The sequence below is a fragment of the Clostridium aestuarii genome (assembly GCF_026735135.1).
GTDB classification, from domain to species: domain Bacteria; phylum Bacillota; class Clostridia; order Clostridiales; family Clostridiaceae; genus Clostridium_H; species Clostridium_H aestuarii.
In genome coordinates this window covers 173,015-230,685 of sequence record NZ_JAPQER010000003.1, presented here as the reverse complement: position 1 = coordinate 230,685, position 57,671 = coordinate 173,015, and the positions used below count along the sequence as shown (strand labels likewise).

The 57,671-nt window shown below is 27.7% G+C and carries 41 protein-coding genes (2 of these 41 running past the window's edge); 3 read left to right on the top strand and 38 right to left on the bottom strand.

Annotated elements, in window-relative coordinates; translation table 11 throughout:
* The 14 genes from OW763_RS09330 to OW763_RS09265 form a co-directional block, all read right to left on the bottom strand.
* Positions 1-413, bottom strand: the start of a protein-coding gene (locus tag OW763_RS09330) for an HD-GYP domain-containing protein (RefSeq protein ID WP_268040842.1). 646 nt of this gene lie to the left of the window's left edge; the window shows 413 of its 1,059 coding nt (coding positions 1-413); it begins with the start codon at positions 411-413; the stop codon falls past the left edge of the window.
* An 85-nt stretch (positions 414-498) separates the two neighbouring features.
* Positions 499-2,295 carry an oligoendopeptidase F gene (gene pepF, locus OW763_RS09325; protein WP_268040841.1) on the bottom strand — a complete coding sequence of 599 codons (1,797 nt, stop codon included), beginning with the start codon at positions 2,293-2,295 and terminating at the stop codon, positions 499-501.
* Between the two features lie 216 nt (positions 2,296-2,511).
* Positions 2,512-2,907, bottom strand: coding sequence for a DUF6762 family protein (locus OW763_RS09320; protein WP_268040840.1), 396 nt, complete (start codon positions 2,905-2,907; stop codon positions 2,512-2,514).
* Positions 2,908-2,922: 15 nt separating this feature from the next.
* Positions 2,923-3,345, bottom strand: coding sequence for a Fur family transcriptional regulator (locus tag OW763_RS09315; protein ID WP_268040839.1), 423 nt, complete (start codon positions 3,343-3,345; stop codon positions 2,923-2,925).
* A 123-nt stretch (positions 3,346-3,468) separates the two neighbouring features.
* On the bottom strand, positions 3,469-3,813 hold the full coding sequence (locus tag OW763_RS09310; protein WP_268040838.1) for a single-stranded DNA-binding protein: 345 nt from the start codon (positions 3,811-3,813) through the stop codon (positions 3,469-3,471).
* Positions 3,814-3,880: 67 nt separating this feature from the next.
* A complete protein-coding gene (locus OW763_RS09305; protein ID WP_268040837.1) occupies positions 3,881-4,609 on the bottom strand; it encodes a hypothetical protein in 729 nt (242 codons plus the stop codon).
* Between the two features lie 228 nt (positions 4,610-4,837).
* Positions 4,838-6,121, bottom strand: coding sequence for a dicarboxylate/amino acid:cation symporter (locus tag OW763_RS09300; RefSeq protein ID WP_268040836.1), 1,284 nt, complete (start codon positions 6,119-6,121; stop codon positions 4,838-4,840).
* A 396-nt stretch (positions 6,122-6,517) separates the two neighbouring features.
* Positions 6,518-8,179, bottom strand: a complete 1,662-nt coding sequence (locus OW763_RS09295) for a S41 family peptidase (protein WP_268040835.1) — start codon at positions 8,177-8,179, stop codon at positions 6,518-6,520.
* Positions 8,180-8,372: 193 nt separating this feature from the next.
* On the bottom strand, positions 8,373-8,867 hold the full coding sequence (locus tag OW763_RS09290) for a hypothetical protein (protein WP_268040834.1): 495 nt from the start codon (positions 8,865-8,867) through the stop codon (positions 8,373-8,375).
* A gap of 13 nt (positions 8,868-8,880) precedes the next feature.
* Positions 8,881-9,525 (bottom strand): hypothetical protein, encoded by a 645-nt coding sequence (locus OW763_RS09285; RefSeq protein WP_268040833.1) that lies wholly within the window; start codon positions 9,523-9,525, stop codon positions 8,881-8,883.
* Positions 9,512-10,375, bottom strand: a complete 864-nt coding sequence (locus OW763_RS09280; protein ID WP_268040832.1) for an SLAP domain-containing protein — start codon at positions 10,373-10,375, stop codon at positions 9,512-9,514. The genes OW763_RS09285 and OW763_RS09280 overlap by 14 nt, the downstream gene beginning before the upstream one ends.
* A 179-nt stretch (positions 10,376-10,554) precedes the next feature.
* Complete coding sequence (locus tag OW763_RS09275) at positions 10,555-14,565, bottom strand: DUF5050 domain-containing protein (protein WP_268040831.1); 4,011 nt, start codon at positions 14,563-14,565, stop codon at positions 10,555-10,557.
* Between the two features lie 213 nt (positions 14,566-14,778).
* Positions 14,779-17,850 (bottom strand): efflux RND transporter permease subunit, encoded by a 3,072-nt coding sequence (locus tag OW763_RS09270; protein WP_268040830.1) that lies wholly within the window; start codon positions 17,848-17,850, stop codon positions 14,779-14,781.
* Positions 17,851-17,864: 14 nt separating this feature from the next.
* Positions 17,865-19,121, bottom strand: coding sequence for an efflux RND transporter periplasmic adaptor subunit (locus OW763_RS09265; RefSeq protein ID WP_268040829.1), 1,257 nt, complete (start codon positions 19,119-19,121; stop codon positions 17,865-17,867).
* A 219-nt stretch (positions 19,122-19,340) separates the two neighbouring features.
* Here OW763_RS09265 and OW763_RS09260 point away from each other — a divergent pair, with 219 nt between their 5' ends.
* Entirely contained in the window at positions 19,341-19,991 is a 651-nt protein-coding gene (locus OW763_RS09260) for a TetR/AcrR family transcriptional regulator (RefSeq protein ID WP_268040828.1), read from the top strand.
* Positions 19,992-20,190: 199 nt separating this feature from the next.
* Here OW763_RS09260 and OW763_RS09255 read toward each other — a convergent pair whose 3' ends face one another.
* The 3 genes from OW763_RS09255 to OW763_RS09245 all read right to left on the bottom strand — a co-directional run bounded on the left by OW763_RS09255 (position 20,191) and on the right by OW763_RS09245 (position 26,192).
* Complete coding sequence (locus tag OW763_RS09255; RefSeq protein ID WP_268040827.1) at positions 20,191-20,913, bottom strand: hypothetical protein; 723 nt, start codon at positions 20,911-20,913, stop codon at positions 20,191-20,193.
* An 18-nt stretch (positions 20,914-20,931) separates the two neighbouring features.
* Complete coding sequence (locus OW763_RS09250; RefSeq protein WP_268040826.1) at positions 20,932-24,294, bottom strand: hypothetical protein; 3,363 nt, start codon at positions 24,292-24,294, stop codon at positions 20,932-20,934.
* A gap of 200 nt (positions 24,295-24,494) precedes the next feature.
* Positions 24,495-26,192, bottom strand: a complete 1,698-nt coding sequence (locus OW763_RS09245; protein WP_268040825.1) for a glutamine--tRNA ligase/YqeY domain fusion protein — start codon at positions 26,190-26,192, stop codon at positions 24,495-24,497.
* Positions 26,193-26,513: 321 nt separating this feature from the next.
* On the opposite strand from OW763_RS09245, the gene fliB reads away from it, so the two are divergent.
* Positions 26,514-27,764: a flagellin lysine-N-methylase gene (gene fliB / locus OW763_RS09240; RefSeq protein WP_268040824.1), complete on the top strand. Its 1,251-nt coding sequence runs from the start codon at positions 26,514-26,516 to the stop codon at positions 27,762-27,764.
* A gap of 82 nt (positions 27,765-27,846) precedes the next feature.
* Here the strand turns inward: fliB and OW763_RS09235 are convergent, their stop codons facing one another.
* The 4 genes from OW763_RS09235 to OW763_RS09220 form a co-directional block, all read right to left on the bottom strand.
* Entirely contained in the window at positions 27,847-29,322 is a 1,476-nt protein-coding gene (locus OW763_RS09235) for an undecaprenyl-phosphate glucose phosphotransferase (RefSeq protein WP_268040823.1), read from the bottom strand.
* Positions 29,323-29,377: 55 nt separating this feature from the next.
* Complete coding sequence (locus tag OW763_RS09230; protein ID WP_268040822.1) at positions 29,378-30,247, bottom strand: glycosyltransferase family 2 protein; 870 nt, start codon at positions 30,245-30,247, stop codon at positions 29,378-29,380.
* 51 nt (positions 30,248-30,298) lie between these two features.
* Complete coding sequence (locus tag OW763_RS09225) at positions 30,299-31,252, bottom strand: glycosyltransferase family 2 protein (RefSeq protein ID WP_268040821.1); 954 nt, start codon at positions 31,250-31,252, stop codon at positions 30,299-30,301.
* A 227-nt stretch (positions 31,253-31,479) separates the two neighbouring features.
* Positions 31,480-31,662, bottom strand: coding sequence for a hypothetical protein (locus OW763_RS09220; RefSeq protein WP_268040820.1), 183 nt, complete (start codon positions 31,660-31,662; stop codon positions 31,480-31,482).
* 255 nt (positions 31,663-31,917) lie between these two features.
* On the opposite strand from OW763_RS09220, the gene galU reads away from it, so the two are divergent.
* Positions 31,918-32,847, top strand: a complete 930-nt coding sequence (gene galU, locus OW763_RS09215) for a UTP--glucose-1-phosphate uridylyltransferase GalU (RefSeq protein ID WP_268040819.1) — start codon at positions 31,918-31,920, stop codon at positions 32,845-32,847.
* Between the two features lie 55 nt (positions 32,848-32,902).
* Here the strand turns inward: galU and galE are convergent, their stop codons facing one another.
* The 17 genes from galE to OW763_RS09130 form a co-directional block, all read right to left on the bottom strand.
* Complete coding sequence (galE, locus tag OW763_RS09210) at positions 32,903-33,889, bottom strand: UDP-glucose 4-epimerase GalE (protein ID WP_268040818.1); 987 nt, start codon at positions 33,887-33,889, stop codon at positions 32,903-32,905.
* 196 nt (positions 33,890-34,085) lie between these two features.
* A complete protein-coding gene (locus OW763_RS09205) occupies positions 34,086-34,982 on the bottom strand; it encodes a lysylphosphatidylglycerol synthase domain-containing protein (RefSeq protein WP_268040817.1) in 897 nt (298 codons plus the stop codon).
* A gap of 38 nt (positions 34,983-35,020) precedes the next feature.
* The gene (locus OW763_RS09200) at positions 35,021-36,193 is read right to left on the bottom strand and encodes a Coenzyme F420 hydrogenase/dehydrogenase, beta subunit C-terminal domain (protein ID WP_268040816.1); all 1,173 of its coding nucleotides are present in this window, start codon (positions 36,191-36,193) and stop codon (positions 35,021-35,023) included.
* Between the two features lie 12 nt (positions 36,194-36,205).
* Positions 36,206-37,294: a polysaccharide pyruvyl transferase family protein gene (locus OW763_RS09195; RefSeq protein WP_268040815.1), complete on the bottom strand. Its 1,089-nt coding sequence runs from the start codon at positions 37,292-37,294 to the stop codon at positions 36,206-36,208.
* Positions 37,295-37,313: 19 nt separating this feature from the next.
* On the bottom strand, positions 37,314-38,291 hold the full coding sequence (locus OW763_RS09190) for a glycosyltransferase family 2 protein (RefSeq protein WP_268040814.1): 978 nt from the start codon (positions 38,289-38,291) through the stop codon (positions 37,314-37,316).
* A gap of 102 nt (positions 38,292-38,393) precedes the next feature.
* Entirely contained in the window at positions 38,394-39,947 is a 1,554-nt protein-coding gene (locus tag OW763_RS09185) for a glucosyltransferase domain-containing protein (protein WP_268040813.1), read from the bottom strand.
* Positions 39,948-40,010: 63 nt separating this feature from the next.
* Positions 40,011-43,124, bottom strand: a complete 3,114-nt coding sequence (locus tag OW763_RS09180; protein WP_268040812.1) for an HAD-IA family hydrolase — start codon at positions 43,122-43,124, stop codon at positions 40,011-40,013.
* Between the two features lie 18 nt (positions 43,125-43,142).
* The gene (locus OW763_RS09175) at positions 43,143-44,828 is read right to left on the bottom strand and encodes a class I SAM-dependent methyltransferase (protein WP_268040811.1); all 1,686 of its coding nucleotides are present in this window, start codon (positions 44,826-44,828) and stop codon (positions 43,143-43,145) included.
* A gap of 26 nt (positions 44,829-44,854) precedes the next feature.
* Positions 44,855-46,114: an ABC transporter ATP-binding protein gene (locus OW763_RS09170; RefSeq protein WP_268040810.1), complete on the bottom strand. Its 1,260-nt coding sequence runs from the start codon at positions 46,112-46,114 to the stop codon at positions 44,855-44,857.
* A 12-nt stretch (positions 46,115-46,126) separates the two neighbouring features.
* Positions 46,127-46,930, bottom strand: coding sequence for an ABC transporter permease (locus OW763_RS09165; RefSeq protein ID WP_268040809.1), 804 nt, complete (start codon positions 46,928-46,930; stop codon positions 46,127-46,129).
* A gap of 195 nt (positions 46,931-47,125) precedes the next feature.
* The gene (locus tag OW763_RS09160) at positions 47,126-49,174 is read right to left on the bottom strand and encodes a hypothetical protein (RefSeq protein ID WP_268040808.1); all 2,049 of its coding nucleotides are present in this window, start codon (positions 49,172-49,174) and stop codon (positions 47,126-47,128) included.
* Positions 49,175-49,325: 151 nt separating this feature from the next.
* Complete coding sequence (gene rfbC / locus OW763_RS09155) at positions 49,326-49,889, bottom strand: dTDP-4-dehydrorhamnose 3,5-epimerase (RefSeq protein ID WP_268040807.1); 564 nt, start codon at positions 49,887-49,889, stop codon at positions 49,326-49,328.
* A gap of 15 nt (positions 49,890-49,904) precedes the next feature.
* A complete protein-coding gene (gene rfbB, locus OW763_RS09150) occupies positions 49,905-50,960 on the bottom strand; it encodes a dTDP-glucose 4,6-dehydratase (RefSeq protein WP_268040806.1) in 1,056 nt (351 codons plus the stop codon).
* A gap of 58 nt (positions 50,961-51,018) precedes the next feature.
* A complete protein-coding gene (gene rfbD, locus OW763_RS09145) occupies positions 51,019-51,924 on the bottom strand; it encodes a dTDP-4-dehydrorhamnose reductase (protein WP_268040805.1) in 906 nt (301 codons plus the stop codon).
* A gap of 16 nt (positions 51,925-51,940) precedes the next feature.
* Positions 51,941-52,846: a glucose-1-phosphate thymidylyltransferase RfbA gene (rfbA, locus tag OW763_RS09140; RefSeq protein WP_268040804.1), complete on the bottom strand. Its 906-nt coding sequence runs from the start codon at positions 52,844-52,846 to the stop codon at positions 51,941-51,943.
* Between the two features lie 521 nt (positions 52,847-53,367).
* Complete coding sequence (locus tag OW763_RS09135; protein WP_268040803.1) at positions 53,368-55,161, bottom strand: O-antigen ligase family protein; 1,794 nt, start codon at positions 55,159-55,161, stop codon at positions 53,368-53,370.
* A 527-nt stretch (positions 55,162-55,688) separates the two neighbouring features.
* Positions 55,689-57,671 carry the 3' portion of an Ig-like domain-containing domain gene (locus OW763_RS09130; protein WP_268040802.1) on the bottom strand. The gene runs 990 nt beyond the window's last position, so only the last 1,983 of its 2,973 coding nucleotides appear in the window; the start codon falls outside the window, past its right edge; it ends in the stop codon at positions 55,689-55,691.

The window sequence follows — 57,671 nt, the reverse complement described above, 5'->3', positions numbered from 1 at the left end:
GACATTATGCCTGTATCTAAACAATGCATATACGTGTAATTATCATATGTTTGAATATCATATAAACTTTTATTTATATCTCCACAATCTATTATATAATCTATAAGGTTTTCAACTACTCTTAATGAATCTCTTGTTTCTCTTTTGTTAAAATTATGAATACCATTAACTATTTTAGACATATTCTTCATAGTGACCTGCTTTATTCTATCTAACCGTTCATCTTCAATAGCAACATCATCTAATCTCTCATCTTCTATATATACATATAGGACTCCTAAAATTTTAAGTTTTTTTATATATTGCTCAGTTAATTCTACTCCCGCTCTAAGCAATATACTTCCATCATTAGTTAAAATGCTTCTTCCTAACACATCCTTTTTTTTAACTCTATTTATAAACTCAAGTCTCATATTACACCTCATATAGAATCTGTTTCCTTAGATAGATAATTATTCTAAACTCTATCTGGAACTAAATTTAAATTTATGCATATATTTACTTATCGAGCATATCTAAGAGTTCTTTAAACCTATTTATTGTATCTTCTATTGGTTTTGAAGTAGTCATATCAACTCCAGCCTTTTTTAGAATATTTATAGGATAGTCACAACCTCCACTTTTTAAGAAACCTTTATACTTATTAACTGATTCTTTACCATTTTGAGAAATGGCTTTAACAAAAGAATTTGCAGCTGAATAACCTGTAGCATATTGATATACATAAAAGTCACTATAGAAATGAGGAATTCTTGACCATTCCATATCTATTTCCTTATCCACAATCATATCTTTTCCAAAGTATTTAACATTTAACTCATGATATATTCTGCATAAATCTTCACTTGTAAGAGGTATTCCTTTATCAATGTTTTCATGAGTTATCTTTTCGAATTCAGCAAACATTATCTGTCTAAATACAGTAGTTCTTATTTGTTCAAGTTGTGTATTTATTAAATATAATCTTTTCTTTTCATCTTTTTCATTTTCTATAAGATAATTTATAAGTAAGCATTCATTTACTGTTGAAGCTACTTCTGCACAAAACAATGTATAATCTGCATATATATATGGCTGCTCACGTCTTGAATAATATGAATGAATTGAGTGCCCCATTTCATGGGCTAATGTAGATACATCATTTAATTCATAATTATAATTCAAAAGTACATAAGGCATTGTATCATAACATCCCCATGAATACGCACCACTTCTTTTCCCTCTATTTTCATAAATATCTATCCATCTATTATCTATTCCCTGATTAAAAATGCTTAGATATTCTTCACCTAATGGAGCAAGAGCTTTCTCAACTATACTTACTGCTTCATCAAACTCTATATGTGATTTTGGTGTGTCGATTACTGGTACATATAAATCATACATATGTATCTCATCTAAACCTAACAACTTCTTTTTAATTTTCACATATCTATGAAGACTATCTAAATTATCATTTATAGCTTTAATTGCATTATCATAAACTTCTGTTGAAATATCATTAGGATGTAATGAACATTCTAATGAACTTTTATATTTTCGTGTTTTTGCATTAAACGCAAAATTCTTAATAGACGAAGTAAGCGAGGTAGCTAAAGTGTTTTTATAATTTGAATAAGTGTTAAATAATGCTTCAAATACATCTTTTCTAACTTTAACATCCTTAGATTTTATGTATTTAGAATAATTTCCTTCTGTAAGTTCAACTTCTTTTCCTTCTTCATCTTTAATAACAGGAAATTTTATATCAGCATTTGTTAACATACTGAAAATACTTGAAGGTGCATTTAAGCAATCCGACACCGAAGCCATAAGTTCTTCCATCTCTCTACTTAAAGTATGCGGCTTTCTTCTTAGAATATTTTTAAGCATAAACTTATATGTTCTTAAATCTGGAAGTTCTTCTATCTCTTTTAATATACTTTCTTCTCCTAAAGACAATATTTCTGGCACAAAAAAAGCTCCCATAGTCATAAGCTCTGCAGAATATATTTCGATTTTATTTTTTAATGCTTGAAAAGTAGTATTAGCAGTATCTTCATCTGATTTTAAAAATGCATATATCATAAGCGTATTTGCAAGTCTTGATACTTTTTCATCAAGCTTTAAAAATTCTAACAGTTCTTCAGCATTATGAAGCTTACCTTGAAACTCCTTTAATCCAAGCGCCATATTTTTTAGCTTGTTAAAATCCTTTTCCCATACTTCAGTATTCTCATATACCTTTTCAATATCCCATTTATATTCAGAATTTATTTCATCTCTGTTTTTAAGTTCTTTTACTATTCTTCTCATATTAACACCCCACTTTAAATTCAGTTGACAATTAACAGATGACAGTGGACAATTATAGCTGTTTTGCTATGTAAAACTACAAATATATAACCGCAACACTGCAATTTCGTATTCAAGAATTAAGCTCTTCTTAATTCATCCTTTACTCTCAACTCTCAACTGCCGAAGGCTACACGTAACAATTTATTGTTACGATGTATCAACTCTCAACTGCTTTTACATGTATTCTTCCTTCTTATTTTCTGCTTCTTTAAATACTATTTCCATTTCGTTATTTATAAGTTCACAGGCTTCATATAATTTTTCTTGCATTTTATTGTAATCATCATCATAATCAAATTCAACAATCCAAGTAGGATTAAATTCATCATCTTTTTCTTCAACTTTATAACCTTTTTCTTCAAAAATATCTACATTGAATAAATCATAAACAGCTGTGAATTGCCACTCTTCAACATCTCTATTTGTATCAAAATATAAATTGACTTTATTTTCTTTATAAAAAAACTTTTTTATATATTCTCCACCCTCGCTAACTTGATAACTTCCTACTTCTTTTACAAACTTATTATCTTTATCTACTTCCATTAATACTATTGATGAAAATTCCATTTATTATCCCAACCTTTATAAAAATTTTTTATTTTCTCTACATTGTTTGCAAACACATTTTAATTTGATTTCTTTTTCAATAAAAGTAAACCCTGTTTTATTTCGTATTATTTCTTCTACCTGCATCATAGGGCAATCAATTTCAATCTCTTTATTACATAATTCGCATTTTATAATATGTTTATGACATTTATCCTTTAATATATAATTATATTTCCCATTGCCAACATCAAATTTATTTAATATATTCTTTTGTTGAAATAAATCTAACGTCCTATAAACAGTAGATAAATCAACTTTTTCACCAGTTTCTTTACATTTATCAAAAATATACTCCGCTGTAACTGATTTATTACTATTTTGCAGGATATTTAAAATAATTATTCTACTTTTAGTTTTTCTTATATTATTTTCCTTAAAATATAACACTATTTCCATAATATCACCTAATATAAATTTTACAATAATTATAACATATTATTACCACAAACTAAAAGAAAAGCACCTATAGAGTATACACTTTTTTAGTGTCTATTCTATAGATACCATTTTACTTTTCTTTTATTGAGCGGCTTCTTTTTTATTTTTAGCTCTATCTAAAAATTGTATTTCCTGGGCAATAACCTGACTAATATATCGTTTTATTCCATCCTTACCTTCATATGATATAATTTGTAATCTTCCTATTACACTCATTAAACTACCTTTTTTAGTAAATTTAGATAATTTTTCTGCATTTCTTTCCCATGCGACAATTGGAATAAAATCAGTAATTCTCTCTCCCTTTTCATTTTTAAAGGGTCTCTCTACAGCTAAAGTAAAATTTGTTACATACTTATCATTTTCTTTTATATGCTTTAATTCTATATCCTTTGTAATTCTTCCTATAAACATTACTTTATTCACTTTATGTCCTCCTCTAAAATTTATTTATTTTAGAGTATATCCATTTTGCTTTTTCTTAAACTTTTTATTATCTATTATTATCACACCAAATCTCTAATTTATATTGTCCTGCTTCTTTAAAAGTTAATGCTATATCCATATTGTCATCATTCCCAAAATCTCCCAAATCATACTTTTCATCTTCATCTTTATATTCTACACTCTTATCTTTTTTGCTTAATTTATTTTTTTCAACATCTACATTTTCAGCATCATTTAACTTCAAAAACACATTCATATTGTGAAATCCTAATTTATTTACTACTTCTTTTGTTAACTCTATTTTTACTTCATCATCTTTTTTTACATCAATTGTCATTTCTTCATCATTTATTTCCAATACTTTATTATTGTATATAATTTTACCTATTAATTTAATTGGAGCTACTCCTTCTTTATTTATAGTAACTTTATCTCCCACTTTAATTTTTATATCCTTAGGAATATCTTCAACAATTATATCAACTTCCTTGCCGTCAGAAGATTTTATAGTAACATCTTTATTTATAATTGAAGAATTTAACCTATGTTCACCTCCCACTACTTTAACTATTCCTTTATCACCTGCTAAAGTTATAGCTTTATTTAGTTCACTAGCCTCTTTTACCACAAAATCTAGTTCACTATTTGATTTTACTACATTAATAGTAGTCTTCAATGAATTTGATATAGTTTTTGCATGCACTAAACTATAATTTATTAAAGCACTCCCAATACTTATTGATAAAATCACAGCAACTATTTTATTCTTACTCATCTTTAATCCCTCACTTTATATACTTAAAATAGGTTTTATATATTTTTTATAATAATTCTTCTAAATCATTAAAATACATATTTCAACTCTCATTTTAACTTAACAATATAAAAGTGGACAAAACTATTTTCACTATTGATTTTATTAAAGTACACTTAAATTTATTCTTTAAATTAAAAAAACTCCAATAGATCAATTAAGTTCTATTGGAATTTCTATTAATTTTTATTAACTAACTTTTTCTAATTCTACTTCTTTAAAGTCATTATAAACATCTAAATCAAGTTCATTTTCTAAATTAGACATTATTACCGTTGCAGCAGCATCACCTGTTACATTAACTGCTGTTCTAATCATATCAAGTATTCTGTCTATACCTAACACTAAAGAAATTCCTTCTACTGGAAGTCCAACTTGTTGTAACACCATTGAAAGCGTTATTAATCCAACTCCTGGTACTCCTGCTGTACCAATTGACGCTAGAGTAGCAGTTATAACTACCATCATTAATTGATTAATTGTAAGTGGTAATCCATATACCTGAGCAATAAATACAGTAGCAACCCCTTGCATTATTGCAGTACCATCCATGTTTATAGTTGCACCTAATGGAATTGTAAAACTTGCAATGGAGTTTGGAACCCCTAGTTTTTCTTCACAAGTTTCAAGATTTACAGGTATCGTAGCATTACTACTTGATGTACTAAAAGCAACTACCATTACCGGCCAGAATTTTTTAAAAAACTTAATAGGATTTACTCTTCCTATAAACTTCAAGGCTAATCCATAAACCACTATAGCTTGTAAAGCTAACACTAATATAATTGTTACTCCGTATTTTAAAAGTTTTACTAATACATCTGCACCTTGAATCATTATAACCTTAGATATAAGAGCAAAAACCCCAGCAGGTGCAAACGCCATAACTATTCCTATTATCTTTAAAAGCACTTCATTAATTTGTTTTACTATATTAATTACAGGTTCTACTGGTTTTCCAATCATAGTTGCTGCTATTCCAAATAATATAGAAAAAGTAATTATTTGAAGCATTTCTCCTTCTACTAATGATTTAATAGGGTTAGTTGGAATCATATTAACAAAAACATCCATGATGAAAGGAGCTTCAGCTGCCTTAAATTCTCCAACATTTGATAAAAGTCCTGTTCCACCAGTTCCTGGCTTTATAACACTAGCTAATATTATAGCTAACGTTATAGCTACTGCTGTTGTTAATGTATAATAAACAAGAGTTCTTATTCCCACTCTACCTAATTTTTTTACATCTCCAACACTAGCAGTACCAGCTATTAATGAGCATAAAACAAGAGGAACAACTAACATTTTTATACCTCTTAAGAATATTGCTCCTATTGGACCTAACATCCATTTTATTATAGATTCATTTACAGATTTATCAAATGCTGCGTTAGCTATTATTCCAAAAACTATACCCAAAATTAGTCCTAAAAGTATTTTTATCGTAAGTGACATTTTTTTATTTTCTTTCATTCTTATCCCCCTAGCTAAAGATTTATCCGTTTCAACATTATTCATTTCTATTAATTATTATACCTATTTTTCTATTAAAATGCAAGAAAATGAATTTTAAATTATTCTATTATTCATGGCGTTTTTACAATTGAATAATTTATTTATTTTTATTTCATCTTCATAATTTTATGACATTTGTCGCTATTTATGAAAAAATTCAAACATATACTCTAAAACTTTTAAAAACTTAGCCACTACCTGGTTACTAAAAATTTCTTTTGTAACTGCTAGTATCAACCAGCTGATACAGTATGTCACCTTTTAACTATTATGCCCGTTTACTGGCATAGTATGTCAACTCTCATCAAAACTCAGCAAAGATGCTAAACTAAAAAAAGTGCTTTCGCACTTTTTTTAATTCACACTAACTTTTATAAGGCTTCCTTTTTCTATCTTCTTCCCACTTTCACATTTTATCTTATCGCTTACAACAATATAGTATGAAGAGCCTTCTTGTAAGTTTTTTTCTAAATTTATAACAGCTTTTTTTCCATCAAACAAACTAACCTTTGCAGGTACTCTTTCTCCTGTTTCACTATTGATGATTTCAATATTATCACTATTTATAGTATTTTTATCTACATTCTTGTTAAAATTTACATAAAATTTCTTATCATTATTATCTTTATAAATACTCTTTAATGTGCTGAATTCTGAATAAAGTAACTTTTCCTCTTGTTTTATATCATTCAAAGTACATCTAATCCATTTTGTACCTTTTCCAATAAATATTTTTTCATTATCAGCTTTATTTACAATATAGTTAAAAGCTTCCCAGTTCACATCTTTTCTAGCTTCATTAACATTAATAAAGAACTCTTTGTCCTTTATATTAACTTTAATATATCCATTTTTATCATTAATTCCTTTATCTATATTTGATAAAAGTAAATTTGCCACAGCTAAAGAATTAACTTTATCTGAAACCTCAAAATCAGGACTTATCCCAACCTTTTGAATCACATTTCCATTAGGAGAGTAAAATTTATATGTTGTAATTTTAAGAACACTTCCATCCTCTAATCGAAATGAGTTCTGTGCAACACCTTTTCCATAGGTAGTTTTGCCTACAAAAAACGCTTTGCCATAATCTTTTACAGCTCCTGATAGTATTTCTGAAGAACTAGCAGTATACTCATTCACTAGAAAAATAACTGGTTTATCTATTATATCACCATAATTATACCCTTTATACGTTTTTCTATTCCCATTATTGTCTTCCATAATAAGAACGGGTTTTGATCCTATAAAATTTCCTGCCAAACTCAATGCCGCTTCTACATATCCACCACCATTATACCTCAAATCTACTATATAGCTTTTAACATTATCATTTCTTAAATTATTCAAGTTACTACGAAATTCTTGAGCAGTTTTTTCTCCAAAAGAACTTATTCTAATATATCCTATATCATTATTTAAAATTCTTGATACTACAGTAGGTGAAGTTAGTTCTTTTCTTATAACATTAAATTCTAATACTTTATCATCTCTTTTAACTAAAAGTTTAACCTCACTACCTTTTTTACCTCTAAGATTATTAATTGCTTCTTCTAAAGATATTCCTTTAAAACTTTTGTCATCTGCTTTTACAATTAAGTCTCCAGGCTTAATACCTACTTTTTTCGCCGATGAATCATCTACAACAGATAAAACCCTAACCCCTTGTTCTTCTATGTCCAAGTGTATTCCTACGCCATAGAACTTATTGTTTATTGAATTTTGAAAATTATTATACTCTTCCTTAGTAAAATAGCTTGAATATTTATCATTTAGCTTTTCAACCATCTCATCTACCGATTTAACGTTTTGAATTTCATCATCAGTATCATCAATATAATATTTTTTCACAATATTTTTAGCCTGTTCCAACGTATCTGCTTTATAAACAACTTCTATAGAAGCAGCATCTGCACTCTTTATATATGAAAAATTAAATATGTATACAACTACAGCTAAAAAAAGTAAAGAATTTATAACTTTATTTTTAAATATATTTTTATTGTATTTCTTCATCATCTTTCTCTCCTAAAATTTAATAATTTCTGCAAATTAGCTTTAATAAAATTATTATACTCCATACAACAATTATATTTCACAGATCCTTAAATTAACAAAAACACCAGTACCCAATTTAAAAACAATTATTGGTTACTGGTCATTATTACTCTCAACTATTCATATCCGGTTGTTGATATGACACGTCAACTTATTCTATAGAAATTACTCTTAGTGGCTCTTCTTCTGTATCTTCTCCACTTCCGCCTGTATTCTTATCTTTATAAGATATTTCACCATCATTAATCTTTACACTTTTAATTGTCTGAGGCAAATTAGTCATAGCTCTTGCATCGTCTGATTCAGTAAAAGTCATTAATGAAAAGGTTTTTCCTTCTTCATTAGCATCTAAGAAAGCATCTCTTACTGTCTCAAAACTAACATATTTATTTGTGCTATCATGATAAGCATAAGTTCCACTTTTAGAAACTCTACTTATAAAGTCTTCATAAAAAGAATCTTGATTTGTCTCACTATAATTCAAGAAACCATCAATTAACGTTTTTGAATCATATTCGTATATAACACTATTACTTTTATCCTTTATTAAATAAGCATCTGTTTTAGCATTAGCACTAATTCCTGCAGCAGTACTAATACATCCCACAATAGCAAGACAACTTAAAACCTTAGTTTTTATCTTCATATTCCCCACCTCTTTATTTCTTTTTCAAGAAAATGATAATATCTTTTTTTATCTTACTTTCATCATTAGAATCTACAACTGTATGGAAGTATTTTTTATTTTCCACATATCTGCAAACATTTCCCATAACTGCTACCATATATTTTTCTGGAGTATCTGTTTTTAAAGTTACAATTACGTGCCTGTCCATGTTTGTTACACCATCTTTAATTTGAATACTTTCTATTTCAGGCATTCCATCCTTTTTATTTTGTTCACTTTCAACCTTATTATATACATTGCTTTCTGAAACCTTTTCTTCGCCCTCTACTACTTCTACCTTCACATCTTTTCCTTTGTGTTGTTCCTTAAGTTTTTCTGCATATTCACTAGCTATTTTGTCTGCTTGTATCTTATTTACACCTTCATTAAGATTTATTACCGCTTTAACCTCATTTTCTCCAACTTCAACCTTTGCATTTTCCATATCCTTTTTAGCAGTTTCTGTTATTTCAGTTTCAACTGTTTGTCCTTTTTCTTTATTTAATTTTTCTTCTGTTACCTTTGTAGTGTTGCCGCTACTTGAACTTTTAATAATTGCAGCAAAGGTACTAATAACCATAGTTAGTGTTACAAATATAATTACTAATTTCATGGTTTTTTTTCTATTTTTCTTCATCGTTCTTCTCATCTCCTGTAGAAATATTTTTAACTGCATCAAACTTAACTTCCCATTTTTTCAAATTGATATCTTGATTATATAACTCTTCTTTTGCAAAAGAAAATTTATATATTCTTGCTTTATACGGATTAATAGCTACATTGTCTAAATAAAAAGTTCCTGAAGCAATCATTTTTTTATCAGCATCAAAAATAGTTAAAGGTACTTTTTCTATATTAATTTTTCTTCCTACTCCATTACGTATAACAACAGTTACTGATATTCCACCTTCTTTAGTTTTATTAACATCATAATCGCACATACTAAACTGTCCATCTTCAATTATAGGTAAACCTTCTAAAAATTTAGTGTATTTCTGCTTGTCATTATACGATATTTTGCTAGGCAAATTTTCGAATTCAACTTTCATACTTTTCTTAAATTCTGTTCCTTTTGTATTAAATAAAACCTTTAATTTCTTAACATCATTTTTTCCAAGCGCTATTTCTTCTTTTTCAAAACAAATTTTCCATGGTCTTACTGTATGTGCTGGAATTCCTCCTGCTTCTCTTAAATTAAAAGTTTTCTTTCCCAATATTTGTTTTTTTTCATTAATTACTACAAATTCCATATTATCCAAAACAATAGATTTAGCTAGTCCATTTCTTATAAAGATACTAACTTCATAATTATCTCCCATATCAAAAATATAATCTGTACTTATATTTATTTCCCCTTCCTTTATTGGTGGAAGTGATTTTATTTCATCAATTAAACATTGTTTTTGGAAATCAGAAATTCTATCCTTAACTTCTGGATGAATTGAAATTTCTGTATCAACTATTTTTCTCTTATCTTTATTCGTCATGTCTTACCTCCATATTATGTAAATATTTTTGTATATCATTTCATTAAATACATATCATAAGTATATCATAATAAAAATATATTTAAAATTGATTTTCACCATAAATACTATAGTAAAATATAGAACAATCCCCAGCTATATTTAATCTAGCCAAGGATTGTCTAAATATGCAACTGACATTATTTAACTTCTATATTATTCTCTATTGCATATCCTACTGCTCTATTTTTAGAATCAAAGAAAATAACTAAAATATTATTGTCATCTCCTTCATCACCATTTCCTATACTTATAGTAGTAATTCCTGATCCATTTTTATCTATTGCATTTTTCAAATCAGAAGAAGTTATCTCTGATATATATGCATCCACATGATTTTCTAAGTATTTTCCACCATTGTATTCTACCAGTACTCTACTCCAATCAACAGGCACATCATCGTTTATAATACTTACAATTATATCTTTATGTTCTCCTTCGCCATCTGAATCTGATGCTCCTACAGCTCCATCACAGTCTTTTAAAGAGTGTTTATCATCTGTAGAAACTTGGTCAACTTCAACAGTAAATTTAACTTTAAATCCTCCATCTACTGTTTTAACTGTTATCGTTGTTGTTCCACCACTAACTGCTGTAACTATTCCATCTTCATCCACTACAGCAACATCTGAATCAGATGACTCCCATATAACATTTTCATTAGTAGCATTCTCTGGACTTATAATAGCTTCAACTGTTTTGGCTTCTCCAACTTTCAATTCTACTTTGCCTTCACTAACTGTTAATCCTGTTACAGGAACAGTTTGTTTTGCAACATTAACAATGCATGTATCTACAACAGGATTTCCACTAGAAGTGTTATCAGATAATACAGTAATAACCGCTCTACCACTTCCTACAGCTTGAACCTTTCCATTACCTAAAACTTTTACAACCTTTGTATTACTAGATATCCATGTAACATTAGGATTATCTACATTTTCAGGCATAACTACAGCATTAAGCTGTTCTTCATCTCCTATATTCATACTTACTTCATGCTTATCAAGTTTTACGTCTGTTACTTTAAATACTTGTTGATGCTCAGGAACTACAGTAACATAACATGTATCAGTTTTATTTCCATCTAATGTAATTACTGTTATTGTAGCAGTTTGTGATTCATCAACAGGCATAGTTCTAATATATTTTCCTTCTACAGCTACTATGTCACTTCTATCAGAAACTAAAACATAATCCTTATTAGAAGCATCTGCTGGTTTTATTTCAACCTCTAACTTTGTACGAACATTTGGTGAAAAGCTTACAGAAGATTCTTCAAATCTAACACTATTCACTTCAGTTTCTTCTATTTTTTCACCTTCAAAATCAACAAGATTACTCTTAGCAACACTTCTTAAACCTTTTTTATCCTCAGATACAATATACGCATAATATTCACCTGGTCCTAATGGTTCATCTGCACTATCTTCTTTTACTCTATAAGAACCATTCCATTCATGGGTAGTATTATCATACATAGTTGCTACTGGTTCATGATCTGACATATCTAATTTTTCTTGTTTTCTAAGAATATAAATATATTGTTTTACAATACTCTTATCACTAGATACATTCCATGTAACTCTAAAATCTCTTCCATCTATTCCATCATTAGTAGTATCAATATCTTTAAGTTTAATATTACTTGCTATGGATGGTCCTTCTGGATCATAATATATTTTTATCTTATCACTTTCGGCTCCTCCTGATTTTGTCACGCTAATCAGAATATATCCTTTATCCTTTTCTAAAGAAACAGAATGTATATTAACTTCATCGTTTCCAGATGAAACTAGTGCACTCTTAAGAATCGTTTTTCCATCACTTTTATAGATTTTAACTAAATCTCCTCCAGAAAGATTTTCTATTTCGATAACATCATTATTACCATAATTATTGGTAATAGTAACATCTCCTTTAGTTGGTTCTGGAGATAATACCTTTAATTTAAAGGTAACTTTTTCATCGTATCCAACTATTCTACCATTATATGTTCTAACACCTTTGCTTTCATTGATTTTTTCCATATCCCATGCTACCGGTAATTGTCTCACAGTACCATCACTCATAAGAACAGGAGCTTTAATAGGTAAATATTTATCTTCTATATAAGATATCTTCATATCTCTATCTTCTTTTTCAACAGTTTTTTCTATATCATAAACCTCATCAACTTCCAAATCACTATCAGGCTTTTCAACTTCTTTACCAGTTTTCTTAGTTCTTCCATCTACAAGATTAGTTAAATCGAACTTATAAATTTGCTTATCTTTTGTATAGTAAATAATACCATCATTTACATCTACTAAATTATCTCTAATATCCAAGAATCCACCTTGAATATTTATGTTAACTGCACTATCATCAATTATTTTTTCTGGTTTTGAATTATAACCATTCTTTTTAATTCTATAAATTTTATTATCATCATTAAAATTAGTATAATAAACATAATTTCCCATTACATTTAGAGAAGTAACTAAATCTCCTGTAGGAATAAGTTCACATACATTTCTACCATCAGTTGTCATTCTCTTTAAGTTTCCTTCATCAGTAGCATAATAAATATAGTTTCCTGATACATTTATGAATTTTGCTGAATCATCTGTCAACTTAACTCTTCCTGTACCATCTGTATTTACTGCATATAACTTATGCCCGTCAGAATAGTTACTATAATAAATAGCATTTCCAACTACATTTACATATTCAGCTTCATCAATACAAACTCTATCAGGAGTTCCAAAAGTTAATCCACCTTCTGTTCTATTTATTTTAATTCTATACAATCTTCCACTATCTGAGTGATTACTGTAATAAATATAATCTCCTACAACATTCAAATATGTCGCCATATCATCACAGATTTTTTGTCTTCTAGTACCATCAGATTCGACCTTATAAATCTTAAATCCATCACTGTAATTACAATAAAAAACTGTATCACCTACTACATTTATATATCTTGCATCATCTGCACTTATATATTGATCAAATATTCCATTACTGCTTGACTTATAAAGCCTATTATCATCTCCTGTATTGTTATAGTAAATATAACCTTTATCTTGAGCTACCAATCCATTATTACTTATATTTCCTACAACATTATCTCCTTTTTTATCCATTAAAGAGAAATCTATTTTTGTTCTTAAATTACTAATGTTCCCTCGTATATCTATATCTCCTCTAGCAATAGTGTTTTTACTGCTGTCCAAAAGATATATATTAACCTCATATCTATTACTGTTTCTATCACGAGTTAGCAAGCATTGTATTTCACTTTTTCCATCTATCTCTTTTGTTATCGGACTTCCTTCTATTTGAAAATACTTTACACCTGAAATATTATTTTTGATGTTTGTTTCTAATCTAACATTAACAAGCTTTCTATCTCCTATTTCAGTTGAACTGAACAGAGCATTATATGTACTTGGTCTAACTTCCTGTTCTTTAAAGCTTTCTCCATTAAATACAAATGTTTTTTGAGAATAAAGGTCATAGAAATTTATTTCGCCACCACATTCATCCTTTAATTGCTGTTCAGAAATAGCTTTTTTGTTATATAAATTAACTAATTTATTTCTTCCGCTTTCTACATCACCATAAAAAACCAGACCTGTACCCTTTCTTATTTCTTCATTAATTTTTTCAGAATGTCTTTTTAGATAGTTCATAGAATAAGCACTATTACCTATTACAACAAACTTTGAACCATAAGGCATAGCTGATCCATTAGAAATCTTTTTTATATCTACAGTACTTCTATCTACACTTATGTTTGATTTAGCAAAAGTCTTTAAATATTTATTTAAATCGAATTTTATACCTCTATCATTGTATCTTAAAAAAGCATCTGTTATATCATCATAAGAAATATATTTCCCTCTATCATCTTGAACAGCATACATTTTATAATCCTGACTTATTGATTTTTCTACAAAACTCCTATATAACTGATCATTTTTTCCTTCAGTGCTGTTCATAAAAGATTCAATTAAATCCTGCTTACTAAACTTATACATTTTACTTGTTAATTTGTTTTGCATATAATAAGATTTAACCTGAGCATGTGCAATTGTAGATGTCCCCAAAGTCAAAGAACATGTTAATGCAGCTGCAACTAAAATTCCGATTTTTTTCTTCATATTCATCACCTTTATAATAGTTATTTTAATCTAATTTAGATTATAGTCCATAAAATATAGTATGTCCACCAGTATAAAACAGTTTACGATAATAATGGTTTCAATTCTTCTTCTACATTAATATTCGAAATAATTTACATTTTTTTTAGGGTAGTTTCAATAAAAAAACAAAAGATTTCTCATAAAATTTGAGAAACCTTTTATTTTTTACTGTTAATTATTAATTGTCATCTGATTTATTTTGTTTTTAACCTGCATAGAACGACTTTCTATTAAATGATACAATACAGGTATAATAATCAATGTTAACAATGTTGACACAATCAAACCGCACATCAACGCAACTGCCATTGGAACAAACATAGGATTTTTAGATATAACTATTGGTACAAGTCCCACTACTGTTGTAAATGCACTTAATATAATAGGGCTAAATCTTTTATTCATAGCATCCTTGCAAGCTTCATCCAAAGAGTATCCTTCTTCCCTTGCCTTATTAATGTATTCAATAAGCAATATTGCATTTTTTACAACTATTCCAACTAAACTTACAATTCCCATAAGAGCCATTAAGGATAAAGGCTGTCTGAATAAAAACAAACCTATAACAGCACCTATCAACGACAACGGAATTGTAAGGAAAATAACAAACGGCTGCATAAATGAATCAAATTGTATAAGCAGTATAATATATATAACGAAAAGAGCAACTGCTGCGGATACACCTAAGCTTCCAAAATACTTAACTATATCTTCTTTTTCACCATGGAATTCTATCCTAATTCCAGCCAAATCTAATTTTTTCAACTTTTGTTCTATAATATTTTGAGTTTCAACAGCATTACCACCTGGTTTAATGTCTACATATACATTGATACAATTTTCTTTATTATATCTTTTGATACTATCAATTTCAGGTTGTAATTTTATAACTGAAATTTCTTTTAAAAGTACTTTATGTCCTACAAGTGTAGATTTTATTCCTAGATTCTCTAATTTTTCCTTAGTATCAATATTACTACTCACAATAATACTATACTCTTTTCCACTCTTTCTATATATTGAAGCTTCCGCTCCTCTTAAGGCTATGTTTATCTGCCTTTCTATATCATACTTCATAATACCAAGTTGAGATGCCATATCTGAATCTATATCAACTTTATATTTATACGTTCTGTCTGCTGCATCATCACGAATTTTACATGTACCTTCAACTTCTCTAGCTGCAGCCTGTATTTTTTCTGATGCTGCATATACATCATCTATATTATCACCTAAAATTCTCATAGCAATAGGTGCTTCCTTAGGCATTGCATACTGCAGCGGATAAACCGTTGACTTAGCACCAACAATTTTTTCATTCAATTCTTCTTGAAGATAATTTGCAAATTCTTCATTGCTTTCAAACCTTTCACTTTTTTGTAAATCAAACTGAATCTTAGTTTGTGAAAAATCATCAGAAGGTACCGCAGTTGGCATAGCAACCCAAAACTTTGGAATTCCACTTCCTATTCCAGTAGTATAATTTGTAATTTCCTTTTGAGATTTAAAGACCTTCTCAACATCACCAGAAATTTTTTCTGTAGCCTTTAAATCTCCTTTTTTTTCTATTGTTGTATTTATATACATAGTGTTTTTATCTGCGTAAGGGAAAAACTGAAGTCCTAGTGACTTAGCAATAACTGCAGTCAATCCCAAAAGTATAATTGCGATTATAATTGTAGTTCTTCTTTTTTTAAGACCAAACTCCAAAAACCCTTCAAATACTTTTCTAACTTTATCTATTCCTTTACCCTTCTTTTTAATTTTAGATTTTTTAAAGAATAAAGAAGCTAAAGCAGGAGTTATAAGCATCGCACATAAATAAGAAGCAAGCAAAGAAATAATAACAACCTGTGGAATACACTCTACATATGTTCCAACTATACCTGGTATAGTTAAAAGCGGTGCAAAAGACGCAACAGTTGTTAGTGTAGATGTAAATATAGGAATTGATGATTCTTTTGCTCCCTCATAAGCTGCTTTCATATTATCTACACCATTATCAACCTTAACCTGTACTACATCACTTATTACAATAGCATTATCAACTAAAATACCCAGAGCAATAATAAGAGCCATAGTAGAAATCTGATGTATTTTTATTCCAAAAAGCTTCATTATAATAAAAGTAAGCAGTATAGAAATAGGTAATGCCGTAGATACAACTATAGAATTTCTTATTCCTACTCCAGCAAATATTACAACAATAACCAATATAATACCTTGCACCAAATTGCCCATAAAATCTGAAACTGATTCGTCTACATCTGTTGGCTGATACAAAATTTCATCTATATTAATATCCTTTGGTAGTGAATTTTTAACTTTATCTAACTCTCTTCTAACGTCCTTACCAATAAGGACTATATTTTTATTATCCTCAAAATATCCTGTAAGCAAAATTGCATTTTTCCCATTTTCTTTAAATTTAACTGCACCATCTTCATAAGCCATGTGTACTTTTGCAATATCTCTAAGTCTCACTACTGATCCACTTTCATCAGAAATATATACAATAACATTTTCTACATCCTTAAGCGAAGTATATCCCTTACTTGTAATTACATCTATTTTTGAACTGCTGCTTTCCACAGCTCCTGATGGAATTTCTAAATTTTGTGCCTGCAGTATTTTTGCTATATCTTCTAAAGAAATAGGATATTGGTTAAGTTTTTCTACATCTATATCTACTCTAATTTCTTTATTTAACTTACCATCTAATTCAAATCTTGTAACTCCATCAATTTTACTTAATTCTGACTTTATCTCCTCTGCATAAGAATCTAGTTGATCATAAGAATAATTATCACCTGATAAACTTATTATCATCCCTGCTGTAGAAACTAAATCTGTATCAATTTCCGTTGGAAAACATTCTTTTGGAAGTTCTCCTTTTATATCATCTATCTTATCTCTTAACTCTCTCCATGATTTATCCTGTTCAGCATCATCCTTCAAGTATACAATAAGAACAGCTACACTATTTCTAGAATACGATTCTACATAATCAAATCCATCCACCTCTGATGCTGCATCCTCCAGTTTCTTTGTAACTAGATTTTTTACATCCTCTGGTGTTCCACCTGGATATATTGTCATAACCTTAGCTATACCAATAGAAGCATCTGGATTTTCCTGTTTCGGTATTATCCTATAAATCTGAAACCCAAATATTAATATTAAAACAGTAAAAAAAATTGTTATCTTTCTATTTTTAATTGACTTTCTAAGTAAAGCTAGCATGTTTTCATCCCCTTTTATTGAACAACATTTACTTTATAGCCTGGTTTTACATTCTTTAGACCTTCAATTACAACCTTATCTCCAAGGGATAATCCCTTTATCAAAACCTTATCCTCATAGATACTTTCTATAGTTATATTTTTTCTTGATATTCTTTGTTCTTTATCAACTACATAAACATAATCTTCACCATCATTTAAAATTGTTATCACTGGAAGCCATATTCCTTTTTTATCTTCTAAATTAATACTAACCTTTGCAACAGAACCTATATAAAATTTCTCTGGTGGAATTTTTTCATTCATTTTTATCTTTGCTTTATAATTTCTACTCTTAGGATCTGGTATTTGTTCTATCTCACTAACCACACCATCAACTTTTATTTCATTTAGTTTAACTAAAGCTTTTGTACCTCTTTTTATCTTATTTACATCCTTTTGAGCTAACTGTATATCAATAACCTCGTCATCAGTACGAACTACCACAACTGGATATCCAGCAGCTGTAATCTCTCCATTCTTATTTAACACCTTTACCACATATCCAGACACTCCAGAGTTAAGACTTGTACCTTCAAGCATATTTCCCTTTGCTTTATGCTGAGCTTGTGCTGCCTCATACTGAGCCTGAGCTGCTTCATATTGTGCTTTGGCACTTTCTGTATCTTCATCTCTTGCTCCATTTTCAGCCTTTGACAACACTTCCTTTGCATTGTTTAAAGCTATCTCTGCACCATCAACCTTGATGTTTATATCATCAAGCTGCTGCTTTGATACAATTCCCTGTTCATATAAATTAGCTACTCGAGCGCAGCTTTCTTTAGCATAATTATAATTATTTTCTGCATTTTCCACAGCCAATTTAGCACTATTTATATCTTCCTTCTGAGCACCATTAAGTGCTTTATCATACTGCGCCTTTGCCATAGCTACTTTTCCTTTTGCAGCCTCCATTTGACCTCTTGCCCCTTCAACTGCAAGCTTATAATCCTCATTATCTAACATAGCAAGCACTTGTCCTTGCTTAACATAATCTCCTTCTTTAACGTTTACTGATGCAATCTTTCCAGGCACTTTAAAACTGTATTTTATAACATCTTCTGAATTTGTAGCGCCTAAATATTCCAATAATATAGGATAATTTTCTTCTGCTGCCTCCATTACCTTTACAGGTATAACCGTTTCCTTTTCCCCTGCCTGAGCTTTACTGCTGCATCCTGATAAATTTAAAATAAAAATTCCTACAGCTAAAAACGAGAACATTTTCTTCATGTAAATCCCCCCATAAATTCTTATATTCAACTTAATACTTTAGCGACCACTCCGTCGCTTCATAGAATAATATTAGCACATAATGAAAATAGTGTAAATATATCTAGTATTAACTTTATATTAATTTTTGATAAACACACCACATTGACATTTTTTTGTATAAACTTTATACTTTCAATTAAGAATCCAATTGTCAACTGTATAAAGGGGTGACTTTATTTGCCAAAACAAACTTTTTTTAATTTATCTGAAGAAAGACAAAAAGAAATAACCGATATATCATTAAAAGAGTTTTCATCTAATACATTTGAAATCGCTTCTATGAATAGCATTATAAACGAAGTTGGAGTAGCTAAAGGAAGCTTTTATAGATATTTTGAAACTAAAAAAGATTTGTATTTATTTTTGCTAGAATATGCATTAAATAAAAAATTAGAATATTTAAAACAATACACCGATACCTCTAGTGAAGATTTTTTTGAAATCTATAAAAATATCATATTTGGATATATGAAATTTGATTTATTATTCCCTGTTATAAGCTGCTTTTTAAAAAAAGCTGTTCAAAATGGCTCTATTGAAGAAATTCAATTTGGAAAATCCAAAAGCGGAAAAATATTTGCAAATAAGCTTATTGAAAAGGCTCAAAAGGAAGGAAAAATCAAAAAAAATCTAGATCCTGATTTTATATTATTTTCTATAATTGGTATATCTGATGCTATGATAAGCTATATCAACTATAAATATGGAGTTAAATACAATGAAATGATAAAAAAATTGGAACACACTCCAAATCCATATGAAAAAGAATTGAAATTGGTTTTTAATCAATTAGTCGATGTACTTAAAACTGGACTCATAGGTTCTTAAATTTAATATTTAAATTTAAGAACAATTAAAAATTAACAATTAAGAATTAAGAATAATTGATGCTTTGCTAACCGCAAAGCTTTAATTTAGATTTTCTGCTCATGCAGAAAATCATCCTTAATTGTTAATTCTTAACTCTTAATTCTTAATTAACTATATAAAAAAGCTAATTGCAACTGCAATTAGCTTTTTTATATAGTTATTCCTCTTCTTCATTCACTCTCACATTAAACTCTATATCTTGTCCATTTTTAGATATGTCAAGATTTCCTTCTGCTAAAACATCATTTTCAAAATTGCAGATATATATTTTAGCTTTTTCATTTGGAATTAAAACCTCTGCTGTTTCTCCTATATCAAAATATTGATTACAGCCTTCAATTTTAAATCTATTTCCACCTTCAACCTCAACATTTTTTATACATATTCTTTTAAATAGTTTTACATCACTATCTTCTACTTTTGCCTTAGACTTTGCTTTTGGTCCTTGAAATACCTCTCTGAACTTAACTTCATCATCCCCTATATATACTTCATTTATATTTTCATCTAAATCCAAATACTGAGCCTTATCTCCTTCTACAAAACCATTCAAATCGAATATTGATCCTTTATCTGCACTATCTAGAAAAGCCTGACTTACACTGCTGTAATCCACGTATTCTCCTTTTTCATTTTCATATCCACAAATAGTACTTTTTTTCATATCTTCCTGAAAATTTTTATATAAAAGATCATTTTCTCCTGTTCCTAAATTCATAAAAGAAATACTTAGTTCTTCAAGATTATACTTATAAACTGCACTTGTATCTCTATTCTTTATTAAATATGCATTAACCTTTGCATAAGCTTTGCCTGATGATATGCATAGTGCTAAGCATACTGAAGCTGTTAATGTTGATAAAATCTTAAACTTTTTCATATTCTCACCTCACTTAAATTACTGTAAAAATACTGTGTTTTGATCTTGATGAGCTTTTTCTTCATTTACGCCCTTTAATGTACTGTATTGAGTTAATTTAATTTTTCCAATCTTGCCCTTTTGTACAGTTCTATTTCCGATTAATTTTTCTTTTAAAGTTACAACAATAGTATCATCGCCCGTTGAATTAGTAATCGTTGTTTTTATGTTTTCTATATCATCTTCAATAATCTTGTAGCTTTCTCCATCATCCGTTACAAAATTCACTTCAAAATCCGTTAAGAAAAGGGATTTACTATAGGTAGTTACACTCTTAACCTTTTGATTTAATTTAATAGTTAATTCTCTTTCTTTATAATCATATTTAGTTTCTTCAAACTTAACCCCTTCTGCCTGTTTTGTGCTTAATATAAATGAAGCCTTGTATTCATCATCATTATACTGAGACATCTGAACATTTTTAGTCTTTAACAAATTCTTAAGCTTCTTATTAAATTTTATATAATATCCATTATCAGACTGTGGTATAAACGCATTTAATCTAATTGTAAGCTTATGATTATTCTCTCCTTCTTCATCATACTCCATATCTGCAGTATGAATTAAGAAAAAGTTTGGTACTATCTCTTTTCCATCTCTGTCTACAAGCTTATAATTAAGCATATTAATAACTGCACTTTCTTCTTTCTGATCATAATTCATAGCTTCTGGATAGTATACCTCTATTGTCTTAGAATCCTTCATAACTACCTGTATATTATTTATTACACCTGGCTCTTGATCTGAACCTCTGAATTTCATATATTGTTGTATACCACTTTGTGAAGATTTCTTGTCCTTTAAAGTTACAAATCCATCCATATCAGAACCATTATAATCATATACTCCATCATCTTCATCTTCATCTATATCAGGATTTACTACTAACCAATTATACCCACTATTTAGTCTTCCATTAGTTATAGCAAAATCGTAAACCTTATGCTTATCATCTACTGGAGCTGGTTTAGATAAATTTAGAGCATCGTCAATATCGTCATAATCACTTCTGTCAAGTAAATCATCCACCACATCCTCTTCAATAGCAATTCTTGCAAAATCAGCATCTTTTCCTATTTCAACAGGTTGATTAAATGTTACTCTTATAGTTTTATTATCAAGAGCTTCAACTCTTGTAATTGATATTTTTTCTATACTGTGACTAGAATATTTAAATTTCACTTCATCATTATGTTTATCTATTCCTTTTGCCTTTAAAGTAAATCGGCCATGTTTATCTGCATCATCTTTATCAAAATCTTCATCACTAATTCTAATCACTAAAACCTTTTTATTATCTGGATTTTGATAAGCATATACATCACTGTGATCATCTAATTCCTCATCATCATCTCCATCTACTACCAATGAATCTTCTACTAATTCATTCTTCTTGCTGTCCCATATAACTCCATCAATTTTATCATCAGTTACATCTCTATCAAATTCTATATACAAAGTTTGTTTGTCCTTAGCTTCAGCAGACAATAACTTTGGAAGATCATCTATTGCATCTCTACCTCTTCCTATGAAAATTGCTGTTAATTCAGATACTCCCATAGACTTACCATCTATATTATCTAAATTTCTCATTGTGATTTTATACGCTTTACCTTCTACCGTTTTAGGTATAGTTAACTTAAGCTTTGTTCTATCATTACTTAATACTTCTGCACTTAAAGGATATCCAACTCCATTATCTATAACATATTTTGAAATATTTTCTACATTTTCATCAAGTCTGCTGTTGAATGTCAAGATAAGTGTAGAATAATCATTTCCAAATTTTATATCTGTTACAGCTTTTATTGGCTCAGCTTCTTTTTCTCCTTTAAATACTTTAGCATTTTTATTTTCATCTACTCCATTTCCATATCTATCTCTTAAATCATACACTTCAATTTTATACAGCTTATCCTGCATATTACTTATTGTAAGTTCTATATTTTTATCATCAATAACATCTATATTTTCAACATAAAGTCTCTGCATGTTTTCATCCATAGTAGTTATGTAGAAGTTTTCTGTCTTTAAAGTACTTTTATCCATATTTCTTTCAAAGGTTATTCTTATCTTCCTATTACCTAATACCTTTACTATGTTATCTGAATCAGACATGTCTATCTTTGTAGTATAAGGAGCAACTCCTACAAAAGTAGTTGTATTTACATTAGTATTCAACTCTACACCAGTACTAGTTTTTAAACCTCTTACTCCTATTTTGTATAATGTAATATCCTTCATATTATTTTTAATAGTTAATACTATAGATTTTTCATCCTTAACCTCAGCATCTTTAATATTTATTTCTGCATTCCATCCATTTACCTCTTCTATAAAGTAATTAGATATATCAGAGACATTCTCTCTAGAAATTTTAGTATTAAAAGTTATTTTCACATGATTAGGATCTAACGCTTCAGCACCTACAACTTCAAGCTTAGTGTAAGTATCCTTCATTATTCCTACAAAAGTCATATTACTGCATCTATACATTCTTTGTCTTGTAAATGAATGTGCATCCTCAATAGTTGTATTATACACCACTCCATTTTTTTGCTGTTCTGTTGTAACTACAACCTTAGAAGGATCTCCTTGTAAATACGCTATTTTATTCACACCTAATTTTTCGTTATTATTTCTATCTTTTATTTCCATTTCTATATCATCTATTATTACAGGCATAGAAAAGTTTATTTGCATCTTGTTATAATCTAAAGCTTTTATAGAATTAACTCTAGGGCTTGTACTATCTTTTCCCATACCTGCAAAGTTTACCGAATTTACTTTATAAAGCTTCCCTGTTTCTGTATCTTTATCTAAATATATTACAACTGTCTTGTTAGAACTATCCCATTTAGCTAATTTTGCAGAATTCAGTTCAAAAACCTTTCCGTTTTCATCCTCTGCTAAAAAGTTGAATTTATCTACTGAATCCACTGGTTTTTCAAGCTCTACTTGAAGATACCTACTGCCTAAAGGCTTTACGCTTTTTACCTCCAGCATTTCAAAATTATCTACTATATCTCCATCATCTTCAGCATATACAACATTACTGTCTTCATCTATATATCTAACCTGTGGTATGCTTGTATTCTTTACAGCTTTTCCATTTTCATCAGACCATTTTCCATTAAAATCTTTAATAAACACATCTTTTCTATCTTTCAAAAGATTCTTTATTTTCCCCCTATTATCTGAATCATTTGCATAATAAATAGAGTAAGCATTTTGTCCAATAACTATAGTTCCTTTTGGAATTTCTGCAAAAGCTTTATTAACGCAAATTCCTGCAGCACCAATTGCTAATAACAAAGTTAGTAAAATTTTTTTTCTGTTCATAGGTTACTATCACCTTCCATATTTAATACTTCTTTTTGTTCCTCGTTTATATTCTACCACAATTTAAGCTTATCTCTATAAAATTCTACACAGACTTTCATTTTCCTGCAAATTAATTTAAAAACGCTCCAGAACATACGTGTAAATCATATGCTCTGGAGCGTTTCTATTAATAAGTATGATAAATTAATATCCTACTTTTATTTTTTCTTTTTCTTCCATGAACTTTTTAGTGATACTGTTCTGTTAAATACAAGTTTATTTTCTGTTGTATCCTTTGTATCTACAGCGAAATATCCATTTCTTAAAAATTGGAATTTATCTCCTGGTTTTGCTTCTGCTAAAACTGGTTCTAATTTAGCATTTTGTAAAACCTTAAGAGATTCTGGATTTTGTTTCATTTCACCCTTGTTTTCTTCATCTTCTACGATTAAATAATCATAAAGTCTAACTTCTGCATCAACTGCATGTTCTGCACTTACCCAATGAATTGTACCTTTGACTTTTCTTCCTGTGAAGCCTGATCCACTCTTAGTTTCTGGATCATAAGTACAATGTAATTCAACAACTTCACCATTCTCGTCTTTTATAACTTCATTGCATTTAACAAAGTAAGCATTTTTTAATCTTACTTCATTTTCTGGGAATAATCTAAAGTATTTCTTAGGTGGATTTTCCATGAAGTCTTCTTTTTCAACATAAATAACTCTTGAAAATGGAACTTTTCTTGAACCCATTTCAGGATTTTCTTGGTTATTATCTACATCTAAATATTCAACTTCACCTTCTGGATAGTTAGTAATAACAACTTTTAGTGGATCTATTACACCCATAACACGAGGTGCTTTTAATTTCAAATCATCTCTTAAGCAGTATTCAAGTAATGCTATATCAACTAAAGAATCAGCCTTTGCAACACCTACTCTATCACAGAAATCTCTAAGAGCTTCTGGTGTATATCCTCTTCTTCTTAACCCTGAAATAGTTGGCATTCTAGGATCATCCCATCCATCAACTACTTCTTCATCAACAAATGCTTTAAGCTTACGTTTACTTGTTATCATATTTGTAACATTTAATCTTGCAAACTCAGTTTGTTTTGGTGGGTTTTCTATTTCACACTCTCTTAAAACCCAATCATAAAGAGGTCTATGGTCTGCAAACTCCAATGTACAAAGAGAATGTGTGACTTTTTCAATAGCATCTTCAAGAGGATGAGCAAAATCATACATAGGATAAATACACCATTTATCTCCTGTATTATGATGAACAGCATGATAAATTCTGTATATTGCAGGATCTCTCATATTTAAATTTGGTGAAGCCATATCTATTTTCGCTCTTAGAATATGAGCACCATCTTCAAATTCCCCATTTTTCATTTTTTCAAACAAATCAAGATTTTCTTCTATAGAACGCTCTCTATAAGGGCTATTTTTTCCAGGTTCAGTTAAAGTACCTCTATATTCTCTCATTTGTTCTGGAGTTAAATCATCTACATATGCCTTACCTTTTTTTATAAGCTTAACTGCATATTCATAAAATTTGTCAAAATAATCTGATGCATAATATAATCTATCTTCCCAATCAAATCCAAGCCATTTAACATCTTTTTTTATTGACTCAACATACTCTACTTCTTCTTTAGTAGGGTTAGTATCATCAAATCTCAAATTGCATAAACCATTATATTTTTGAGCTGTACCAAAATCTATGCATATAGCTTTTGCGTGTCCTATATGTAAATATCCATTTGGTTCTGGTGGAAAACGAGTATGAATCTTATTATTTGGATGTGCTTCTAAATATTCTTCTATAATATTATGTATAAAATTAGATGGTGTAGAAGCTTCTGTTGCACCATTTAGTTCTTTATTATTCTTATCCGCTTCTTTCATTTATTATAATGCCTCCTTATTCTAGAAAAATTAATTTATTCTTATATTTTACCTTTTTTAGGTTTTAAATTCAATAACCTTTACTTTATCTTTAGCTTATTTTACGATATTCTTTCCAAATGCACCTAATTTTCTTTTCTAAATTTTATATTATAAATATCATTACCTTTAGTTTACTATATTCCCATCAAATAATTTTCGTTTTTTTTACATATTATTGATGTTATTACTATTTATGTTTTGTATTCTTCATCCCTGAATAGTACATTAAGAATTAAGAAGCAAGATTTAAGAATTAACAATTGAAGAGGAGACTTACAAATGAAAAATGAAGTTACAAAAGTATTGATTCCTGAATATCTTAAATCTTTTAAATGTACAGGTTCTGAATGTACAGATACATGCTGTTATGGGTGGAATATAAACATAGATAAAAAAACTTATAAATCCTATACTGCTATAAAAGATAAAGAATTCAAAAAATTATTTAAGGATAACATAAAAAGAAATCGTGATAAACCTTGGGATGAATCATATGGATATATAAAAATGGCTTCTGATAATACATGCCCTTTTTTATCTGAAAAAAAATTATGTAAAGTTCATTCTGAACTAGGAGAAAAATATTTATCCAAAACGTGCTTTAATTATCCAAGAATATCAACCCTTATAGATAATGACGTAATAATGCTAGGAAGCATATCATGCCCAGAACTAGCACGATTGGCACTGTTAAATAAATCATCTATGAAATTATCTAAAGCCGAATATCCTTCCAAACGACTTTTAATAAGTAGGCGTTTTGATTCTCTAAACCCATCTTACAAAAAGAAGCCTGAAAAACATTTTAAATTAATAAGAGATTTTTCTATATGGATAATACAAAACAGAAACTATAAGATAACTGAAAGGATTATTATTTTAGGTAAAATTATTGAAGAAATCGATACAGTTATTAAAAATAATAATTCAATGGATATACCATCAATTATTCAGAAGTGGTATTCAAATCTTTTAAAAAAGACAGAACTGAATATAGATTTTCCACATAAGTCTAAAGATTTATTAAAATTTGAAATAAAATTAGTAAAGCTTCTTTTAGAAAATAAACTTAATGCTTCTAAATATCCTGAAAAATACAGTAAATTCTTTACACAATGCTTTGAAGAATATCTTTGTGGTATATCCTCTAAAAACAAAGATGAAATTACTCAAGCTATAAACAATTACACTTATGCTTATAACAATTATTTTAAGAAATTTTTAGAAGAATATGAATATATATTTGAAAACTTAATAGTAAATGATATATATATAAATTTATTTCCTTTTGGTAGAAACAAATCTGTCCTTGAAGAATACCTGCTATTAGTTATGCGATGCAGCTTTATAAAAGTAAGTTTAACAGGCCTTGCTGGATATTATAAAGAAGATTTTAATGTAGATTTAGCATTAGATGTTATCGTAGCTCTTGAAAAGCTTGTAGGAAATAATCCAAGCTATAGAGAATACATGTTGGATGTAATTAAGGATACGAACAATGCAGATATTGAAGCGATGGTTATTAGTTAAAATTTAAAAATGAATAGCAAAAATGAAGGATACTTTTCTGCATATGCAGAAAAGTATCCTTAACTCTTCATTCTTAATTGCATTAGTAAGCGTTCTTATTCACAAATCCTTTAAACAAAGTAAGCCATAATATTTTTATATCTAAGCCCATTCTCCAATTTTCAATATAGTATATATCATACTCTATTCTTTTGCTTATAGAAGTGTCTCCTCTTAATCCATTTACCTGTGCCCAGCCTGAAATTCCTGGTCTTACTTGATGCTTTACCATATATTTAGGTATTTCTTCTTTAAATTTTCCAACGAAATAAGGTCTTTCAGGTCTTGGTCCTACAAGACTCATGTCACCTTTTAGTACATTGAATAACTGTGGTAGTTCATCAATGCTTGTCTTTCTTATAAAGTTTCCAAACTTAGTTTTTCTTGGATCATTTTCTGTTGTCCAACATACCTTTTCTTCATCTTCTTTTTGAATATGCATTGATCTGAATTTGTACATAACAAATTTTTTATTGTTCAGCCCTATCCTATCCTGATTAAAAATAATTGGTCCAGGAGAAGTCAATTTTATAATCATTGTGGTAATAAACATTATTGGTGAAAACAAAACTATGCACGCCATTGAAACAGCTATGTCAAACACTCTCTTCATAAATTTATTAAAAAGATTATCGAGAGGAATATATCTTGTGTTTATAACAGGAAGTCCCTCTATTTCTTCAACATAAGGTCTTGCTGGTATATATTTATAATAATCAGGAATTATTTGAGTTCTTATACCATTTTTTTCACAAGTTTCTATTATACTTCCTAATTTTTCATATTCTTTTAAGCTTAAAGTCACAAAAACCTCATCTATATTCTTCTTAGCTAAATGTTTATCCAAAGCATTTATTTTTCCAATTATCTTTTCGCCACTAGCTGTAGATGCTGCCGCTTCTTCAACTGCTTTTTTTAATTCATTATTTTTATCAGTTATCTTTGAATAAACCTTATCTTTATTAACATATAAATTGTCATCTAAAATACCAATCACATTATATCCCCACTGTTTATGAGAATGTATTCTATGTAAAAACTCTTCTGTAAGGTCACTATACCCTACTATAAGTATATGTTTGAGATTTTTACCATTTTTTCTTAGATATCTTAAAATAAATCTAATAACTGCTCTTTCTATTGTTGATATTACAATACTTAATATACTAAATATAAAAAGCAAATATCTTGAATAGTTCATCTCCTTAGTTAAATATAAAATCAAAGTGAATATTAATATTCCTAGGATATTAGCCTTTAATAAATTTAAAAACTCATCAAAAACACTTCGTATTCTGTATGGAGTATACAAATTGAAAAAATTATAAATAATCAAATACACAGGTATTATTAAAATTACAGGTTTTAAATAATTATTAAAAGCTAAATATCCGCCTTCAATATACATAATGTCACTTTTAAATCTTATAATCCATGCTAAAATTAAAGAAGCTAAAATGCACAAAGCATCCGTTACAACAAGCATTGAATTTAATATTTTTTGGTTTTGCTTTATCATATTCCACCTCTTTTTTCTAGATATCGGTATCTATTCTCTTTTCTTCTTTATTAAATTAGACAGTTTTTCTCTTAAAAATATTCACTAACAAAGCTAACATTAATCTTAAAGTTATTCCTATATACACAAACAGTGTTACTAAAAAATTATATTTTTTATAATAATGTTTGTTATAAAAAATATACATAGCTCTGTGAAATTCATATATAGTTTTTAATCTTTTTTTCTTGCTGCTCTGTCCTTTATAATGAATTGTTCTAACTTCTGGATAATACATAACCTTATAACCAGCTTCTTTTATACGATAGCACCAATCTATATCTTCGCCGTACATAAAGAAAGTTTCATCCAACACACCTATTTTTTTTATTACTTCTCTTTTTACAATCATAAACGCTCCAGTAAGAGAATCCACTTCACTAATCTCATCTTCAAAAACATAGGACATCTTATACTGACCAAACTTTTTAACCTCAGGAAAAAGCTTGTCTAATTTTAATAAATAATATAAAGAAGCTTCTGGTGTTGGAAATCCTCTTTTACAAGCATGATCAAGTTCTCCATTAGCTAAAACCAATTTACATCCTAATGCCCCTATATCCTCATATTTATCCATATAATTTATACAACTTTCTAAACAATTTTCAAGTACATAAGTATCAGAATTTAAAAGCATTACATATCTACCAGAAGCTATTTTTATACCTTTATTATTAGCTTTTGGGAAACCTAAATTGTCAGTGTTTTTAATCACTTTCACTTGCGGATAATCTTTATTTACCATATCACAACTTCCATCAACTGAAGCATTATCAACTACTATTATTTCATAACTTATATTTTGAGTATTATCTATTACCGACTGTATCGTCTGCTTTAATAATTCTTTTGTATTGTAATTTACAATTATAATTGATAAATCCATATCTATCCTCTATCCTCTATCCTCTATCCTCTATTATCTATCATCTAACATTTAGTATTTTATCATCTTAAATAGATTTAATATTAAGTTCAATTCTATTTTAACATAATTAATTAAATTTTTTATTTCAAATTTAACTTTACTTATATTTTTTCTATTGATAAGAGCTTCTTTTATACCTTGTTTATATTCATTACCTAATCCTTTTTTTATAAAATACAAATATTTAATAACATGTCCTATAAATAAAAAAGGTAAATTTATTATACGTTGGAATAAAGGCATATTTTTAAATATAACATACAAATTATTTCTTGCCGCTAGTTTTACTTTAAAAGCATTATGTCTGCTGCCACTAGTAGCACTACCAATATGATATACTTTTGCGCCACTGCAGTAGATATTTTTATATCCATATATTTTTGCTCTATAACTTATATCCACATCTTCAAGATATGCAAAAAAGCTTTCATCAAAATACCCTATTTGTTCAAATACACTTTTTCTATAAATAGCAGCACCACCACATGAACTAAAAACTTCTCTATCTTTATTGTATCTGTTTATGCTCGTACCATCTCCACATTTATATGCCCATCCTAAAATACAATATTCATCTCCAGCATCATCAATTTTATCTTTTTCATTATAACGAAGCATTTTACTGCATACTGAAAATATTTTTTTATCTTGTTCTATACATTCAACTAAATTTTTAAGCCAATCTTCAAATACTTCTGTATCATTATTTAAAAGAACTACATATTTCCCACAGGCTGCTTTTATTCCTTGATTTACTGTAATACTAAAACCATAATTTTGTTTATTTTTAATTAAATTTACTTGTGGATGATATTTTTCTATTATTTCAATACTATTATCCTGTGATGCATTATCTACAATTATTAATTCATAATTATCGTAAGTTTGCTTTTTTAATGAAGCTATGCATCCTTTTATATACTTTGCACCATTGTAGTTTGGAATTACTATTGAGACTTTCATTATGTATTTCCTCATTTTCGTTTAATTATATTTTTAACTTAATTCCTTTATACTAATATTATATACCACATTAATCTTTTCTTGAATAAAAACTATACTAAAATCGTATTTCATTAAATATATATTTAACTCAAAAAATCCAGCAGAACTTTAATTCGTTCTACTAGATTTTTATTCATATTTTACTTAACACGCTTACATATATCCTTATGTAGTACTTATACGTATTAATCAAATTTAAAAACCTTTATTATTTTTTCATCTGGTTTTAATTTATATTCTCCATCTATAAGCATATCCTCTTCTTGTGTTTCAAAGCAATCTTGTCCTATAATCTCTACATTACTTTTTTTTCTTTTAGTTAGTCCCTTCTTTTTAGTTTTGCTTACTTTTAAATCAATTTTTTTCATTTTACTTCCTCCTCTTTTTTACTGGATTTTTTCCTTTCATACTTATATATGCTTTTAGATTAAAAATTGATAAAAATTTTATGAAATTAATAGTTTTATTAATTTCACAAATTCTATAATTATAACATTGCGTACTTAATGTCCTATAATTAATATTCAATTATCATTAATAATATAAATTTAAAGGAACTTTGTACTTTTATGTAGAATATAAATATTTAGCATAAAACTTACTAATAGAGGTGGTATAATATCATGAAAGTGAGAAAAGCAATAATTCCAGCAGCAGGGCTTGGAACAAGATTTTTACCTGCAACTAAAGCTCAACCAAAAGAGATGCTTCCTATAGTGGATAAACCTACTATACAATATATAATTGAAGAAGCTGTAGCTTCTGGAATAGAAGAAATATTAATTATAACAGGTAAAAATAAAAGGGCCATAGAGGATCATTTTGACAAATCAATAGAGCTTGAACAACAATTAAGCAAAAAAAATAAAACTGAACTATTAGAAATGGTAGATAATATTTCTAACATGGCAAATATATATTACATAAGACAAAAAGAACCTAAAGGACTAGGGCATGCTATAAGCTGTGCTAAAACCTTTGTAGGTAATGAACCTTTCGCAGTTATGCTAGGTGATGATATAGTAGATAGTGAAGTACCTTGCCTAAAACAATTAATCAACTGTTTTAATGAATACAAAACATCTATTTTAGGAGTACAAACAGTACCTGAAGAAAATATTTCTAAATATGGTATAGTAGATGGTCTACATATAGAAGATAGCGTTTATAAAGTTAAAAATCTAGTGGAAAAACCTAACATAGAAGATGCCCCTTCAAATATTGCAATTTTGGGAAGATATATAATAACTCCAAAAATTTTTGAAATACTTGAAAATACTAAACCTGGAAAAGGTGGAGAAATACAATTAACTGATGCATTAAAAACATTAATCAGTGAAGAGGCTATGTATGCTTACAATTTTGAAGGAAGAAGATATGATGTTGGAGATAAACTAGGTTTTCTTGAAGCAACAATAGAATTTGCACTTAAAAGAGATGACTTAAAAGATTCTTTTATGAAATATCTATTAACATTAAAAAACAATCCTGTTTTTGAAAAATTATCAAACCAAAATATAGCTCAATTAGAGGCAGCAGCAGATATAAAGTAAGCAAAAAACTCAAGCTAAATTAATAAGAGCTTGAGTTTTTTACTTAGTTAAATTCTTACTTCTTATATCCATTCGGATGATTTTTATGCCAATTCCATGCTGTTTGAATTATTGTTTCTAAAGAATCATATTTAGGCTTCCAGCCTAATTCTTCTATTGCCTTTTGTGATGAAGCAACTAAAATTGCTGGATCGCCTAGACGCCTTTCAGCATCTTCTGCTTTTATATTAATACCTGTAACTTTTCTAGCTGTATCAATAACTTGTCTAACAGAAAATCCTTTTCCGTTTCCTAAATTATAAATTCTACTTTGTCCACCTTTTCGAAGTCTATTCAATGATAAAAGATGTGCTGAAGCTAAATCACTAACATGTATGTAATCTCTAATGCATGTACCATCTTCAGTATCATAATCATTTCCAAAAATCATTATTTTTTCTCTTTGACCTAGTGCAACCTGTAAAATTATAGGTACTAAATGAGACTCTGGTCTATGATCTTCTCCTATTTTTCCACTAATATGAGCTCCTGCTGCATTAAAATATCTAAGAACTGTATATTTTATATCATAAGCTTTATCACACCATTTAAGTATTTTCTCTACAGTTAATTTTGATTCTCCATAAGGATTAGTTGGAAAAGTTGTATCTTCTTCAAGTATTGGTATATTTTCTGGCTCACCATAAGTTGCTGCTGTAGATGAAAATACTATTTTCTTAACACCATATTTATTCATCGCTTCTAATAAATTTATAGTACCACCTATATTATTATTAAAATACTTTAATGGATCCTCTACACTCTCCCCTACAAGTGAATCAGCTGCAAAATCTATAACTGCTTCTATATCATTTTCAGTAAACACTTTATCTAAAATAGATTTTTCTCTTAAATCACCTTGATAAAGTTTTTCACCTAATATTGCATCTCTATGTCCCTTTTGAAAATTATCCACTATTACAACTTCTTCACCATTTTCAATTAAATGTGCAACCATGTGACTTCCTATATAGCCAGCACCACCACAAACTAAGATTGACATAGTTTGATTCTTCCTTTCTTACTATTTTATTTTTCATCTTAAACTTAACTTATATTTTGCATATTTAAATAAATTTAATATCATAGATATTTCTATATTAATATAATTAAATAAATTTTTTATATTTTATCAGTTGAAAAAACATGTACTCTTATGATACTTAGCAGACTTTCAATCTTTCATTTTGAAGTTACTACTAAGCTTTTCTGATATAAAAATAACCAATACCATATATAATTATATCTGCAATTATAGTTATAAGTCTATGTATTATAGATGCTATTGTTGCTAAATCACTTCCAATAACATTAGTAAGAAGCACTATTAATACTGCCTCTCTTACTCCCATTCCCCCTGGTGCTCCTGGTGTTATATAACCTACAAAAAAAGATATTATATATATACCTATAATTTGAAAAAAATCAACAAATCCTATAGATACATTCAATATATTCTTTAAAACTATTCCTAACATAATTCCTGAAAATATAAAATAAATGCTATATAAAAAAACAAGTTTTATACTTAATTTTAAAAAACTAGTAGTAACATATTTCTTTATCTCTTTTATACATTGATTTTTATTATTTATCATATATACTATCATAAAAATAATTAATAAACTACATACTAAGATGATTACTACTATAAATTTGTAATCAATATATTTCTGTATAAGATTAAACACATCTTTTAGTTTTGTAATAGAAAATAAAAATGATAACATCATTGTAGTACATCCAAATATAATTATTTCCATCACAGTGCTGGTAGCAATACTTATCTGTTTAAACCCTAATTTACCTGCTAATACATTACGACCTACTAAATTCATAATATTCCCTGGTAAATATTTGGCAATATTAGATTTAATGTAAATAAAAATTAGTATATTATTTTTAATATCCTTAGTTTCAATAAATTTAACCAATATGCTCCAACCATAAGCAACTAAATATAAAGAACCTGCAGATAAAACGGATAACAAAATTATTAGTACCCATTTTTGCTCTCTGTTATTAATTATATTCCAATCGATATTTACAGATAAAATCATTTTTACAATAAATATAAAACATATTAAAGTTATCAATGCTCCTAAAATATTAGCTATTTTCTTCTTTATAAAAATCACTTCCTATTTATAAATTTTATACTTATGTGAATTACTCTTGAAAATATCGTCATATATTTTAATGCTAAAGTTTTAAAAGATTTCTTATCTAGTTGTTCAAAAAATTTTTCTCTTTTATTTGAAGGCTTTGAAGAATTCAATAAAGATGGATTTTTCTTGATAGCTTTATCGAAATCACATTGTATATGATAAAAATTGCATTTTATTTTATCAAATAATTTTTCTCCTTTCTCTGTATTAATAAATACTAATGAAGTTCCCTTGTTATCATTTAACTCTGGATATATAGCATTAACCCCCCAAAAGTCTGCAACTGTTAAATCCGAATAATTTTTAGGTACTGATTTGAATTGACAATTATAACATGAAGGTCTCAAATATATATCTGTTAAAAAACCATTCATAAAAAAGTCTTTATATGCTGGCATAAAACGTTTAATTCTTCCCGTCTTAAATTTTATAATAGTTCCCATTTGCCCTCTTGGTTTCCATCCTTTATCCTTATTTCTAAATTTAAATTCAATAACTTTGTCTTGATACCTTTCTTCTAAATATGCTATATACTTTTTAAATACTGATGGTGATGGTACACCATGACATATAAAATCGCATTTAAACAATGTATCATAGTCTTTATTTAAAAATATGTTTAATCCAGCTGTTTGACATGGTGTTCCAACAAATAAAACCATTCTGCTTTTCTCAAGATTTTCTTTTACCTTTAAATATGTATCTTTAATATTACTTTGAACATATTTTGAACCTCTAAGCTTATCTAAATCTTCAATTTTTTCCACACTTAAATGATTTACTTCTAAATCTTCATTAAAACCTGCTCCAAATACAATTCCTTTATTTTTCAAAACAAATTCTGCTAATAATGTAAATGTACCACCTGATGAACTTTTTTTTCTTACTTCTTCATTCTTATGCCATCCACCAATAGTTTTAGGCTTTAAATCATCATAAGTTGAATTATTATTTTTCTGTTGTATTATTGGACAAACTTTCTCACATTTATTACACCCAATGCATTTATCTTTCATTATTTGTGGATATTTAAACCCTTCTTCATCAACTACCATACTAATACATTGAGTTGGACATATTTGAGTACAAGCATTACAACCACAGCAATCATATTTTTTTTCTTTACTTATATTAATCATTAAATTCCCCTATCAATCATTAAATAAATTTTGCTTTAAAAATGCAATAGATTTTTCTCTTTCTTTATCTATAATTTTTCTTACTTTTTCTTTATCATAAGATTCCTTTTCTACAACATCTTTGTTTATGTCTTCTATAAGTTCTAAGTTGAATAAATCTAATAAGTTTCCAATTCTAGAATTAAATCTTGTACTTGGCACAATAAAAAATTTCTTTTCTAAAATTAATGAAAACGCTAATCCATGAAAAGAATTAGTACATATATAAGAAGCATTATTAAACAATCCCACAAATTCTTTAGGTCCAATATCTATACAAACTTCATCCACAAAATCCTTCTTAAATCCATATCTACTTATATCAATAATTTTTATGTTTAAAAGCTCCTTAATTTTTCTTGCATATTCATATACTCTATCATTTTTTTGCATCATATATACAAGAATATATGGTTCTTTATTTTTAGGTTTTTCTGACATCTGAATCCATTGTTCCTTAGTTAATAAAAATGTTGGATCTATTAAGCATTCAGCATCTATGCCACTAATTTTATTAACTAATCCTACACCCTCTTTTTCACGTACAGAAATTGCCTTGAATTGTTCAAGATATTTTACTATATCAGAATGATATTTTTTATTTATTTCTGAAACTCCAAAACTAGCTGCATAAGATATTTTTTTGTTCTTATCTTGTACAAAATTCAAATAATACGGTGCAGATGCTCCTAATGTTATACTAGGATTCCATATTTGATCACTCCCACATATAAACTTATCACATTGCGGAGGATTCTGATTTAATTTCTTTTCTGAAGTATATATTGATGAAGTTGAAAAATAATCATCACTAAATTTTTGGAATTTTTTAATTCTTCCTCTTCTTTCCTTAAATGTTGTTAAACCAGATAAAATTTCTTTAACATTCGTTGTAATTGGAAATATTCTCACAAAATCTGTAAATCTAATAAACCAATGCCTGTAATCTATTATAATTGTTTTTTCTTTGTTTAAATCTGAAACAATTTCAGACAAAGCATATGTTTGTAATGCTCCTCCAAAATTATTTACAAAGTGAAATGTCACTATACCAACTTTCATTATTAATACCTTCCCTTACCTATATTGATTTAATATATTTCTTTCTTTTCATTTTTTTACTACTATTCATTCTCTCTGTTTCTTTAATTATATAGATTGGTCTTCCCTTTGTTTCTAGGTATGTTTTTGATAAATATTGCCCAATAATCCCCATACAAAATAATTGAATTCCACTTATAAAAAGTATAATACATGCAAGTGATGGCCATCCAGCCACAGGATTATTAAAAATAATTGTTTTCACAATTATATACACAATAAAGCTAAAAGAAACTATACAAAAAATCAAACCTAAAATAGAGGCAATTGCTAGAGGCGTAGTTGAAAATCCAACAATTCCCTCCAGTGAGTATAGAAACAATTTCCAAAATGACCATTTTGTTTCTCCTGCTACTCTTTCAATATTTTTAAAAGGTAACCACTTTGTTTTGAAACCTACCCAGCCATAAATACCTTTTGAAAATCTATTATATTCTTTCATGGATAGTATAGCTTCTGCCATTTGACATGACATTAATCGAAAATCACGTGCCCCATCTACAATATCTAAACTTGATATTTTGTTAATTATTTTATAAAACTGCTTAGCAAAAAAACTCCTTATAGGTGGCTCACCTTCACGTGTAACTCTTCTTGTTGCAACACTATCATATTCGCCTTTTTTAACATAACCATACATTTCTGGAAGCAAGTTGGGGGGGTCTTGCATATCTGCATCCATAATAACCATAAAATCCCCATTTGCTGCTTCAAGTCCTGCATACATTGCAGCTTCTTTTCCAAAATTTCTTGAAAAAGATATGTATCGTATTCTTTTATCTTTCACTGATAAATTTTTAATAATATCTAATGTTTTATCTTCAGAACCATCATTAACAAATATAAATTCAAATTTTTGTTCACTCATAATATCAGTTACTTCACAAATTGCTTTATAAAGAAAAGGTAATGCCTGTTCTTCATTATAGCAAGGAATAATTAACGATAATTCATGCATTTTAATACCTCCTACCCCATTATATATGATAAAATTCAGACTTTTCTATTCCAAATATTTCCTATATTTCAGATAACATAATACAATTTATGCTTGTCTCTATTAATATTTACACCAATATAAAGTATCACCAACAAATACAAGTTGTTCATTTGGATTGAAATAATTCCAATCTTTATCTTTAAAGTATTTATTATATATTTCATTATTCATATGTTTTATTCGAAAATCTCTGCCTGAAACAAATTTAATTAAATTAACATCCGACCATTCTCTGTAAAAACCTCTTACATTTACATCATAAGCCATATAATCAATTCCATTATATTTCCAGCCACCTTTCTTATCCTTTGCTCTAGCAATATATTTAATTTCAATATTGTTACTTTTCTCATAAGCAGATATTTCTTTGCTAATTAAATATGCATATTCTTCGTCAATCTTATTAGTTGCAAAATGATCTATGATTATATTTTGTGTAGTTCTTATATTAGGGATTAATAGTAATATAACCATTGACAGTACTATAAATTGATATTTACTAACTCCTTTTCCAGTATAACTATAAAGAGCAATGATTGGTAATAAACTTAAAAAGTATGGCAATGCTACAATTACTCTAGGTGTTAACCAAACACCAGTACTCAAAAAATAACTTGGATTAAATATTACAATAAAACTAACTCCTAACACAAATATAAGAAATATAATACTAACTTCTTTATCTTTACGTCTCTTTTGTAAAAAAGCAAAAAATATAACAAATAACATTATAACTAAAAAGTATAACATCCAAGGAGCTTTCATTAAATTCATACCATTTAACCATATTGGTTTTTGTCCCTTTATAACCTCAATAACATTGGGGTATATTGATGTAAGTGAGAAACCAGATTTTCTAAAATTTGTATTAGGTCGTATTAATTTGATAATATGGTTTGTAATAAGAGAAACTACCGCTGCAGAAAAACCAACTAAAATACCCAAAATAGTTTCTTTTATAGACTTTTTGTTTGTTTTAAACTCATTATTCATAGCAATTAAAATACATACTACTATCATAAAAATGTTTATATTTATTTGATACATATACATTGAAGATAATGCATAAATACTTGCTACACAAAAGTTCCAACAAGTCTTTTTTCTATCTGCAAATACTTTTGCTGCCCATACAGCTAATAACATTCCCATAGTATAGAACAGAACAACTTCTGGAAATAAAAACCATTCCAATATAATAAAATTCACTGTTGCCAACATACAAGCAAAGAAAATAGTAAAAAAAGAAATACAACTATGATTTTTTAATTTATTATAGAATATAACAAATAGTAAAGTTGCTATAACAGAGAGACAAACAATAGTCAAAGAAGTAGTAATTGACTGTATCTCTATTATATTAACATTGAATTTATTATAAACCAAACTAAAAAAATAAGGTATTACACGCCCGTTCCAAATAAAAGCTCCTTTAGCTTTTGTAAAAAACATATTGTATGAATCAGTAGCATAATGTTTTCTGCATAATGGCCCATATATACAAAAGTTTAAAATTAAATAACATAAAAAAATATGTAAATAATTTATTATATATATCTGTTTTCCCTCTACTAATACATTTTTTTCTTTTATAAATTCTTTAAATTTCATCATTTATCCCACTTCCTATAACTTTATTAATATCATATTTTATACCTTTAAATATCTACTTAATATTTATCTTTTAAATATTTTTTTAATAATTTCATATCCTTTTTTACATACTTTAAATGTTATAGGTTTATCTTTTAATTTAACTTTCACCTTTTCCTTCAATGTTTTTCTATCAAAGATTGCATATACTATACATTTTATAATTTTATTCCGTTCCCATAGTATTTTCTCTATCATACTACTATAATCCATACCACACTCTCTATTATCTCCATCTGAAGTATGTTGTTCAGCTTGCACCACTTGGATTTGATTTTTAAAGAATTCATATATATTTATTTTATCTCTTGCACCATAAACTAAATCCTCAAAATAAGAAGCCTTAAAAATTCTTCTATCGAAATCTTTTGCATTAATAAGCATACCTTCAAATACAAGAGATACCTCTTGACCTTTAAAAGGAACATATTCCATATAATCTCTAAAAGTTTCAATATAATCTTCTGTAAACTCAAGTGCTCCTTGTTGAATTAGTTTAACTATAAACAAGTCTTGGAATTCTTTTTCTTCATCCTCAAACTTTGGAACTACAATTCCATCTTTTCTATTAAATCCTATGCAAGAAGATCCTGGGTCTGAAAGTAAATGTTCTCTAATTAGTCCGGTCATTTTTGGTGTAAAATCATAAAAACTTTTTATGCTGAAATTATATTTTCTCTTAATACTATTGTATTTCTCACTATCACTATGTACAAAATATACATTTATTCCTTCTCCTGCTAATCTAGAAACCGCCCCTTGAATTCGTCCACTATATCCCATATCAAAAGTAATGTCTTTTTTTCTATTTAATATTGAATAATAATCTTTTGCTATATCATACGCTTCCTCATGCTTTTTACAATCATATAAGTTTTCTATATAATATTTTATAAAATGATTATACTCATCTTTTTTTTCAAAAACCTTATTATATAAAATTCCCTTCTCCTTCAATTTTATTTCTATATCTTTGCTACTAATATCCTTTGAACAAAAATTAAGTAAAAATAAAATTGTTTTTGGAGTATGATTTCTAAACTCAATAGGCAAATTATAAAAATCAAGCTTGTCCATAATCATTCCTGGTAATAGCGCTTTTCTAGATGTATAAATATATTTAGCTTCAGGAATATCTTTATATACTTCATAATATTTCTCATATATTTTCATAGGCAAATATCCATCTCTAGACATAAAATGAATATTCTCATATGTTTTTTCTTTTGATTCTTCTATTATCCATTTTACAACACCAGCCATATGCATTCCTACTGCATAATATCCCATAAAATAAGGGTCAATGTTAAAATCACTAAATTCATTAAAACTTCTATATGGATTATCAAAATATTTATTTGCAACAAGTGCTAACATTGAACGAAATCCCAATGAATTCATAAATTCTTTTGAATTTTGTATTCTTCCACAAGCAAGTTTAGCTATATATGCACAATTATTAGTAGTTATATTAGAAATTTTATTTTCAAATACCTCTACCGCCTTAGGTATAAACATTGTTTGCATTCCAACCTTTTGAGCATTTATAATATCATTTTGCCATGTATCGCCCAAGTGAAAAACTTTATTTCCTTCAATATTTAAATCTTGTAATACTGATTTAAATATTGCGCCATTATTTTTTGTTAGTCTCAATTTAGAAGATAAATAAAGCTTTTCATATTCATAATACCCATTTTTATTTAATATCTTCACAACAGTCTCTTCATCAAGATACATATCCGAAATAATTATTATCTTTTTGCCTGCAATTAAAGCAGCATCAAAAAGTTCTTTTACTGATTTACGCTGACAGCAAAACTGTATTTCTAATTTTTTTTCTTCTTCCTTCATCAACTCTGTAATATTTATAGGAATATTATACACTTCACTTATTTGATCATAAATTTCATCAATATTAACATCTTGAAAAGAAGGATGTAATTCACTTTGTTTTTTCCTTGCAATAGCTTCTGCATCAATTCTTATTTTATAAAATCTAATATTAGTCTTATATAATTGTTCAAATTTTTTATCTAACAAAAGAAATAAATCTGTTGGATTATAAAATGGACGAGTTATTAATGTATCAAATATATCAAAGCTAATGTATTCATAATCTCCAGTTATTATTTGTTCTTTTATATATTCCAGTCCACCATTCCATTTTGTATTAATAGATTCAAAATAGTGATCATCTTCTGTAATATGTTTTTTATAGCCTGGTAGAAAATCCTCCATAATTTTACTGGCTTTTCTTTTATCATTTCCAAAAAAAACATTTTCGCCTAATTCTCTCCACATTCTAGAATAATACTTTTTAGTTTCCATAAATTTATCTTTTATCCATTTTTGTGAATTGACTTCTTCAAAAAAATCATTTACAAAATCAAATACTCTTTTTATATCTTTCATATTTTTTTCGAATTTTTCTATTTTTATATTATCTACATTTGTTGAGGCATCTCCATTCTGGCAATAAAAATAACCTTCACTTTGAATTGTAGTAACCCTATCTGCAAAGTAAAATAATAATGTTGAAAAAGCAATATCTTCTGTCATAATTAAATGTTCCGTAATTCTTATATAATATGGCATACATTTATCCCATAATTCTTTTTTATATATTTTATTCCAGATAGTATGCCAAGAATAACATAATCCTTTTTGATTAAAATAACTCTTCCTTATTTCTTGTCCATTTAATTCATCAAATAAAAAGCAACAATCATGCAAATTTTTAATTTCTCGTTCTTTTTCATTTTTCTCAAAAATTGTTTTTCCAATTACAATATCTGAATTATTTTTAACAGCATTATTTACTAAGCAGTGATAAAAATCTATAGTTACATAATCATCACTATCAATAAACGCAATATAATCCCCAGTAGCAACTTCTACCCCTTTTAATCTTGCACAAAATAATCCTTTATTTTTTTCATAAGTAACATATTTTATCCTCTTATCTTGTTCCATATACTCACCTACAATTTCTTCTGCATTTCCTGGTGAGCAATCATTTACGACAATAATTTCAACATTTTTATAGCTTTGCTTTGTAACACTATCTAAACAACGTTTTAAATATTTCTCTGTGTTATAAACAGGTATTATAATAGAGATCAATGCATCATTCACTAAATTCCACACTCCTAATTATTTTATAAATTTTCCAAAAAAGCTTTTTCTAATTTTTTCTTCTATTTCATAAATATACTTTTCTTTTTCCTTAACTTGTTTTTCTAAATTTTCTATATATATCTCTCTTTTTTGAATGCTTTCGTTATACTTATTTAAAACTTTCTCTCTTTCTATAACTTTCTTTTCTAATTCTTCTATATATTCGTCTTTGCCTTGAACATTTTCATTATACCCATTTAAAGCTTTATCTCTTTCCTTAACTTGCTTTTCTAATTCTTCCATATATCTTTCTTTTCTTTCAACATTTTCATTATACTCATTTAATGCTTTATCTCTTTCTACAGCTTCCTTTTCTAATTCTTCTATGTATCTGTCCTTTCCTTGAACATTTTCATTATACTCATTTAATACTTTATCTCTTTCTACAGCTTCCTTTTCTAATTCTTCTATATATTTGTCTTTTCCTTGAGTATTTTCATTATACTCATTTAAAACTTTATCTCTTTCTACAACTTGTTTTTCTAATTTTTCTATATATTTGTCTTTTCCTTGAGTATTTTCATTATACTCATTTAAAGCTTTATCTCTTTCTACAACTTGTTTTTCTAATTTTTCTATATATTTGTCTTTTCCTTGAGTATTTTCATTATACTCATTTAAAACTTTATCTTTTTCTACAACTTGTTTTTCTAATTCTTCTATATATTTGTCTTTTCCTTGAGTATTTTCATTATACTCATTTAAAACTTTATCTTTTTCTACAACTTGTTTTTGTAATTTTTCTATATATTTGTCTTTTCCTTGAGTATTTTCATTATACTCATTTAAAACTTTATCTTTTTCTACAACTTGTTTTTGTAATTTTTCTATATATTTGCTCTTACCAAGAGTATCATCCTTATATTTATTTAAATGATAATCTTTAATTTTTAATTGCTCATATAAACTGTTGATATGTACTATGTTATCTTTTAAAGCAAAATAATTTTTTCTTAATTCCTCTCTATATTCCACAGACAAAGCGTTATTATGTCTTTGATATTTTTCTAAATCAATTTTACTTATAGCACTCATATACTTTTCTTCTGCAAGAAATATTGCTCCCAAACCCCAACTAAAATCGAACCTTATTGTATTTTTAAACTCTTTAGATATCTCATCCCAAAATTTATTTGAACCCATGATATCACCCAAGACAATATCTTCGCTTATATCATGTAAAAGAATTATACCATCACTTTTTAACTTCGGTAACCAGTTATAAAAATCATGTTTAACATCATCATAATGATGAGAACCATCTATATGAAGTACATCAATTGACATATCCTCAAAACTCAAAAGAGCTTTATCAAATGTCATTCTTAACATATTAATGTTTTGATTAGCGTAAAATTTGTCTGCGGTTTCTTTAAAAACAGAGTATACATCATTTTCGTAGTCATTTCTAGTAAAATCATCTCCTGCCCATGTATCAACGGCATAAAAATGAGTTTTTAAATTAAAATCCTTAATTGATTGAGTAAAAGCAAAAGCTGAACATCCATAATGACTTCCCAATTCAACAATAGTTTCTGGCTTGAAAAAGCTAACAAAATCATATGCAAAATTTCTATGTCCAGACCAAGGCGAATATCTTAACAATTCATAATTTACTTTATCACATTCAAACTTGGGATTATGATATATCCACTCTTCCATTTTATATTACCTTCCTTATTATTCATTTACTTTAATGTTTCTACTGTATATTCCTGCATAGAATTATTAAAGACACCAAATATTGTTTTTCCCATTGTACTTGCTACTAAATGTATTGCATTATTTATCCAACACTGTTCTGTTTGATTTAAGACTTCTATGCCTTCTCCAATACCTAAAGTAATAAAATAATTTCCTTCTCTAATCTCTGGCCATATGACTTTAAAGGATATAATATTTTTACCTTCCTTTAAAGGAACTTGTTCTACTTCTGATGTTAATGATGTTTGTCCAAAAATTTCATTACCGTATTTATCTCTTACTTGATAACCTACAATTAAGTTGTCTATATTTTTATTTGAATTTACTATAATTGAAATATTAATTTCATCATCTTTTTTACAATTTTCTGAAAAAGGTTCTCCATTGATGGAATAAAAGTATTTTTCAATAATTACATCCATATTACCACTATATTTATCTTCTTTTGGACTCTTATAGTCTTTTAAATTAAGTATTTCATCTTCTTTACTATAAGTTAATGCTATACCATCATTTATTCTTCCTTGTTTGATTCTAAAATATTCAGTGATTGCTTCATTAGGTTCACCATCAAATTCTATATTTCCTTTATTCATAACAATAATTCGCTTACAAAATTTTGTCAACGCATTCAAATCATGAGATACAATCAATACAGTAGATTTTCCAGCTAGCTCTTTCATTTTTTTATAACACTTTTGTTGAAAAAACACATCTCCAACACTTAAAGCTTCATCTATAATTAGAATATCTGGATGTACATTTATTGCTATTGCAAATGCTAATCTTACAAACATTCCTGATGAATATATTTTTACAGGTTGATTTATAAAATCTCCAATATCAGCAAAATCTAATATATCTTGTAATTTTTCATCAGTTTCTTTTTTTGAAAATCCCATTATCATTGTATTAAAATATATATTTTCAAGTCCTGTATATTCTGGATTAAATCCTGCTCCTAGTTCAAGCAACGCTGAAACTGTTCCAACTGCCTCTATTTTTCCTTCTGTTTGAGTTGATACTCCCGACAAAATTTTTAAAATTGTAGACTTTCCAGAACCATTTAAACCAATAATTCCAACGCACTCACCTTTTTTCACTTTAAAACTTACATCATTTAAAGCATAAAAATCTTTATGATATTTCTTTCCTGATATAGAAAACGCCTCTTTCAACCTATCTTTTTTATTTTTATATAAAGGATATATTTTTTTTACATGTTCTACATTTATTACAATCACTTTTTACACTCCTTACAATCCATCTGCTAAATGCGGTCTTAACTTTTTGAAAATCAATGCTCCTACAATAAATAAAGTAGCTGTTAATATCCAAAAATAAATTGATGTACTTATTCTGTGCCAAAATGGTATTTTATAAATAAAACTATCCCTATAACCCCTGATAATATAATACATAGGATTTATTTTTAATATTTGTGCCACCGACGGTTCCATCTTATCTACATTCCAAAAAATAGGTGTTGCCCAAAAACCAATCTGTAAAAACATCGATATCAATTGCCCCATATCTTTAAAAAATACAGAAAGAGCTGATATTGCCCATGATAATCCCATTGAAAATACAATAAGAGCAAAAGAATAATAAAATGCTTGAAAAAAGAATATATCTACTTTATATCCATAAATTAAAAATATAAAATATATAAATAATATGAAAAATATATGTACAAAAAAAGCCGAAACTATTTTCATGATTGGTAAAATGCTCACTCTAAACTTTACTTTTTTTACCAAATAATTATATTCATATAAACAATTGGCTGAGGATATAAGAATGTCATTAAAAAATATCCAAGGAATATATGCAGGTATAAACCATAAAATAAATGAAAAATTATCAACTGGCGCTGACTTAAATCCCATCTCAAAAACAAACCAAAACACTAAAATTGTAACTAAAGGCTGAATGAACGCCCATAAGATTCCAAATATAGAACCTGCATACTTCGCTTTAAAATCATTTACTGATAATCTTAATAAAAATTCTCTATCTTTAATCAAATCTTTCAAAAATTGAAAAAAACTTAAAAACATAAAATACCTCCAAAAATTTTGATAACATCGAAACCTTTTAAATTGCCTATCCTTCTTAATTTTTTATAATAATAAAATTATACTTCAATACTTGTTATTATCCATTATTTATTTTTTAGAAACCATAATATAGAAGCTATTGAAATTTTATTTATACAAAACTTATGTAATTAATAATCAAATATATTTATTATACTATCTAATAAATATATACTTTATTAGATTAAATATTTTTTTTATTGCCTTCTGAGGGTCTTTTATAGCTTTTTTACACATATTAACTAATGTGCTTAGCTTTATCTTTACTTCATACATAATTGATAAACCACTTAGTTTATCAAATTCATCCATATTAAATAATCTTCCTTGATTATCCTCTATAAGAATAGCTCCTCTCCAAAGATTAAATAATGATTTTCGTTTATAGTAATTCCTATTATTCAAATATTCGTTATAATCTAATCTAATAACATATGGTTTTACATCTTTTGATTCTCCAATGCTTACTGAATTGTATATTTTTTCAAACTGCATCATATCTAATACATTTTTTTTATTTATAAAATTCTCCATACCATGCAATATGAATTCTTTAGACGGACTTTCCATTTCCAAATACTCTATGTACTTTAATATTTTTTCAAATACATCATATGCACCATCTTGAACTTTTTCTATGCAGCTATATACACTTTGATTTTGTATATCAACTAAATCAGGAATTACAGCGCCATATTTATTATGCTTAAACGTTTTTAAAGATCCTTCAGGTGCTGTAAAGATGAATTCATATATCATTGCATTGTCTATAATAAAATTTCTATTTTTCATAGGATGTCCATTATTAAATGCATATCCAAAAGCTTTGTCTTTTATTTGTTTATCTATTGACTCTATTGTCCCAAAATAATATCCATTAACATTTTTATTTATTAAGTTAACAATAGCTTTATGTGTTGAACCAGCCCAACCTATATCAAAAATATTCACTGTATTATAATCCATTACACCCTCTTGGTTTAAATATTTTATTAAAATATCCTTCTCTTTTTTTAATATCCTATTTATATCACTCCATATTTCTTCTAACATTTTTTTTACTCTATATATATTTTTATCTGTTATTCTTTCTTCTAAATTATTTAAACAATATTTACCTAGAATATCTAAGTAGTTATTACTATCCAACCCTAAATTATTAAATATTTCCTTAATATTTAATTTCTGATTAAAACCCGAATTATATATAGTAAGGATATCTATAGCTTCATCTTTTTTATCTATTAAGCTAGGATATATATAAGCACGTCTAGATGCATATAAATACTTCCCTAATGGTAAATTAGGGTAATGCTTTTTAAGTTTATTATATAACTTAAAAGGTACATATCCATCTCTTGCCAAGAAATAAATATTATCTTTATCTTTAAGCCATTTTAGTAAATCAAACATTAAACCTATATAAATTGAAGAAACATATTGTACACCAAACAAATCCCAATAATTGTAATCATTTTTATAATATTTTGTATTTATTTGTACAGAATATATTATAGAATCAGATAAATTATTAATTTTAGGAATATTTTCTCTTTCTATAAGTTTTTTATAATAAATTCCTTTTATACCCTCTTTTTGTGCATTTATAATATCTGATTGGTAATTATCGCCTATATGAATCCATTTAGCATTTTTACTTATGTTCATTTCTTCTCTAATATATGAATATAAACTTCTTGTAGCTTTAGTTTTCTTAACTTCTGATGAAATATATAAGCCATCATATTCTGTATATCCATTTAATTGTAATAATTCTTTAACGATAGTCTTAGATAAGTACATATCACTAATCATAATAACTTTTTTATTCTTTTGTTTAGCATAGTTATATACATCTTGCATACAACTATTTGGAATTAAAAAATTTTTTTCGCATTCTATTTCTAATTTTTTTAAATGATTAGCAATATCTCCTAGCTTCTCTTCTATATTTTCATATATATCATCTAATGATACGTCTTCATATTCACTTCTTTTTCTTGCAATATTTTCTGAAGATATTCTTATTTTAAAAAAGTTAATTTTCTCTTTATATTTATTAAAATATTTTATTTCAACAACTTTAAATATATCTGATGGCTTAACAACATTTCTTAATAATAATGTATCAAAAATATCAAATGACACTATTTCTGAATCATCTATATATTGCTTCAACTTTTCTATTTCTTTCTTGTAATCCATTATTCATCTCCTACCTCATGTTATTGGCAATTACTTTTGGAGAAATAAGCCTTTTTCCCATAAATCACCAATATACTTTTTATGATAGAATTCGTGTTTTGTTTAGATTGAAACTTATTTTTTTATTTAAAATGTTAATTTCAATCTAATTCTAAATCTCAAACTCAATTTTCTGTTCTTTTAACACTTTCCACTTCTTGTCTTTTTTAGAAAAAATCAATTTTTCATTCCCGTCTACCGGCCACTCAATCCCAATCTCATCATCATCCCATCTAATCCCACCTTCATCCTCAGGATGATAAAACTCCGTACACTTATATGTAAACTCAGCTTCATCAGATAAAACTAAAAATCCATGGGCAAAACCTTCTGGTATATAGAACTGTTTTTTGTTTTCTGCACTTAAAATAACTCCATACCATTCACCATAAGTTTCAGAACCTTTTCTCAAATCCACCACTACATCAAAAACTTCTCCGCTTATAACTCTAACCAATTTACCTTGTGGATGTTTCTTTTGAAAATGAAGTCCTCTAAGTACTCCTTTTTTAGACTTTGATTGATTATCTTGAACAAATACCATATCAAGACCTACTTCTTTAAAATCATTATAATTATAAGTTTCCATAAAATAACCTCTGTTATCTCCAAAAACATTAGGCTCTATTACATACAAGCCATCTATAGGCGTTTTGATAAATTTGAATTTACCCAAATCAATTCTTCCTCTCTACTTAGTTTGATACATTTTATTATAGTAGTTTTGGTATTCTCCACTATTTATATTATCCATCCACTCTTTATTTTCCAAGTACCATTGTATTGTTTTCTCTATGCCTGCTTCAAAAGTAGTTTCAGGCTCCCATCCTAATTCTTCTTTTATCTTTGTTGGATCAATTCCATATCTTCTGTCATGTCCTTTTCTATCTTCTACATATTTAATAAATTCTTCTTTTATTGTATTATCTACATTTTCACTTAAATATTTAATTATTGTTTTAACAATGTGTATATTTGTTCTTTCATTATGTCCCCCTATATTATAAACTTCCCCTAGCCTTCCATTATTAATTACCATATCTATCGCTTTACAGTGATCTTCTACATAAAGCCAATCACGAACATTCAAACCATCACCATAAACAGGTAATACTTTTTTATTTAAACAGTTATTTATTATAAGAGGTATCAATTTTTCTGGAAATTGATATGACCCATAATTGTTTGAACATCTAGTTATATTAACAGGCATTTTATATGTATCATAATATGCCTTGACCATTAAATCAGCACTAGCCTTACTTGAAGAATAAGGACTGTGAGGATCTATTGATGTAGTTTCCATAAAATATCCTGTTTCTCCTAATGAACCATATACTTCATCTGTTGAAACTTGAAGATATTTTTTACCTTCTTTAAACCCGTCTTCTGTTTCCCATACATTTTTAGCTGCATTTAAAAGATTTACTGTACCAAGTACATTAGTCTTTACAAACACCTCTGGCTCTCTTATACTTCTATCCACATGAGATTCAGCTGCAAAATTAACTACATAATCTATATCATTTTCTTCAAACAATTTAGTTATTGATTCCTTATCGCATATATCAGCTTGTACAAATTTATAATTTAGATTATTTTGTACACTTCTTAAATTTTCTAAATTTCCAGCATACGTTAACTTATCAACATTTATAATTTTTATATCATCATACTTATTTAACATATATATAATAAAATTTGAACCAATGAATCCTGCTCCACCTGTAACCAAATAAGTTTTCATGTGTTTCCCTCCATTTTTTTAATAATTATAGTTTTTCTACTGCTGATTCTTCAGCCATTCATAGCTCCTTATATTTATTAAAATTGGGGTTATATTCTCTTATAAACACCTTTAAAGCTTCTTCCCATTCTCTCATTTCATCTCCAACTGTACATCTAAGCATCATATTATCAAGTGAAGAAAAAGATGGTCTTTTAGCTACTCTTTTGTACTGTTCTGATGTTACTGGAGAAACTGTACAATCTATATCTGCAAATTCTACTATTTTGCATGCAAAATCATACCAGCTACACTCTCCTTTTCCTGTACAGTGATATATTCCATATTCTTCTGTAAGAGCAACTTTTAATATATGATGTGCTAAATCCTCAGCATTAGTTGGATTACCTCTTTGATCATTTACTACATCTAAATGACCTTTTTCTTTTGCAGCTTTCATTATTGTTTTTACAAAGTTCTTTCCATTATATCCGTATAGCCATGCAGTTCTTACTATAAAATATTTGCTGCAAAACTGCTGAACATATCTTTCTCCTAATAATTTTGTTTTTCCATATACACTAACTGGACTCGGAACATCATACTCACAATATGGTATCGTTCCTTCTCCTTCAAAAACATAATCAGTTGAAATATGTATAAGCTTAGCTCCTATTTTTTTACAAGCTTTTGCTAAATTTCTTGCTCCCAATGCATTTACTTTAAATGCATCTTCTTTATTTTCTTCACATCCATCAACATTTGTATATGCTGCTGGATTTATAACTATATCTGGCTTTTCCTTTTCCATAAAAGCTTGTACATCTGCTATAGACGTTATATCTAAATTATCTATATCTATTCTCAGTATATTTGATGATTCATATATAGGATCAATATCTCCAAGTTCGCTTTTTCCTTCTTTTAATATATTTATAATTTGACTTCCTAGCTGTCCTTTAGCACCCGCTACTAATATTCTCATAAGAATTTCCTTTCTATTACGTAATTGCAACCTCGTCTATTGCAATTTCTCTTTCTCTACTACTAGCTATTCTTAAAAGATACTTACCATACTCTGTTTTCTTTAAAGGCTCTGCTAATTCAACCAATTGTTCTCTATCTATGTATCCCTTTCTATAAGCTATTTCTTCTAGGCAAGCTATGAAAAGTCCCTGTCTTGTTTGAATAGCTTCTACAAAGTTTGCAGCATTCAGTAATCCGCTATGAGTTCCTGTATCAAGCCATGCCATTCCTCTACCAAAAAGCTCAACCTTAAGCTTTTTTCTTCTTAAATATTCATTATTAACAGAAGTTATTTCAATTTCTCCTCTATCTGATAGCTTTACATTTTTAGCTATTTGAACAACATCATTATCATAGAAATATAAACCTGGTACAGCATAATTAGATTTTGGATTCTCAGGTTTTTCTTCTATAGATACTACATTTTTATCCTTATCAAACTCAACTACTCCAAAGGATTTCGGATTACTAACATGATAACCGAAAATTGTAGCTCCTTCTTCTCTTGAAACAGCTCTTTGAAGTCTTTCACTAAAACCATATCCGTAGAATATGTTGTCACCTAAAACTAAGGCTACTTTATCATTTCCTATAAATTTTTCTCCTACTATAAATGCATCTGCAAGCCCTCTAGGTTCTTCTTGAACCGCATATTCTATTTTTAATCCTAAATAACTTCCATCTTCAAACATTTCTTTAAAAGTATTTGTATCTCTAGGAGTTGAAATAATAAGAATCTCTTTTATACCAGCAAGCATAAGTACTGACATTGGATAATATATCATTGGCTTATCATATATAGGCAATGCCTGTTTTGATATTGATTTAGTTATTGGATATAACCTTGTACCTGATCCCCCTGCTAATATTATTCCTTTCATATCATCTTCTCCTTATATTGCTCTTATTATTGTAGTAATTACAGCTTCACTTAATCTATTTAAGTTATAGTTTATTAAACATCATTTTTAACATAATGTATTTTAATACTATATTCCACATCATTCCTATTTTATTATACCTTTCTGTTTTTGGTATTTCAATAAATTATTACATAATTATCGCTTCATATTATTATATTGTTGTCTATCATTATCTAACTTTGTATAAAAATCTCCCTACTATATATATCGTTTTCCTTTTCTCTTTCTTAATTTGAAAACCCCTTTTTTTGACCCTTTTAAGCTATGTAATATAAACCAGTTAAGTTATTATATTTCATAATAACCTTGTTGTTCTTTATTTATATATATTATGATGATTTTTCTTATATCTTGTCATGTTTAAGAATGGCATTCCCCCGACACTTTAAATAAAAAATCAGAGTAAAAAAGAAAAGATATTATTGATTTCAAATTCTCCCCCAAAATCAACAATATCTTTTATCTTTTCTCTCTTATCTTTACTCTATTCTACCGCTTCTCTGTTTTTTTAACTTCAAATTAATACTTATCCCCATACCAAGCAACACCCAAAATACTGGTGCAACAGATACTACGCTGTCATTAAATATTCCAGCTACTATATAACCGCAGCAAGCTAGAAAAACAGCTAAACCTAAAACAGAATAAAAATCATTAAATTCGTTTTTAAAATAAGTTTTTATACTTGATACAAAGTATATTAAAAACATTGCAAGGAGTGCTATTAGAGATATAACTCCTGTATTTATTCCTGTTTGAAGATATAAGCTATGAGCCTTATCTACAAGCATATTATCTGTTCCATAAGCTATTACTTTTCCTACGTAATCATCCTGTGGAAAAAATATAGCAAAAGTATCTGGTCCATTTCCTATAAACATTGTTTTCTTCAATAAAGGTATAGAACGGGACCATATATATCCTCTTGCAGAACCTATCTTTTCTTTACCTTCAAAACCAAATTTTTCAACCTTTTTCAAGTCAACTTCTTGTTTTTTATGATTTATAAACTTAGCTTCATTATCCTTTAGCGCAAACTTTAAATGTGTATGTGCTTTTATTAAAGTTAACACTGTTTCCTCTCCTGATGATGTATAAGTTTTTCCTACTTGTCCAACATACTCTTTGTACCTATCGTCATTAAATACTAATTTACCATTTGAAGTTATCTTTGTATCTATCTTTTTATCATTTTCATCTTTAAACTCTATTTTTTCATTTACAAGATTAAAGCTTAATCTTTCTTTAGATGTGTATACATATACTTTTCCATCTTTAATCTCAACATCTTTTAAATAAGATCCTTTTGCTTTACTTAAATCTCCCGCATCACTAACTATACTTGATAATCTTGATACAAGCCTTCCATCAGAGGCTTTATTCATTCCAAATATTATAATAACTACTACAGCCAGTGAACCTAGTACTATTTTCCAATTTTTTATTAGAACTTTTCTAAGAAGTATAATCATCATCACTAATGCAAATACTCCTCCTATTACTCCAGCACGTGAGTTACATCCAATCCAATTTATAAACATCAATGCTGTAACTATTATCATAGGTATTTTATATTTTTTATCCTTTATAAGCAAGGATAGTGTCATAGTAAAAGGAAACAACATAGCCATATAGCTTCCTACATAGTTATAGTGATACATTGTAGCATATATTACGTTTTCACCTAAATAAAAGTTCATCTTTGCATTTTCGTATTTTGATGGAAGTATCAACTTTTTAACAAAATCCGTTTTAAAAGGATCATTTCCAAAATACTGAAGCACTCCAATTATTCCTATAAATATAGCTGAGCACAAAAGTGCAATAGTAATAACCTTATACTGTTTTTTTGTATTTAAAACGTTTATAGCTGCTATCATTATACATATGTACGCTAAAAGAATTAACATACCTTCATATCTTTCTACAAATCCCAAAACAGATATAGACTTATACTCAGAAAGTATTGTTGATAAAACAATAAAAAATCCATATATCCCCATAGGTATGTATATTATATTCTTCTTAAATTCAATTTCCTTTTTAAAAAGCTTTATTATCATTATAAGTAAAGCTATTGATGATAATATAAGTATTGTCTCCATTTTATAATATGAAAATAAGTCTGCACTTTTACTAGGTCCTTTCCAATAAACCTTTGCTGCACCTTGAAGCTTAACTACTTTTAAATAAACAATCAAAGGTACTATTGAAACCAAAAATGCCAGTGGTAAAACACTATACCACTTTTGGTTATTTTCTTGTATATCCATAATATTTCCTCCTCATTTAATACTAACTCATTATCTCTTCTCTTTTCTCTCTAATCTTTTATCTGATAATTAAGTTCAGTTTTGAACTAGGTTATCTATATTTACTTTATCATAGATATTATACCATGTAAATATATTGAATTTGTTAAATATAAATGAATAAAAGAACAAAAGTATATATTGCTATAAAGACGTTTCACTTCACTAAGAAAGTTTGTTCAAATGCCTTTTACGCAATATATACTTTTATTAGGATACTTAAAGTTAGAAATTATAAAATTTCATAATTTCCTATAGAATAAAACTAAAAACCAAAGAGTGAAAACACTCATTGGTTTTTAGTTTTAAAGATATGTTATTAACTTTTTTGATATGCTATTGAATTTTTCACTGCAAGATAGGACTGCAGCATTTTGATTTGATTTTTATTAGATATGAAAATATATTTCTATTAAATCCGCTCATTTATATCAAAGCAAGGAAGGATACAAGAAATATCCTTCTTTACTTTATTAATTTAATTATTACTATTTATCAAAAACAGTAGTAAGTTTCCAAGCAGCATTATCTTCATTTTTCAATTCTACTTCTGTATCAATTGTAGTACCGTTACCTTCTTCATCGAATACTTCATTAGAACCTGTTCTGATTGATAATGATACAAAATCATCTATTGAATCAAAATCATCTTCATCTGCACTAGTTGCATCAAGTTTTAATATAACAGTTTTGCTATCTAAAAGTTTAGCAGCTACTACATCTACATCACTATCATCAGTATCAAATGTAAGGTTATTGATATTAGCACTTGACATTGCTTCTTCAAATTTTAATACTACAGCTGCAGTTCTAGTGTTTCCATCTTTATGGAAATCAGTTACCATTACTGCATCTTCATAATCATCTCTATCATCTAATTCAATACCCATTGCAACTGTTGTTGTTGAATTATCATTGCTATCTTCTTTTAATATAGCTAATGCTGGATTTATTTCATCTTCAACTATCCAAGCTTGACTTCCTTCTAAAGTATCACCATAGTTGTTTTCTGATTTTGGTGTTTCTATAGTTGTAACTGCAACTACATATTCTTCGTCACCTTTTTTGATGTTTCCATTAAATAATAATTGATCATCTTCATCTAATGTGTAAGTTATTGTTGTTTTACCATTTTCATTATCAACTCTCTTAGATGCTGGTGTTATTATTGCACTATCGCTTGCAGCTACAAATTTGTTATCTACCTTATTACCATATTTAAGTACTATATCAGCTTTTTCAAAGTCAATCTTATCTTCTAATACGATTTTTATAGTTTCTAAGTCTGTAGCTGATGGATTATCATCATCTAGTCCAACAGTTGTTTTTCCAGCAACATCTGTATCAATAACGCTTGTTCTGTTTTCATTAACATCTTCTAATTTACTTATTGATAGTTTAAGTTTCTTTCCTTTGAAATCAAATCTATCATCATTATCTGCCTTATTTCCAGGAAGTTTGATTTCTGCTTTATGAGCATCTTCTACTGCTTTTACACTAGCATCATCATAATCAGATAAGTTAATTTTCTTTATAAGTTTATCATTTTCATCACTTATTGATAAATCATAGTTTTCAAGATTGTTTATAGCATATCTACTTTTATCTGATAACATTTCAGTATCAAAATCTACAACTATCTTTTGATCACTTTCACTTGGATTATAGAATCTAGCTGTTACCTCGTTAATAGATTCATTTTCATGTGCTGTAAATTTAGTAGTGTAATCTTTTATGTTATTTTCAGCTTTATCTTCAACATCTTCTATTTTTAATTCATACTTAGTTCCATCTTCTAATTCTTTTGCTAAAGTTAAAGTAACTTCATCATCATCAGTTAAATCAGCATGAGAAACTCTAATATTTTTACCATCTGGATCTGTAACTTTGTAGTTTTCTTCCTTTTCTGCTGATTCTCTATCTAAATCTTCTGTGAAAGTTATTACTACTTTCTTGTTTGGATCTGTTAAATCTGCATCTTGCTCAATCTTTTTAACTTCTGGTCTAACTTGGTCTTTAGTTATTTCAGCTTTAATATTTAAATCATCATTAGTCTTTTCCCATAAGTCTTCTAATACATCAGATTCTACAAATACATATGCAGTTTCTGGTAATAAATAATCTGTTCCAAAGTGTAATGTTACTTCATTACCATCTATTTCAATAGCTTCTGCTTTGTTTTTAGCTGATGAATGATAGAATCCTTTGATTACATCATCATCTTCGTCTACATATTCGAAACCATCTTCGCTATCATATTTCTTTTTAACATCATTCTTATCCATAGCTATCTTAGTTTCATCTTCGAATTCATGGAATCTAACATCTTTGTTGAATACTAAAGTTATTTCATCATCTTTAGCTTTTTTGTATTCAACTATTTTTAAAGCATCTTTATTGATATTTACTTTTGTTTTAAATGTGTCTTTCTTCAAGCTATATCCAGCAAAATCTTCTGCTCCTGATTTAAT

Coding starts and splice junctions, on each gene's coding strand:
- pepF (WP_268040841.1), bottom strand. CDS start 2,295: ATGAGAAGAATAGTAAAAGAACTTAAAAACAGAGATGAAATAAATTCT.
- OW763_RS09320 (WP_268040840.1), bottom strand. CDS start 2,907: ATGGAATTTTCATCAATAGTATTAATGGAAGTAGATAAAGATAATAAG.
- OW763_RS09315 (WP_268040839.1), bottom strand. CDS start 3,345: ATGGAAATAGTGTTATATTTTAAGGAAAATAATATAAGAAAAACTAAA.
- OW763_RS09305 (WP_268040837.1), bottom strand. CDS start 4,609: ATGAGTAAGAATAAAATAGTTGCTGTGATTTTATCAATAAGTATTGGG.
- OW763_RS09300 (WP_268040836.1), bottom strand. CDS start 6,121: ATGAAAGAAAATAAAAAAATGTCACTTACGATAAAAATACTTTTAGGA.
- OW763_RS09295 (WP_268040835.1), bottom strand. CDS start 8,179: ATGAAGAAATACAATAAAAATATATTTAAAAATAAAGTTATAAATTCT.
- OW763_RS09290 (WP_268040834.1), bottom strand. CDS start 8,867: ATGAAGATAAAAACTAAGGTTTTAAGTTGTCTTGCTATTGTGGGATGT.
- OW763_RS09285 (WP_268040833.1), bottom strand. CDS start 9,525: ATGAAGAAAAATAGAAAAAAAACCATGAAATTAGTAATTATATTTGTA.
- OW763_RS09280 (WP_268040832.1), bottom strand. CDS start 10,375: ATGACGAATAAAGATAAGAGAAAAATAGTTGATACAGAAATTTCAATT.
- OW763_RS09275 (WP_268040831.1), bottom strand. CDS start 14,565: ATGAAGAAAAAAATCGGAATTTTAGTTGCAGCTGCATTAACATGTTCT.
- OW763_RS09270 (WP_268040830.1), bottom strand. CDS start 17,850: ATGCTAGCTTTACTTAGAAAGTCAATTAAAAATAGAAAGATAACAATT.
- OW763_RS09265 (WP_268040829.1), bottom strand. CDS start 19,121: ATGAAGAAAATGTTCTCGTTTTTAGCTGTAGGAATTTTTATTTTAAAT.
- OW763_RS09255 (WP_268040827.1), bottom strand. CDS start 20,913: ATGAAAAAGTTTAAGATTTTATCAACATTAACAGCTTCAGTATGCTTA.
- OW763_RS09250 (WP_268040826.1), bottom strand. CDS start 24,294: ATGAACAGAAAAAAAATTTTACTAACTTTGTTATTAGCAATTGGTGCT.
- OW763_RS09245 (WP_268040825.1), bottom strand. CDS start 26,192: ATGAAAGAAGCGGATAAGAATAATAAAGAACTAAATGGTGCAACAGAA.
- fliB (WP_268040824.1), top strand. CDS start 26,514: ATGAAAAATGAAGTTACAAAAGTATTGATTCCTGAATATCTTAAATCT.
- OW763_RS09235 (WP_268040823.1), bottom strand. CDS start 29,322: ATGATAAAGCAAAACCAAAAAATATTAAATTCAATGCTTGTTGTAACG.
- OW763_RS09230 (WP_268040822.1), bottom strand. CDS start 30,247: ATGGATTTATCAATTATAATTGTAAATTACAATACAAAAGAATTATTA.
- OW763_RS09225 (WP_268040821.1), bottom strand. CDS start 31,252: ATGAAAGTCTCAATAGTAATTCCAAACTACAATGGTGCAAAGTATATA.
- OW763_RS09220 (WP_268040820.1), bottom strand. CDS start 31,662: ATGAAAAAAATTGATTTAAAAGTAAGCAAAACTAAAAAGAAGGGACTA.
- galU (WP_268040819.1), top strand. CDS start 31,918: ATGAAAGTGAGAAAAGCAATAATTCCAGCAGCAGGGCTTGGAACAAGA.
- galE (WP_268040818.1), bottom strand. CDS start 33,889: ATGTCAATCTTAGTTTGTGGTGGTGCTGGCTATATAGGAAGTCACATG.
- OW763_RS09200 (WP_268040816.1), bottom strand. CDS start 36,193: ATGATTAATATAAGTAAAGAAAAAAAATATGATTGCTGTGGTTGTAAT.
- OW763_RS09195 (WP_268040815.1), bottom strand. CDS start 37,294: ATGAAAGTTGGTATAGTGACATTTCACTTTGTAAATAATTTTGGAGGA.
- OW763_RS09190 (WP_268040814.1), bottom strand. CDS start 38,291: ATGCATGAATTATCGTTAATTATTCCTTGCTATAATGAAGAACAGGCA.
- OW763_RS09185 (WP_268040813.1), bottom strand. CDS start 39,947: ATGATGAAATTTAAAGAATTTATAAAAGAAAAAAATGTATTAGTAGAG.
- OW763_RS09175 (WP_268040811.1), bottom strand. CDS start 44,828: ATGGAAGAGTGGATATATCATAATCCCAAGTTTGAATGTGATAAAGTA.
- OW763_RS09165 (WP_268040809.1), bottom strand. CDS start 46,930: ATGTTTTTAAGTTTTTTTCAATTTTTGAAAGATTTGATTAAAGATAGA.
- OW763_RS09160 (WP_268040808.1), bottom strand. CDS start 49,174: ATGGATTACAAGAAAGAAATAGAAAAGTTGAAGCAATATATAGATGAT.
- rfbB (WP_268040806.1), bottom strand. CDS start 50,960: ATGAAAACTTATTTGGTTACAGGTGGAGCAGGATTCATTGGTTCAAAT.
- rfbD (WP_268040805.1), bottom strand. CDS start 51,924: ATGAGAATATTAGTAGCGGGTGCTAAAGGACAGCTAGGAAGTCAAATT.
- rfbA (WP_268040804.1), bottom strand. CDS start 52,846: ATGAAAGGAATAATATTAGCAGGGGGATCAGGTACAAGGTTATATCCA.
- OW763_RS09135 (WP_268040803.1), bottom strand. CDS start 55,161: ATGGATATACAAGAAAATAACCAAAAGTGGTATAGTGTTTTACCACTG.